Genomic DNA, 51444 nt, shown 5'->3' with positions numbered 1-51444 from the left:
TCTCAAGGAACGGACGCTTCCTTTGTACTCACCCTCGCGGGCTTTCCTCCGGGCGCTTCCCTTCGGTCTTGCGTTTCCGACTCTATCAGATCCTTGCGGGCCCGATTTTCGCCGGTGCGTTTCGGCCTTTCGGCTTCTTCGCGGTTCCGACTTTATCAGATCCTGGTTCGTGCTCTGCTTCTCGAAAGTCGCAGTCGGCTCGAATTCGTTTCCGATTTCCCTGTCGGGAGGGGTGCCTTTCGGCGTGCCTTCACTTTAGCGGATTCCCTTGATTGCTCATAATCGGCGCCGACGCAGTCGGGCCAACCCAATCGGAATCTGTTTTCGGCAATGCCGAAGAAGACCCGGTTGAGGGAGTCGTTCGAAAGTGATGGTGGTGCCGCCTGCGGCGTGCGCACATAGCGCTGCCCGTCTCAAGCGGCTCGGGCTACGTTACGGCTCTGCCCGGGCAGAGTCAAGCAGCCCTGGTCCGGCGCTTCCGGGGGACGTGTGCCCGGTACGGACTGACCGTCGGGTCGCCGTCGATCCAGAAGCGCCACGGGTGGGTCGCGCCCTCGCCGCCGACACCGGTGCGCGGCCCGCTGCGCACCAGGCCGGGGGCGGCCGGCGTGCCCTCGAGGACGGAGAGCGGTGCACCGGGGCCCGCGCACACGTCCGTGCCGTTCAGCTGCCGGTCGATGGCGAGGCCGGTGGCCAGCCGGGCCGGGCCCTGGGCGAGTTCACTCGGGCGGCGGGACTTGGGGCGGCGCGCGGCCACCTGCTCCGTACCGCTGAGCACCTCACCGGCGCGCAGCAGGACACCACTGGCGTAGCCGTTGGGGCCGCAGACGAGGTTGAGGCTGAACCACATGCCGTAGATGAAATAGACGTACGCGTGTCCGGGCGGGCCGAACATCGAGGCGTTGCGCTCCGTGCGGCCCCGGTAGGCGTGCGAGCCGGGGTCGTTCTCACCGTCGTACGCCTCGACCTCCGTGAGGCGCAGTTCGATGGGGCCCTCCGGAGTGCTGCGCACGAGGGTGCGGCCGAGCAGGTCGGGGGCGACTTCGAGGACGGGGCGGTCGAAGAATGTCCGCGGGAGCGGCATACGGGTGGGTTCGGAGATCATGCGTTCCCAGGGTAGTGGACCTCGTCTGTTCTCTTCTGGGACTGCGGAGTGGCCTGGGAGTACCCCGTCTTGGCAGGCTGTGGGCGTGCGGCGGCCGGCCGCCGGGGGAACCGCCGTACGCCGTTTCGCGTTCGTAGGGGTCGGACCCGGAGCGGGCAGGCGTGCCGCGGCCGGACATCACCGAAGTACAGGCGCGTGCCTGGGGAGGACGATCAATGGGGTTCAAGAAGCTGCTGGCGAGTCTGGGTGCCGGAGGCGCGTCGGTGGAGACGGTGCTCTTCGAGGAGAACGTCGTCCCCGGTGGCGTGGTGCAGGGTGAGGTGCGCATCCAGGGCGGCTCGGTGCCGCAGCAGATCGAGGGGCTGTCGGTCGGGCTGCAGGCCGTGGTCGAGGTCGAGACCAGCGAGGGGGAGCGCAAGGAGAGCATCGAGTTCACCAAGCAGAAGCTGGGCGGCGCCTTCGAGGTGCAGGCCGGTGCGGCGCACACGGTGCCGTTCGGGCTGGAGATCCCGTGGGAGACGCCGGTGACGATGTTCCTGGGCCAGCACCTGCAGGGGATGAACGTCGGGGTCACGACCGAGCTGGCGATCGCCCGTGCGGTCGACTCCGGTGACCTCGATCCGGTGAACGTGCACCCGCTGCCGGCGCAGCAGGCGATCCTCGACGCCTTCGGGCAGCTCGGGTTCCGCTTCAAGAACGCGGACCTGGAGCGCGGGCACATCCGGGGCTCGCGGCAGAAGCTGCCCTTCTACCAGGAGATCGAGTTCTTCGCGCCGCAGCAGTACCGGGGGATCAACCAGGTCGAGCTGTCCTTCGTGGCGGACGACCGGGCGATGGACGTCGTACTGGAGATGGACAAGAAGCCGGGGCTGTTCACCGAGGGGAGCGACACCTACCGCGCCTTCGAGGTGGGCCTGCACGACTTCCAGAACACGGACTGGGCGGCATACCTGAACCAGTGGCTGGCCGAGGTCGGCGGTAAGCGCAACTGGTTCTGAGCCGCGGCGCACCGCGGATCGCGGCGCGGGGACATGAGTTCCGGCCGGGCCGGGCACCGGTTCTGCCACGAGCAGGTTCTAACCTGGCCGGACGGTCCTCGAATGCGATCAGGAGGTGTCGAAGTGTCCGAGCAGAAGCGCCGGCCGCTCCCGCACGATTTTCATCCGCAGGTGCCCTCGTTCACGGTGGTGAGCGACGATCTGCAGGAGGGCGGGACGCTGGCGGACGCCCAGGTGTTCAGCGCGGGGAACACCTCGCCCCACCTGCGGTGGGAGGGTGCCCCGGAGGGCACCCGGAGCTACGCCGTCAGCTGCTACGACCCGGACGCGCCGACCGGCAGCGGTTTCTGGCACTGGTCGGTGTTCGACATCCCGGCGTCGGTGACGGAGCTGCCGGCCGGTGCGGGCTCCGGTGACATGAAGGGCCTGCCCGAGGGCGCGGTGCACGTACGGAACGACTACGGGACGCGTGACTTCGGGGGCGCGGCGCCGCCCCCCGGGGACGGCCCGCACCGTTATGTCTTCACCGTGTACGCGGTGGACCAGGAGAAGCTCGGCCCGGACGCGGACGCTTCGCCCGCCGTGGTGGGCTTCAACCTGCGGTTCCACACGCTGGGCCGGGCCCAGCTGATCGGCGAGTACGAGATCCCCGCCGAGGGGTGACGCGGGCTCGCCCGTAATTCCGTTGCGCCCCGGCGCCCCGGATCGCACAGTGGTGCTTGGCCGACGGTTGCCACACGGCCGTCGGGCAGTCGGCACCGCAGTGGCGGGGGCGGCGGGGCGCAGGTGTGTCCCCTGCTGTCTGCCGGAGTCCGCCTCGTGTCGGACGTCCGCGCCGGCTGCCGTGCCGCTCCGGGTCCCTGATCACGGGGGTGGGGCCCGGAGCGTGCCCCCTGTCCCTTCCCCTTTCCGGTGTCCCTTCTTCTTTCCGGTTCGTCATTCGTTCGCCCGTTGCTCACCTGTCATCTCCCTTGCGGCAGACGGAAATTGCGTTGTCCGGGGGATCACTGGAACTGCACAGTGGAGCCACTTCGCCGAGCGGCGGACGGGATGCGGGAGGTGGTCGGGATGCGCGAGACGCTGGTCCTCAACGCGAGCTTCGAGCCGCTGTCGACGGTGTCGCTGCGGCGGGCGGTCGTGCTGGTCATGCAGGACAAGGCCGTGGTCGAGCAGGCGCACCCCGGGCTGCGCATCCGGGGCGCCGCGGTGGATCTCCCGGTACCGCTGGTGATCAGGCTGAGCAGATACGTACGGGTGCCGTTCCGAAGACAGGCGCCGTGGTCGCGGCGGGGCGTCCTGGTGCGGGACCAGCACCGGTGCGCGTACTGCGGGCGGCGGGCGACGACCGTGGACCACGTGGTGCCGCGGGCGCACGGGGGCGGTGACACTTGGCTGAATACGGTCGCCTCCTGTGCCGAGGACAATCACCGCAAGGCGGACCGGACGCCGGAGCAGGCGGGGATGGAGCTGCTGCGGCGGCCGTTCGTGCCGACGCCCGCCGACACGATGCTGGCGGCGCTGGGCGTGTCCGTACGGGAGGAGCTGCCGGACTGGCTGGTGCAGTCGGCGTAGGGCCGGCGCACGAGTGTGCGTGAAGGGGCGCGGGGAGACACCCGCGCCCCTTCTGCGTACGTGTATCTCTCAGCGCAGCATCTGTAGGTGTGCCTGTCAGCGCAGCAGTAGCTGCACGATGGCGATCACGCCGACCGTGACGATGACGCCGCGCAGGACGGCGGGCGGCAGCCGGCGGCCGATCTTCGCGCCGATCTGGCCGCCGAGCGCGGAGCCGACGGCGATCAGCAGCACCGCCGTCCAGTCGAAGTCGGCGACGAAGAGGAAGAAGACCGCGGCGACGGCGTTGACGACCAGCGCGAGCACGTTCTTGAGGGCGTTGAGGCGCTGCAGGTCCTCGTCGAGCAGCAGGCCCATCAGGGAGATGTACAGGACGCCCTGGGCGGCGCCGAAGTAGCCGCCGTACGCGCTGGAGAGCAGCAGGCCGGTCAGGAGCGCGATGCCGCCGTCGCGGTGCGGGACGGTGCCGTTGCGGGCGCGGCGGGCCTTCACGGCGGCGGACAGCCGGGGCTGCAGGACGACGAGGACGAGGGCGATGGCGACGAGGACCGGGACGATCGCGGTAAAGGCGTCGGACGGCAGGGCGAGCAGCAGAACGGCGCCCGCCAGGCCGCCTACGAGGGCGGTGGCGCCGAAGCGGATGATCCGGCGGCGCTGGCCGCGCAGTTCGCGGCGGTAGCCGATGGCGCCGCTGATGGCGCCCGGTACGAGGCCGAGGTTGTTGGAGACGTTGGCGGTGACGGGCGGCAGGCCGATGCCGAGCAGGACGGGGAAGGTGATGAGCGTCCCGGAGCCGACGACGACGTTGATGGCGCCCGCGCCCAGACCTGCGGCGAAGACGGCGAGTGCTTCCCAGAAGGTCATGCGGAAACCCTGGCGGTCATACGGAAACCCCCGGCGCGTGATCGGTGCGTCATGAACCGATCATGCACCAGGGGTCCGGTGGGTGTGTCGTGGGGCCACGGTCCGAGACGGCCGTGGCGCGTTTTCAGTCGATCGACGGCTTTTCGAGGGTGGTGGGGGCGGACGGGGTGCCGCCGCCACCGGGCGCGAAGTTGCCGAGCGCGCCGCCGAGGCCCTTGAGCGCGTCGCCGATCTCGCTGGGCACGATCCAGAGCTTGTTGGCGTCGCCCTCGGCGATCTTCGGGAGCATCTGGAGGTACTGGTAGGAGAGCAGCTTCTGGTCCGCGTCACCGGCGTGGATGGACTCGAAGACCGTACGGATCGCCTGCGCCTCGCCCTCGGCGCGCAGGGCCGCGGCCTTGGCCTCACCTTCGGCGCGGAGGATCGCGGACTGCTTCTCACCCTCGGCGCGCAGGATCTCGGACTGCCGGACACCCTCGGCCTGGAGGATCGCGGCGCGCTTGTCACGGTCGGCGCGCATCTGCTTCTCCATCGAGTCCTGGATGGAGGTCGGCGGCTCGATGGCCTTGAGCTCGACGCGGTTGACGCGGATGCCCCACTTGCCCGTGGCCTCGTCCAGGACGCCGCGCAGCGCCGCGTTGATCTCCTCGCGGGAGGTCAGGGTGCGCTCCAGGTCCATGCCGCCGATGATGTTCCGGAGCGTGGTGACCGTGAGTTGCTCGATCGCCTGGATGTAGCTGGCGACCTCGTACGTCGCGGCGCGGGCGTCCGTCACCTGGTAATAGATGACGGTGTCGATGTTGACGACGAGGTTGTCCTGCGTGATGACCGGCTGGGGCGGGAAGGGCACGACCTGTTCGCGCAGGTCGATGCGGTTGCGGATGGAGTCGATGAACGGCACGACGATGTTCAGGCCCGCGTTCAGCGTGCGGGTGTAGCGGCCGAAGCGCTCGACGATGGCGGCGCTGGCCTGCGGAATGACCTGGATCGTCTTGATGAGTGCGATGAACACCAGCACCACCAGGATGATCAGGACGATGATGATCGGTTCCACAGTGGCTCCTCGTGTCCTTCCATAGCTGTCGGCCGGTCCCGCCCGGCGAGTAGGTGATCGAGTCTTTCAGAGACTCACCCTCTTGTGCAGGCCGTTCTCCGGTCCTGCGAGGGCCAGTTGATCAACGCCGTCACATGACGACGGCGGTTGCTCCCTCGATGTCCACGACGTCCACTTTCTGCCCTGGCTCGTACACCTGGCCCTCGTCCAGCGCACGCGCGGACCACACCTCGCCGTTGAGCTTGATGCGGCCGCCGCCGGAGTCGTCGACCCGCTCGATCACCGTGGCCTGCCTGCCCTTCAGGGCGTCAACTCCGGAGGCCATGCCCGGCCTTCCGGAGCGGGCGCGCTTGGCGATCGGGCGCACGACGGCGACGAGCGCGACCGAAACGGCGGCGAAGACGATGACCTGCGTGACGATGCCACCGCCCAGCGCGGCCACCACGGCACCGGCGACAGCGCCGACCGCGAACATCCCGAACTCGGGCATCGCGGTGACGACGAGAGGAATTCCCAGCCCTACGGCAGCGATGAGCCACCACACCCATGCATCCACGGACTCATGGTAGATCGGCGGGCGGCTTCGCGGACAGGGTGCGATCGATCGCGACCGGATCAAGCCGGGGCTTTTCGGCCCCGGCCCCGGTCAGCGATCGTTCCGCGCCAACTGTCAGCTGAGCGGCAGGCCTTGGGCGGTCCAGCGGTCGCCGTTGCGCTCGACGATGAGCGGCAGGCCGAAGCAGCGGGAGAGGTTGCTGGAGGTCAGCTCCAGGTCGATGGGGCCGGCCGCGAGCACCTTGCCCTGACGGATCATCAGGACGTGGGTGAAGCCGGGCGCGATCTCCTCGACGTGGTGGGTGACCATGACCATCGACGGCGCGAACGGGTCGCGGGCGAGTCTGCCGAGGCGGCGTACGAGGTCCTCGCGGCCGCCGAGGTCCAGGCCGGCGGCCGGCTCGTCCAGCAGGAGCAGCTCCGGGTCGGTCATCATCGCGCGGGCGATGAGGGTGCGCTTGCGCTCGCCCTCGGAGAGGGTGCCGAAGTTCCGGTCGAGGTACTTGGTCATGCCCAGCCGGTCGAGGAAGGCGCGGGCGCGCTGCTCGTCGACGGGGTCGTAGTGCTCCTGCCAGGTGGCGGTCATGCCGTACGCGGCGGTGAGCACGGTCTGCAGCACGGTCTGGCGGCGCGGCAGCTTGTCCGCGAGCGCGATGCCGGCCATGCCGATGCGCGGGCGGAGGTCGAAGACGTCGACCTTGCCGAGGGTCTCGCCGAGGATCGTGCTGGTGCCCGTGGTCGGGAAGACATAGCTGGAGGCGACATTGAGGAGGGTGGTCTTGCCGGCGCCGTTCGGGCCCAGGATCACCCAGCGCTCTCCCTCCTTCACCGACCAGGAGACCTGGTCCACCAGAGCCCGGCCCTCGCGGACCACGGATACGTCCACCAGCTCCAGAACATCGCTCATGAGCGCGTTGTCTCCCATTGCATCTCGGTCGTCGGTGCGCCTGTGGGCGCAGCCCTCTGCAAACCTACGCCACCCATTGTCAGTGCCTGTCCTTAGGCTGGGTCCATGCTCGATGAACCTCGATCAGGACGGCTGGCCGCGTGGGGAAATGCCCTGTTGGCCGGGCTTGTCCCACCTGATGACGCAGCGGAGCGGATCGCGGAGGGTGACACGGTGCACCGCGTCACCGGGCTGCCCGGCGAGGAGGGCCCGGTGGGGCTGACGCTCGCGCTGGGCCGGCTGCGGGCACTGGGCGCGACCGGACTGCGGGTGGCGCTGCCGGTGCCGGGGCACCCGCTGGGGCTGAGCGGCCCGCCGGAGTTCAATGCGCGCGCGATAGTGGCCGAGGAAGCGGTCACCGCCTGCGGGGTGGCGCTGGGTCTGGTGCCGGAGGTGCACGAGGCGGGGCCCGAGGGCGATGTGCACGTCGAGGTCGTATGGCACTGCATGGCCGTACGGGACGCGCCGCCGGCGGACGTGCCCTCGCTCGGCGAGGCGGAGCGGGAGCTGGCGCAGGCGCTGCGGGAGGCGACGGAGCTGCTGGCGAAGCTGGATGTGGCCGGATCGGGCCCGGTCGCCGACGCGGCGCTGGCGGCGTACCGCGCGCGGGCCGAGGCCGGGCGGCAGCTCCTGGCGCCGGGGTATCCGCCGCGGGCGGTGCGGGTGCTGGAGCTGGCGCAGAAGGTGGGGGCGCTTATCCGCATTGCGGAGGGGCCCGGTGGGGATGGCCGGGAGCATGGTGCGGCCGTCAGCTCGTCGCAGATCGCGGCGCGGCGGGAGGCGTTGCGGCCGGTGGAGCGGACTGCGCGGCGGGCGCAGGTTGCGGCGTACAACGCGGCTGTGGAGGAGCGCGAAAGGCGGGCGCCGTAGGGGTTTCTGTGCGTTGGCGGGCGCGGCGCCGTTGTGGCCGGTCGCGCAGTTCCCCGCGCCCCTGGGCGGGCGCGCTGCGCGCCGCCCGCCCCAGCGCAGCGGGTTACGCGCCCACCCCATGCCGTACCGCCCACAGTGCGGCCTGGGTGCGGTCTGCCAGGTCGAGTTTCATGAGGATGTTGGAGACGTGGGTCTTGACCGTTTTTTCGGAGAGGACCAGCGCTCGGGCGATCTCGCGGTTGGAGCGGCCGTCCGCTATGAGGGCGAGCACCTCGCGCTCGCGGTCGGTGAGGGAGCCGCCGCGGCCCTGGCCGCCGCCCGTGTCCTCCTGGCTGAGGAGCGCGTCGGCCACCTCGGGCTGGAGCAGGACGTGCCCGGCGTGCACGGAGCGGATGGCGCCGGCCAGCGCGTCGGGGTCGATGTCCTTGTAGACATAGCCCGCGGCGCCCGCCCGCAGCGCCGGGATGACGGTCCGCTGCTCGGTGAAGCTCGTCACGATCAGCACCCGGGCGGGGTTGTGCTGCTCCCGTAGGAGCCGCAGCGCCTCGACGCCGTCCATGCCGGGCATCTTGATGTCCATCAGGACGACGTCGGGGTGCAGCCGCTCCGCCGCGGCGACGCCCTCCTCGCCGTCGGCGGCCTCCCCCACGACCTCGATGTCGTCCTGTACCTCCAGGAACGTGCGCAGCCCGCGCCGTACGACCTGATGGTCGTCGACCAGCAGCACCTTGATGGGGCCGCCGAGCGGACCCCTGCCTCCGTCAGCCACCGGGGACCTCCATCTCGACAGCGGTGCCCTTGCCGGGCTCCGACTCCACCGTGAGCGTGCCGCCGACGCCACTCGCCCGGTCCCGCATCGACACGAGGCCCAGGTGGCGCCCGGCCCGGCGGACGGTGCCGGGGTCGAACCCGCGGCCGTCGTCGGCGACCCGGAGCACCGCGCCCTGCCCGTGGCGCACGAGAGTGACGTCGACACGCTGCGCGTCGGCGTGACGCAGCGCGTTGTGCAGGGCTTCCTGTGCCACCCGCAGCACCGCCTCCTCCTGTGCGGCGGGCAGCGCCCGCAGCCCCTGGGAGGCGAAGGTGACCTTGGCGCTGTGTGCGCGGTCGAGCACCTGGATCTGGGTACGCAGCGTGGCTATCAGGCCGTCCTCGTCCAGGGCGGCGGGGCGCAGCTCCACCACGGCGGCCCGCAGCTCGTCGGCGGCCTCCGCGGCGAGCTGCGTGACCTGCTGGAGCTCGCCCTTGGCGCGGGCCGGATCGCGGTCGACCAGCGCGGTGGCGGCCTGCGCGGTCAGCCGCAGCGAGAAGAGCTTCTGGGAGACCGCGTCGTGCAGCTCGTGCGCCAGCCGGGCCCGCTCCCCCGCGATGGTCAGCTCGCGGCTGCGCTCGTACAGCCGGGCGTTGGTCAGCGCGATGGCGGCGTGCTGGGCGAGCATGCCGAGCAGCGCCTCGTCCTCCTCGGTGAAGCCGCAGCCGCCGGCCGGCTTCGGGCACCTCTTGTTGGCGAGGAAGAGCGCGCCGAGGATCTCGTCGCCGTCGGCGACCGGCATGCCCAGGAAGTCCGACATGTCGGGGTGGGCGCCGGGCCAGCCCTCGAAGCGGGGGTCCTGGCGGACGTCGCCGAGGCGCTGCGGGGTGGCCTCCTGGAGCATCGCGGCGAGGATGCCGTGCTGGCGGGGCAGCGGGCCGATGGCCTTCCACTGCTCCTCGCTCACCCCGTCCACGACGAACTGCGCGAAGCCGCCGTGGTCGTCCGGGACGCCGAGCGCGGCGTACTCCGCGTCCAGCAGCTCGCGGGCGGACGCGACGATCGTCTTGAGCACGTCGCGCACCTCCAGGTGCCGGCTCATCGCGAGGATGGCGCCGCTCACCGCGGAGAGCCCGGCTCCCCGCTCCGCCCCTGGTCCCTTGCTCATGCGCTTACCGTACCGGCGGCCCGCACGGCGCGTATCCGCCTGCGGCGGGGCGCCGGCTAGGTCCTGGGGCGTAGGGCTGAAGGCGGGGCGGCGGGCACGGCCGGGCGGCCGGGCGGCGGGTACGGCAGGGGCAGGCCCTTCCGCTCCCGGTACGCGGGACCATCGGCCACTTTGGAGCGGGGACTTTCTGCCCCCTATATATAGGGGAAAGGAAAGGCTGCCGTTCGCGGCCCGAGAGGGCCCTCCAGGCGCTCACTTTCCGTGCTGAGTCAATGACATAACGGCAGGCGGCTCCCGTAAACATGTGAGCCCGCACATAGGGCGTACATCACTTACGACCGAAGTTAGTGGGGCGTGAATGCGGGCAGCCGCGGGAGTTGATCCGAGCCACCCCTTGGACTGAGTCCTTTCGGACGCAATTCGGCGGCTCGTGGTTCCACTATCCAGCTTCGTACGTCACATGATTGCAGGGTCAAATTCCGGCCGCTAACAATGGCTGACGTCGCCCGGCGCCGTGGAAAAGGATCTCGGCGTTCTTGCGCCAATCCGGCCCACGCGACGTCCCCCATTGGAAGAGGTTCTTTCCGCATGCCCCTGCACGCCATTCCTGGCTACAGCCGCCTGAACCGGAATCACAAGCTCTCCGCCGCTGCCGTGGCCGCCGGCGGTGCCGCCGCCGTGGTCTTCGCCGTCGTCCCGGGTTCGGCCAACGCCGAGCCGGCCCAGTCCTCGACGGCCCAGAACGTGAAGCCCGTCGCCTACCACGTGGTCGACGACTCCTCCGCGTACAGCCTGGTCGACAACGCGGCCGCCAAGGCCCGGAACGCCGAGCTGACCCAGAACAGCACGCGCGTCGCCGAGCAGGCCAGCGCCTCCGCCTTCGCCGCGAAGAAGCAGGCCGAGGGTGACGCCAAGGCCGCCGCCCAGGCCAAGGCCAAGGCTGCCGCCCAGGCGGCCGCCCAGGCCAAGGAGGCCGCCAAGAACAAGGCCGACCAGCAGCGCACGACGCAGGCCGCGAGCCGGTCCACCGAGCGCAAGCCGGTCACCTACGCCAACAACCTCGACGGGTGGATCCGCGAATCCCTCTCGATCATGAAGAAGCACGGGATTCCCGGCTCCTACGAGGGCATCAAGCGCAACATCATCCGTGAGTCCGGCGGTAACCCGCGGGCGATCAACAACTGGGACGTGAACGCCCAGATGGGTATTCCGTCCAAGGGCCTGCTGCAGGTCATCCAGCCCACCTTCGACCAGTACCACGTCGAGGGCACGGCGAACGACCTGTACGACCCGGTCGCCAACATCGTCGCCGCCTGTAACTACGCGGCCGACAAGTACGGCTCCATGGACAACGTCGACTCGGCGTACTGAGCCACTGCGGCGCGCCGGAGCACCGGCGCCGGACGATGAATACCGCGAGGGGCGGCACCCGAATTCCGGGTGCCGCCCCTCGCGGCTGTCGTCATACGGCAGGCGCGGATTACTTGCGCATGACCTCGGGCTCATGGCGGCGCAGCAGGCGCGCCACCGCGAAGGCGAGGAGCACGCCGAGCGCCAGCAGGAAGACCATGTCCATCACATAGACACCGGTCTGGTGCTGCCACAGCGGGTCGGGGTCGGTCTTGTCCCACGGCAGGAGCGTGTTCAGGTCGGCGGTGGCGCCCAGCGCCGCGACCGCCCAGCGCGACGGCATCAGCCAGGCGACCTGCGCGACGCCCGGGGTGTTGTACAGCTGGAAGAGCACGCCGGTGAAGACGACCTGCACGATGGCGAACATGACCAGCAGCGGCATGGTCTTCTCGGCGGTCTTGACCAGCGCGGAGATCAGCAGGCCGAACATCATCGAGGTGAACCCGAGCGCGATGATCGCGACCGTCATCTCGATGGCCGGCAGGTTCTTCACGATCAGGCCCTCGGCGGGCATGTTGCGGGTCGAGAAGCCGATCGCCGCGATGATCACGCCCTGTACGGCGGTGACCACGCCGAGCACGATCACCTTCGACATCAGGTACGCCGAGCGGGACAGCCCGGTGGCCCGTTCACGCTCGTAGATGACGCGTTCCTTGATCAGCTCACGTACCGAGTTGGCCGCGCCGGAGAAGCACATGCCGACCGTGAGGATCAGCATGATCGTCGCTGCGTCGCGGTTGGTGCGAGCCCTGTCGATCGGGCCGTACCCGAGGCCGAAGTCGCTGGGGATCAGCATGGAGACCACGCCGAGCACGGCGGGCAGGACCAGCATCAGGCCCAGGAAGCCGCGGTCGGAGGCGATCACGGAGACGTACCGCCGCATCAGGGTCCACAGCTGCGAGCCCCAGCTCTGGGACTTCTGCATCCGGGCCGGCGGCGCCTGCACGCTCACCGACTGCGGCGCGACGGCGTCGATGTCGGCCGCGTACATCTGGTAGTGCGGGGAGCCGCGCCAGCGGCCCATCCAGTCGTAGTCCCGGTAGTTCTCGAACGCCGAGAAGACGTCCGCCCAGGACTCGTACTGGAAGAAGTTCAGCGCCTCCTCGGGCGGGCCGAAATAGGCGACGCCGCCGCCCGGCGCCATGACCAGCAGCTTGTCGCAGAGCGCGAGCTCGGCGACGGAGTGCGTGACGACGAGGACCGTGCGGCCGTCGTCGGCGAGGTCGCGCAGCAGCTTCATGACGTCGCGGTCCATGCCCGGGTCGAGGCCGGAGGTCGGCTCGTCCAGGAAGATCAGCGACGGCTTGGTCAGCAGCTCCAGGGCGACCGAGACGCGCTTGCGCTGGCCACCGGAGAGCGAGGTGACCTTCTTCTCCTTGTGCACGTGCAGCTTGAGCTCGTGCAGCACCTCGTCGATACGGGCCTCGCGCTCGGCCTCCGCGGTGTCACCGGGGAAGCGGAGCTTGGCCGCGTACCGCAGCGCCTTCTGGACGGTCAGCTCCTTGTGCAGGATGTCGTCCTGCGGGACCAGACCGATGCGCTGCCGCAGCTCGGCGAACTGCTTGTACAGGTTCCGGTTGTCGTAGAGGACGTCGCCCTGGTTGGCGGGGCGGTAACCGGTGAGCGCCTTGAGCAGCGTGGACTTGCCGGAGCCGGACGGGCCGATGACCGCGACCAGCGACTTCTCGGGCACGCCGAAGGAGACGTCCTTCAGGATCTGCTTGCCGCCCTCGACCGTGACGGTCAGATGGCGCGCGGAGAAGGAGACCTCACCGGTGTCGACGAACTCTTCCAGCCGGTCGCCGACCAGCCGGAATGTCGAGTGACCGACGCCGACGGTGTCCTGGGGCCCGATGAGCGCCGAGCCGCCCTTGGGGACCGGCTGGCCGTTGACGTACGTACCGTTGTGGCTGCCCAGGTCGTGGATCTCGAAGCGGCCGTCGGGCGTGGCCCGGAACTCCGCGTGGTGCCGGGAGACCTGGAGGTCGGAGACGACCAGCTCGTTCTCCAGGGCACGGCCGATGCGCATGACGCGGCCGAGGTCCAGCTGGTGGAAGGTGGTCGGGCTGCGGTCGCCCGACGCCTGCGGGTCCGCGCCGCCCTGTGCCGGGGGCTGCTGCGGCCCGCCCTGCGGCGGGATGCCGGCGCCGTACGAGGACGGGCCCTGCGGCGGCGCGCCGTGCTGCTGCGCGCCGGCCCAGCCGGGGGCGCCCTGCTGGGCGGGGGCCGCCGGCTGCGCGGCGTACGCGTCGTTGGCCGGCGCCGTGGGCTGCGCGGCGTACGCGTCCGCCGCGGCGGCGGCCGCCGTACCGCTGAGGGTCAGCCGGGGACCGTCGGTGGCGTTACCGAGGTGCACGGTCGAGCCGGGGCCGATCTCCATCTGGTGGATCCGCTGCCCCTGCACGTACGTGCCGTTGGTACTGCCCTGGTCCTCGATGACCCAACTGCGCCCTCCCCAGCGCACCGTCGCGTGCCGCCAGGACACCCGCGCGTCGTCCAGCACCACATCACCCTGAGGATCGCGCCCCAGGCTGTACACCCGGGACGGATCGAGCGCCCAGGTCATTCCGTTGATTTCGAGTACGAGTTCAGGCACTCCATGCCCCACTAGTTGTCCCCCGAGTGACCCCCTGCACGGGAAGTCTAGGGATGGTGAACATCGTGAGGAACTATTCCAGGCAGCGGGCCACGACTGAAAGCCGGGCCGTGGCAAGGGCACGAAGCGGACAGTGTTGTCGTCGGTTGACGCCCGCGAAAGGCCCCCGGAGAGTGGGAGACACCCACGGATCCGTACGGATGCCACCCGATGCGGGCAACACAGATGACTCGGCATCGATCGGCGGCACGATCGGGGGCCGCGATGAGCGCGACCGCAACTCCGCACACAGGGCCGGGTGCTGTGCTGCTCTCCGCCGTCGTCGCGGTCTGCTGCGCGTTCCTGGCGATGGCCGGTGTCGCGGCGCTCGGACTGCATCTGCTGGGCGCCGATGCGTACGGTTCGCTGGGCCCGATGACGGCTGCCGTCATGGTGCTGGCGGTAGGGGGATCGGTGACCCCGCGGGGTGCTGTCCCGGCCTTCGGCGAGTCCGGCGTGACGGCCGAAACCGCCATTGACATCGTGCCGTTGGGGGTGGGACTGACCGGTGCACTGGTGCTCGGGACGGTGTTCTTACGGTCGGTGCGCGCGGTACCGGGCGGGGTCACGCCGGGCGGGCTGGCGGCGCGCGCCGCGACGGTGGCCGCGCTGTTCACCGCGCTGGTCGGCGGCCTCACGTGGGCCGGACACGACTCCGTAACGATCCCGGGGCGAGCGCTGGTCCCCGGCCTGGACGGCGAGGACGGCGGGCTGCTCGACCGACTGCCGGACGGGCTCGCGGAGCTCGCGGACGCCCGGCTCCGCATCGACTTCGAGGTGGTGGCCCGGCCCTCGCTGGTGGCCGGCGCGGTGTGGGTACTGGCCGTGCTGCTGATCGCGCTGGCGGCCTCGCGGCGCACCCCGCTCCCCCGCGCGCTGGCCGGCGCGGGCCGCGCCGTCCGCCCCGCCGCCTCCGCGCTCACCCAGGTGCTGGGCTTCGCGGTACTTCTGGGCCTGGCGGCCGGGGTGTACGGGGTGACCAGCGGCGGCCAGCCGCGGCGGGCGCTGGGGGCCGCGCTGCTGGGCGCGCCCAACGGGGTGTGGCTCGCGATGCCGCTGGGCCTGTTCGTGCCCTGGCACGGCTCGGCGAGCGGGGCGCTGCTGCCGGCCCTGCCGGCGCCGCTGCGGGAGCTGCTGGGCGGCGGAGGTGAGCGGCCGCTCACCCTGCAGCGGCTGGCCGAGCAGAGCGAGTGGGCGTGGCTCGCGGCGCTGGTGGCGGCCGTGCTGATGCTGCTGGCCGGGATCCTCACGGCCGCCCGCACGGCACGCGGGGCGTCCGACGTCCTGGCGTACGCGGGCGGCTGTGCGCTGCGCCTGGGCGCACTGACCGCACTGGCCGTACCGCTGCTGGTGTGGCTGACGGAGGTCACGGCGGACGTCCGGCTGGCCTTCCTGGGGATCGGCGTCCACGGCGCGGGCCTCGACCTGCGCGGGAGCCCCGGCGCCGGGCTGCTGCTGGGGGCGCTGTGGGGCGCGGCGGCCGGGCTGGCGGGGGCGCTGCTGGCGGTCGGGACGGGGCTCGCGGGCCGGAGCGCGGCCGAACCGCCGGTACCGGTGCACGGGCCGGCGACGTACAGGACGGGGCACGGACCGGGGTACGAGGACCCGGAGCGCCCGGGGCCGTACAGGCCGTCGCGCCCGTACCGGCGGCCGAACCCGGACACCAATCCGTACATGCGAACGCCGCCGCCCCACGGCAGTGACACCGCCTCGGCGCCCACCGTGAGTGGCACCCCGCTCCCCCGCCCCGCCCGGCCGCGCCCCCACCCGCGGCGGGACCGGGACGAGCCGCCGCCGGAGCAGCCGCCGGAGCCGCCACCACCCGGACGGCCGGGCGCCGGCCGCTGAGGGCGGGCCCCCGCAGGCCGCGGGCCGGACCCCGTACTGTACGGACATGTCCGGACCCGTTTCCCACCCGGCCGCGTGGTGGCAGACGTCCACTCGGCGGGACACCTGTACGGCTCCGTGACGCGGCCGGATACCGTAAGAGCACCATGAGCGCATCGCAGACACCGCCTGCCACCGCCGTACCGGGCGACGACGTACCGACCCTTCTCGTGAAGATCTTCGGAAAGGACCGGCCCGGCATCACCGCCGGTCTCTTCGACACCCTCGCTGCCTACTCCGTCGACGTCGTCGACATCGAGCAGGTCGTCACCCGGGGCCGCATCGTGCTGTGCGCCCTGGTGACCACGCCCACCGGGAGCGCGTCGAACGGTGCCACCGAAGGCGACCTGCGCGCGACCGTGCACAGCTGGGCCGAGTCGCTGCACCTCCAGGCAGAGATCATCTCCGGTACCGGTGACAACCGTCCGCGCGGCACCGGCCGTTCGCACGTCACCGTCCTCGGGCACCCGCTCACCGCCGAGTCCACCTCCGCCATCGCCGCCGCCATAACGGCCACCGGCGGCAACATCGACCGTATCTTCCGGCTCGCCAAGTACCCCGTGACGGCCGTCGAGTTCAATGTCTCCGGCACGCCCACCGACACGCTGCGCACCGCACTCGCGACCGAGGCGTCGGTCCTGGGTGTGGACATCGCCGTGGTCGACTCCGGACTGGCCCGCCGCGCCCAGCGGCTGGTCGTCATGGACGTGGACTCGACCCTGATCCAGGACGAGGTCATCGAGCTGTTCGCGGCGCACGCGGGCTGCGAGGCCGAGGTCGCCGAGGTGACCGCCGCCGCGATGCGCGGCGAGCTGGACTTCGAACAGTCGCTGCACGCCCGGGTGGCGCTGCTGAAGGGCCTGGACGCCTCGGTCGTGGAGCAGGTGCGCAAGGAGGTCCGGCTGACCCCGGGCGCACGGACGCTGGTCCGCACCCTCAAGCGCCTGGGGTACCAGGTCGGCGTGGTCTCCGGCGGCTTCACGCAGGTCACCGACGCGCTCAAGGACGAGCTGGGGCTGGACTTCGCCTCGGCGAACACCCTGGAGATCGTGGACGGCAGGTTCACCGGCAAGGTCACCGGCGACATCGTGGACCGGGCGGGCAAGGCCCGGCTGCTGCGCTCCTTCGCCCAGCAGGCCGGGGTGCCGCTGGCGCAGACGGTGGCCATCGGTGACGGCGCCAACGACCTGGACATGCTGAACACGGCGGGTCTGGGCGTCGCCTTCAACGCCAAGCCGGTCGTACGGGAGGCCGCGCACACAGCCGTGAACGTGCCGTTCCTGGACACCGTGCTGTACCTGCTCGGCGTCACCCGCGAAGAGGTCGAGGCCGCCGACACGATCGCGGACTGAGCGGTCACCCACCGCATACGCAACGGCATACGAAAGGGCCCCGGCACGAGGTGTGCCGGGGCCCTTCGGCGTACGCGGTCGGCGCGGCCGGCGCCGGGGTCAGCCCCGCGGCGTCCAGTAGTCGACCAGGCGGCCGACTCCGTGCTCGACGGACTTCCAGGAGCCGTTGAAGGTCACCACCGCGAGGGAAGCGGTCGGGAAACCGCTGCGGTTCATCAGCGTCAGCAGCTCGCCGTCCGCCTCGCCGGAGAGCGCGTCGGCCAGCGCGTGCATGCCCGGGTTGTGGCCGACGAGGAGCAGGTCGTTCACGTCGTCCGACGTCTCGTTGACCACCGCGATGAGCTCGCCCAGCGAGGCTTCGTACAGCCGCTCCTCGTACACCGTCTTCGGGCGCTGGGGCAGCTTGGGGGCGCACAGCTTCCAGGTCTCGCGGGTACGGGCGGCCGTGGAGCAGAGGGCCAGGTCTGGAGTGATGCCGGCTCCGGCGAGCCAGAGTCCGGCGGCGGGGGCGTCCCGGCGGCCGCGGTCGGCGAGCGGCCGCTCATGGTCGCTCTCCTGGGACCACTCGGCCTTGGCATGTCGGAGAAGAACAATCCGGCGAGGAGAATCGACGCTCATGTGTCCCAGCTTCGCATGAAACGCGGCGCGGGGCGCGGGGTGTTGACAGCCTCATCCCACAAAGCGGGACGCGGAACCGGTGGCTACACTCCGGCGCCGAGCAGCCGCGCGAGGAAGTGGACCATGGACGCCATGGCGGGCGGAACCCCCGCTGCTTCGGCCTCCGCGGCGGGGGTCATCACGAAGAGCAGCGTCACGAACGAGACCACCGCCAGGGCCACGGCCCACCACGGCAGCCGCACGGGCCGGGCAGCGCCCTTGGTGTGCCGGGTGTGAGCGGCGGACATGGGATCGCCTCCGTGCGGTCGAGGGGACGGCGCGGTGTCCTGTGAACCGCGGTGTCCTTCGAATCTACGGTCCCGGGACCGCGCCGCCCATCAGGTACGCCACCCACTTACCCCTGACCCCGGCCCCCTAGGGGACGGTGGGGACAGCCCTACCGAGCCAGTCCCACCGGCGCCGGGTCAGGGTTCAGGGTGCGGCGATGCTGGCGATGATCCCCACCACGACGGTCACGGCGAGCATCGCGCCAAAGACAAGGAGCAGCTTCTTCTGTCCGCCCTGCGGATTCGGTTCGAGCACTGGCATGTCCCCAGTGTCGCACCCGCCCGTGACCGGGCTTCCGTCAGCCCTCGTCCTCGATCCGGCGGTCCCGGCCGGCCAGCACGCCCACCGCGATCTGCGGCACCATCAACCCCGCCATCAGCGCGATGGGCAGGCCCCAGCCGCCGCTGTGCTGGTACAGCGTGCCCACCAGGAGCGGCCCGGGGATGGAGATCAGGTAGCCGATGCACTGGGCGAAGGCGGAGAGCTTGACGACGCCGGCGGCACTGCGGGCGCGCATGCCGATCATGGTGAGGGCGAGCGGGAAGGCGCAGTTCGATATGCCGAGCAGCAGCGCCCAGCCCCAGGCGCCGGCCGCGGGCGCCAGCCACAGGCCCGCGTACCCGATGAGCCCGCAGGCCCCGAGGGCCACGGCCAGCAGCCCCTGGTGACGCATCCGGGCGGCCAGTCGCGGCAGCAGGAAGGAGAGCGGGATGCCCATGGCCATGACGAGGGCGAGCAGTACGCCGGCGGTCCCGGCCGACACCCCCGCGTCGCGGAAGATCTGCGGCAGCCAGCCCATGGTGACGTACGCGGCGGTGGCCTGCAGGCCGAAGAAGACGGCCAGCGCCCAGGCGGTGGGCGAGCGGCTGATCCGGACGGCCGGGGCGTCCTCCTGGGGCGCGCCCGCCGCTGCCGGTGCCGCCTGGGGCGCGCGGTGCTTCAGTACGGCGAGCCAGGGCACCACGGCGAGGACGCCGAGCACGGCCCACACGGCGAGCCCGGCCTGCCAGCCGCCGCCGAGCGCGCCGGTGACCGGCACGGTGAGGGCGGCGGCCAGTGAGGTACCCAGGGCCAGGGCCATGGAGTACAGCCCGGTCATCGAGCCGACCCGGTCGGGGAAGAAGGTCTTGATCACCACGGGCAGCAGGATGTTGCTGACCGCGATGCCGGCGAGCGCGAGGGCGCTGGCGGCGAGGAAGCCGGCCGTGCCGCCCGCGAAGGGGCGCACGAGGACGCCGAGCGCGATCGCGGCCATGCCGGCGCACACGATGGTGGCCGCGCCGAAGCGGCGGGCCAGTCGCGGCGCCGCGATGCCGAAGACGGCGAAGCAGAGGGCCGGTACGGAGGTGAGCAGGCCCGCGACGGTGCCGCTCATGCCGAGTCCGTCCCGCACCTCCTCCATGAGGGCGCCCAGGCTGGTGATGGCCGGGCGGAGGTTGAGCGCGGCGAGGACGAGACCGGCGGTCAGGACCGCGCCGACCCAGCGCGGTACGGGCGCGGGGGCGGGGTCCAGGGGGCCGGTTCCCGGGTGCGCGGTGGTCTGTGGTGCCTCGGTGCCGGTGCCGAGGGTCGCAAGGTCGTCGTCTGCCATAGGACTCATCATAGAATCATGGGATGAATGGCTGTCCAATCGCTTCGGGAGCTCGTCCATGCCACTGACCCCCTCGCCCCGGCGTTCCGTCCTGGCCGACCAGGTGATCGCTCAGCTGCGGGCCCAGATCACCTCGGGCGAGTGGCCGGTCGGGGAGCGCATCCCGACCGAGCCCGAGCTGGTCGAACAGCTCGGTGTGGCTCGTAACACCGTCCGCGAGGCGGTCCGCGCGCTCGCCCACAACGGGCTGCTCGACATCCGCCAGGGCTCCGGCACGTACGTCGTCGCCACCAGCGAGCTGGCCGGGGTGATGAACCGCCGCTTCGCCGACGCCGACCCCCGGCACGTCGCCGAACTGCGCAGCGCCCTGGAGGCGGAGGCCGCCCGGCGCGCCGCGGAGCGCCGTACCGAGGCGGACATCAAGCAGCTGGACGCGGCGCTGCACCGGCGCGAGCAGGCGTGGGAGTCGGGCGCGGCGGCCGCGTTCGTGGAGGCGGACGCCACGCTGCACATGGCCATCGTGGCGGCCTCGCACAACGACGTACTGGCCGAGCTGTACGCGGACCTCGGCGGCGTACTGCGCGAGTTCCTCCGCGCCGACGTGGGCGAGGAGCTGCGGCCCGAGTGGCACATGGACCACTCACGGCTGGTGGACGCGATCCGCGAGGGCGACGGCGACCGCGCGGCGGCCGAAGCGAGCTCCCACCCGTACGGCTGCCGCCCGGGGCGGTTGGGGAGGGGCTGAGGGGCGCGCACACGTATGAGGGCCGCGGCCGTACGTCTCCGTACGGGCCGCGGCCCTCATCGCGTCAAGAGGACGGGTCAGGCACCCATCATGTGCACGCCGCCGTCGACGTGGACGATCTCGCCCGTCGTCTTCGGGAAGAAGTCCGACAGCAGGGCGACGACGCCGCGGCCCGCGGGCTCCGGGTCGGCCATGTCCCACTTCAGCGGGGAGCGGGTGTTCCAGACGTCCGCCAGCTCGGTGAAGCCCGGGATGGACTTGGCGGCCATCGAGCCGATCGGTCCGGCCGAGATCAGGTTGCAGCGGATGCCCTCGGGGCCCAGGTCACGCGCGAGGTAGCGCGAGGTGGCCTCCAGGGCGGCCTTGGCCGGGCCCATCCAGTCGTACTGCGGCCACGCGAACTGCGCGTCGAAGGTGAGGCCGACGACGGCGCTGCCCTCGCTGAGCAGCGGGCGGCAGGCCATGGTGAGCGACTTCAGCGAGAACGCCGAGACGTGCATCGCGGTCGAGACGGACTCGAAGGGGGTGTTGAGGAAGTTGCCGCCCAGCGCGTCCTGCGGCGCGAACCCGATGGAGTGCACGACGCCGTCGAGGCCGCCGAGCTCCTCACGGACGACGCCCTCCAGGCGGGCCAGGTGCTCGTCGTTGGTCACGTCCAGCTCGATGACCTTGGCGGGCTTGGGCAGCTTCTTGGCGATGCGCTCGGTGAGGGTCGGCCGCGGGAACGCGGTCAGGATGACCTCGGCGCCCTGCTCCTGCGCGACCTTGGCCGCGTGGAAGGCGATGGAGGACTCCATCAGCACACCCGTGATCAGAATGCGCTTGCCGGCGAGGATTCCGCTCATATCGATCAGTGACCCATGCCCAATCCGCCGTCGACGGGAATGACGGCTCCAGTGATGTACGCGGCCTCGTCGGAGGCCAGGAAGCGGACCGAGGCGGCGATCTCCTCGGGCTGCGCGTAACGCGCGAGCGGCACCTGCTTCACGATGTTCTCGCGCTGCTCATCGGTGAGCGCGCGGGTCATGTCCGTGTCGACGAAGCCCGGGGCCACGACGTTCACGGTGATGTTGCGGGAGCCCAGCTCGCGGGCGAGCGAGCGGGCGAAGCCCACCAGGCCCGCCTTGGAGGCCGCGTAGTTCGCCTGCCCCGCGGAGCCCAGCAGCCCCACGACCGACGAGATCAGCACGACCCGGCCCTTGCGCGCCCGCAGCATGGCCCGGTTGGCCCGCTTGACCACGCGGAACGTACCGGTGAGGTTGGTCTCCAGGACCGAGGCGAAGTCGTCCTCCGACATCCGCATCAGCAGCTGGTCGCGGGTGACGCCGGCGTTGGCCACCAGCACCTCGACCGCGCCCTGCTTCTCCTCGATCTCCTTGTACGCCTGCTCGACCTGCTCCGTGTCGGTGATGTCGCACTTCACGGCCAAGAACCCCTCGGGGGGCTCGCCGGAGCGGTAGGTGATGGCGACCTTGTCGCCTGCCTCGGCGAAGGCCCGGGCGATGGCGAGGCCGATGCCGCGGTTGCCTCCGGTGACCAGAACCGAGCGGCTCAAGAGATCACCCTTTCCGTGTCCTGTCCGACGTGTGTTCCTTACGAAACTAGCGGTCAGGAGCCCCATACGGAGAATCCAGCTCGCACAGGGGCACATCCCGGTCACTGTGGGGTCCCTACAGAAGCAACCACTCCGCGACCCGGCGAATCGCCACGACGAACCCGCCGGCCCTCGTGCGCGCCCGGGGTCCGGCACGGCATGATGCGTGGCGCCGACCCCGGGAGGGATGCCGTGCCCGCTACACCTCGTTCCCTTGACGAGAGCTTCCTCGCGCTGCCCCTGCACGCGCTGGCCGACGCCGCGCTCGCGCGGGCCCGGGCGCTGGGGGCCGACCATGCCGACTTCCGGCTGGAACGCATCCGGTACGCGTCCTGGCGGCTGCGGGACGCGAAGACGGCCGGGTCCTCGGACAGTACCGACCTGGGGTACGCGGTGCGGGTCGTGCACGGCGGGGCCTGGGGGTTCGCGTCCGGTGTTGACCTGACCATGGACGCGGCGGCGCGGGTGGCGGCGCAGGCGGTGGCGATGGCCAAGCTGTCGGCGAAGGTGATCGACGCGGCGGGCTCGCAGGAGAAGGTGGAGCTCGCCGACGAGCCCGCGTATCCGGACCGGACGTGGATCTCCTCGTACGAGGTCGATCCGTTCGACGTGCCGGACGCGGAGAAGACCGGGCTGCTGGCGGAGTGGAGCGGGCGGCTGCTGGCCGCGCCGGGCGTCACGCACGCGGACGCCTCGCTCCTCACGATCCGGGAGAACAAGTTCTACGCCGACACGGCGGGCACGACCACCACCCAGCAGCGGGTCCGGCTGCACCCGGAGCTGACGGCCGTCGCGGTGGACGACCGCAGCGGCGAATTCGACTCGATGCGGACCATCGCGCCGCCGGTCGGCCGCGGCTGGGAGTACCTGACCGACGGGCGGTACGACTGGGACGCCGAGCTGGCGGAGATGCCCGCGCTGCTCGCGGAGAAGATGCGCGCGCCGAGCGTCCGGGCCGGGCGGTACGACCTGGTGGTGCATCCCTCCAACCTGTGGCTGACGATCCACGAGTCGATCGGACACGCGACCGAGCTGGACCGGGCGCTGGGGTACGAGGCGGCGTACGCGGGCACCTCGTTCGCCACCTTCGACCAGCTGGGGAAGCTGGCCTACGGGTCGTCGCTGATGCATGTCACGGGCGACCGGACGGCCGAGCACGGGCTGGCGACGATCGGGTACGACGACGAGGGCGTGGCGGCGCAGTCCTGGGACCTGGTCAAGGACGGCGTCCTGGTCGGCTACCAGCTGGACCGCAGGATCGCGAAGCTGACCGGGTTCGAGCGGTCCAACGGGTGCGCGTACGCGGATTCGCCGTCCCACGTGCCGGTGCAGCGGATGGCGAACGTGTCCCTGCAGCCGGCGCCCGAGGGGCCGTCCACCGAGGAGCTGATCGCGGGCGTGGAGCACGGGATCTACGTGGTCGGCGACCGGTCCTGGTCCATCGACATGCAGCGGTACAACTTCCAGTTCACCGGGCAGCGGTTCTTCCGGATCGAGAACGGGCGGCTGGCGGGGCAGCTGCGGGACGTGGCGTACCAGGCCACCACCACCGACTTCTGGGGCTCGATGGCCGCGGTCGGCGGCCCGCAGACGTACGTACTGGGCGGCGCCTTCAACTGCGGCAAGGCCCAGCCGGGCCAGGTCGCCTCCGTCTCGCACGGCTGCCCCTCCGCCCTCTTCACGGGCGTGAACATCCTCAACACGGCGCAGGAGGCCGGTCGATGAGCACACGTCGTACGTCCCGTACTTCTCGTACGAGCGCGCCGCACGAGGTGGTCGAGCGGGCGCTGGCCCTGTCGCGGGCCGACGGCTGCGTGGTCATCGCCGACGAGACCGCCACCGCCAACCTGCGCTGGGCAGGCAACGCGCTGACCACCAACGGGGTCACCCGCGGCCGCACCCTCACCGTCATCGCCACCGTGGACGGCAAGGAGGGCACCGCCTCCGGTGTCGTCTCGCGCGCCGCGGTCACCGCCGACGACCTGGAGGGGCTGGTGCGGGCGGCGGAGGCGGCCGCCCGGGGCGCGGACCCCGCCGAGGACGCGCAGCCGCTCGTACCGGGCGGTGCGCCCTCCCCCGGCTTCACCGAGCCGCCCGCCGAGACCTCCTCCGAGGTGTTCGCCGACTTCGCGCCGGCGCTGGGCGAAGCCTTCCGGCGGGCCCGGGACGGCGGCCGCGAGCTGTACGGGTTCGCCAATCACGAGGTCGTGTCCTCGTACGTGGGCTCCTCCACCGGGCTGCGGCTCCGGCACGACCAGCCCACCGGCACCCTGGAGCTGAACGCCAAGTCGCCCGACCGCACCCGCTCGGCCTGGGCGGGCCGGGCCACCCGGGACTTCCGGGACGTCGACCCGCTGGCCATGGACGCCGACCTGGCGCGGCGGCTGGCCTGGGCCGAGCGGCGGACCGAGCTGCCCGCCGGGCGGTACGAGACGCTGCTGCCGCCCACCGCCGTCGCCGACCTGCTCGTGTACCAGATGTGGTCCTCCGGGGCGCGGGACGCGGCAGAGGGCCGCACGGTCTTCTCCGCGCCCGGAGGCGGCACCCGGGTGGGCGAGAAGCTCTCCGGGCTCCCTCTGACGCTGCGCAGCGACCCGGGGGCCCCGGGCCTGGAGTGCGCGCCCTTCGTGCTGGCGCACAGCTCCGGGGACGACGCCTCGGTCTTCGACAACGGGCTGCCGCTGGAGCCCACCGACTGGCTGCGGGACGGCGCGCTGAACCGGCTGGTCACCACCCGGCACAGTGCGGGCCTGACCGGCCTGCCGGTGGCCCCCGCGGTCGACAACCTGCTGCTGGACGCGGGCGGCACGAAGTCCCTGGACGAGCTGGTGGCCGGTACGGAGCGCGGGCTGCTGCTGACCTGCCTGTGGTACATCCGCGAGGTCGATCCGGCGACGCTGCTGCTCACGGGGCTGACGCGAGACGGCGTGTACCTCGTGGAGGGCGGTGAGGTGGTCGGCGAGGTGAACAACTTCCGGTTCAACGAGTCGCCGGTGGATCTGCTGGGGCGGGCGAGCGAGGCGGGCCGTACGGAGCGCACGCTGCCGCGCGAGTGGAGCGACTACTTCACGCGGGCCGCGATGCCCGCGCTGCGCATCCCGGACTTCAACATGAGCTCGGTGAGCCGGGGGGTGTGAGGCGGGGAGTGTGAGGCGGGTGAGCCCGGGGCGAGGCCGTCCGCGCGCCCGCCCCGGGGCTGTGCGCACTTGTCGTACCGCGTGGCCGGCCTGTGGATACTCGGTCGGCCACGCTTCGCACGGCTAATAGAATCGGTTCCGTCCTCCCGTTTGGGATCAACGACCGATCAGGAACGCCATGACACGCCTCGGCGAATCCGTCGCCCGCGCCAGCACGCTGCTCTCCGCAGACCTCTCCGTCGACACCACCGTCGAGGAGCTGCTGAAGGAGACGGGCGCGCGGCGCTATCTCGACCTGACGGACCTGTCGGCCAAGGAGCAGGCCGAGCTGATCGCCTCGCGCACGGTCGAGGTGATCCCGGGCGTGGAGCAGCTCGCCGAGCGCATCGAGGAGCGCAAGGCGGCCGGCAAGAGCCTGCACATCAAGCTGGGCATCGACCCGACGGCCACCGATGTGCACCTGGGGCACGCGGTCCCGCTGATCGTCCTCAGCCGCTTCCAGCGCCTCGGCCATGACGTCACGCTGATCATCGGCGACTTCACGGCCAAGATCGGCGACCCCTCGGGCCGCAGCACGGAGCGCCCGCCGCTGACCGACGAGGACATCGCGAAGAATCTCGCGACCTACCGCGACCAGGTCCGGCCGTTCTTCGACTTCGAGAAGGTCAGCTTCCGGCAGAACAGCGAGTGGCTGGCGCCGTACACCTTCCCCGAGCTGCTCGGCCTGCTCGCGAAGGTGCCGGTCTCCCAGCTGCTGCAGCGCGACGACTTCCGCACCCGCCTCGCGGACGGCTCCGGGCTGACCATGACCGAGATGCTGTACCCGATCGCGCAGGGCCTGGACTCGGTCGCCCTGAACGACGACGTGGAGCTCGGCGGCGCCGACCAGCTGCTCAACCTCCAGATGGCCCGCAAGCTCATGGAGCTGCACGGCCAGCAGCCGCAGCTGGTCGTCACGATGCCGCTGATCGAGGGCACGGACGGCACGGGCGCGAAGATGTCCAAGTCCAAGGGCAACTACGTCGGTCTGAACGCCCCCGCCGAGGACGTCTTCGGCAAGATCATGTCGGTCCCGGACCGGCTGATGGAGCCGTACCTCAAGGCGTGGACGGAGTGGACGGACGAGGAGATCGCCCAGGTCCTGGCCCGTATCGAGGAGAAGTCGCTGCACCCGATGGATCTGAAGAAGATCCTCGCGGGTGAGGTCGTGGCCGCGCTGTACGGCATCGAGGCGGCGATGGCGGCCCGCGCCGGGTTCGTCGCGCAGTTCTCCAAGAAGTCCTTCGCCGATGTCTCCACGCTGCCCTCGGTGGACCTCGCCGAGCACGGCACGGAGACCGTGGCCACGGTGCTGACCAAGGTGCTGGAGTTCACGGCCAGCGCGTCGGCGGCCCGCCGGCTGGCGAAGCAGAACGCGCTGCGGCTGGTCATCGAGGCCGAGTCGGGTCAGGAGACGGTGGTACTGGCCGAGGCGGACGCGATCCGTCCGCTGGCCGAGGTGCTGACGGAGAAGCTGGCCGCCACGCCGGGCACCCCGTACCTCAAGGCCGGCCGCAAGCTGGCCCAGATCCAGGGCGCGTAAGCGGGACCCGCCGGACCACGGGGCGCGTGTACCGCGCCGGGGCCCGGCGGCAAGGCAGGTCAGCCGGAGCGGGGCCGGCCGCGGCGGGTGCCGCGGTCGGCCCCGTGTCGGACCGCTCCCGCGGGCCGTGTGTGCAGGCCCGCGGGAACGGTGTGCGGCGGCGTGGTCACGCCCGCTGGTGCCCGTGTTTCCTCCCGCGCACCATGGCCCACAGCCGGCTGCCCACGCCGACGACGATCACCGCGCCGATCAGCTGCAGCAGATGCCGGGTCCAGTCGACGCCCTTGGTGTCCTCGACTCCGATGCCGGTGGCCGCCCAGTTGCCCAGCACGCTGCCGAGCATGCCGAAGATCACCGTCAGCCAGAGCGGGATCGCCTGCTTCCCCGGAATGAGCGCCCTCGCGATCACACCCAGAACCAGACCCAGAATGATGGCCCACAACCAATTCATGTCGCCTCCTAATGGGGCGCGGTGTACAAGGCCGTGCATCGTTCAGTTTCATACCGCCACCCGTACGGCGCACGTCGGAGCGGTCTGTACGTATGACGCCGGTATGTACCCCGCCGGGCGTATCGCGACCCGGTCTCGAAGCCTGCGCAGGCCCGGCGTAACGTGGAACAGGTCCGGCATTGGCGTGTGCCCGGTATGACAACAGGTGGTGGAACGTGATGCGGAAGCAGAGCAGTGCCCAGTCCTTCCGGATCACCGGAGCCCGCCAGGGGCTGACCGAGGACGTCCGTGGGCGGCAGCGACGCTACGTGATCTCGATGTCTCTACGGACGGTGGCGGTGATCCTCACCGCCGTGCTTTGGAACGTCGAGCGCCACGTCGCCATTATCACCCTGATTGCGGGTCTGGTGCTGCCGTACGTTGCGGTCGTCATCGCCAACGCGGGCCGGGAGAACGTCACTTCGCTCCCTTCGACCTTCGTGGCGACCCCGTCCCGGCCGATGCTGACCTCGTCGGCCGACGAGTCAACGCAGGAGCCCGGCGCGGAAGGCGGCCCGGAAGCGGGGCGCACGGACTCCACCGAGCAGCCCGGCGAGCGCGGCTGATCTACCGACGATCCGCAAAGCTCAAGAAAAGCTCAGATCAATCATGTGGTTCCGGTGCACCCGGCACGGTCCCCCGTGACATACTTCGTACGCGCTCCGCATCCCCCGTCGGAGCGACGGACCGACGCCGGGCGGCTCCCCCCGTGGCTGCCCGGCGTCGCCATGTCCGGACGCAGCAGCGCGACGTAGGGTTGAGGGCGTGATCTCCCCGAACGTCTCCGAGAATGCCACCATCTGTTCCGCCAAGGGCTGCCGAGCCGACGCGGTGTGGGTCCTGGCGTGGAACAACCCGAAGCTGCACACGCCGGACCGCCGCAAGACCTGGCTCGCGTGCGAGGAGCACCGCGAGCACCTCTCCCAATTCCTCGGCGTCCGGGGCTTCTTGAAGGACGTGGTGAAGCTGGAGGAGTGGGAGGCACCGGCCTCCGAAGGCTGACGCCGGCCTCCGACCGCTGACGTCCGCTTCCGACCGCTGACGTCCGCCTCCGACGGCTGACAGCCGGGCCGGACCGGCTGCCCGCCCCCGGACCGGCGTCAGCCGCCGATCGCCGACATCGGCCGCTCCGGCTGCAGGAAGCTCGGGTCGTCCAGGCCCGAGCCCGCCTTCTTGCCCCACATCGCGAGCTTCCATATGCGCGCGATCTCTTCGTCCCCCGCGTCCGAGCGCAGCGCGGCCCGCAGGTCCGTCTCCTCCGTGGCGAACAGGCACGTCCGCACCTGGCCGTCGGCCGTCAGCCGGGTCCGGTCGCAGGCGCGGCAGAAGGGCCGGGTGACCGAGGCGATGACGCCGACGCGCTGCGGCCCGCCGTCGACGAGCCAGCGCTCGGCGGGCGCGGAGCCGCGCGCCTCCTCGTCCTCGGGGGTCAGCGTGAAGCGGGTACGCAGCGAGGCGAGGATGTCGCCCGCGGTGATCATGCCCTCGCGCTTCCAGCCGTGCTGCGCGTCGAGCGGCATCTGCTCGATGAAGCGGAGCTCGTAGTCGTTCTCCACCGCCCAGGCGAGGAGGTCGGGGGCCTCGTCGTCGTTCAGCCCCGGCATGAGAACGGAGTTGACCTTGACGGGGGTGAGGCCGGCGGCGCGGGCTGCTTCCAGCCCGCGCAGTACGTCCTCGTGGCGCTTGCGGCGGGTCAGGGTCTGGAAGACGTCCGGGCGCAGAGTGTCCAGCGAGACGTTCACCCGGTCCAGGCCGGCGTCGCGCAGCGCGGTGGCGGTGCGCTCCAGGCCGATGCCGTTGGTGGTCAGCGACATCTGCGGGCGCGGCTCCAGGGCCGCGACACGCTCGACGATGCCGACGAGGCCGGGCCGGAGCAGCGGCTCGCCGCCGGTGAAGCGGACCTCTTCGATGCCGAGGTCGGTGACGGCGATGCGGATGAGGCGGACGATCTCGTCGTCCGTGAGCAGGTCCGGCTTGGCGAGCCACTGCAGGCCCTCTTCGGGCATGCAGTACGTGCACCGCAGGTTGCACCGGTCGGTCAGCGAAACCCGCAGGTCGGTGGCTACTCGCCCGTATGTGTCGATGAGCACGAGGCCCCCTCCCCCGGTGGCGGATCAGTTGTTGTCGAGCCTACGCGATGGGTCCGACAACGAGCACGGCTCCAATGTCACGATGCGGGACCGGCCGCGTCGTAGGGATCTACGACACGGCCGGTGCTCCGCCTGCGGAATTCGGGCGGTCAGTGCGCTCCGGTGCCGGTCAGGGACCGGACCTCCAGCTCGGCGTACTTCTTGGCGTCCGGCTCCTCCTTGGAGAGCAGGGACCCGAGCCAGCCGAGCAGGAAGCCCAGCGGGATGGAGATCAGGCCCGGGTTCTCCAGCGGGAAGAAGTGGAAGTCCACGGCGGGGAACATCGAGGTCTCCTTGCCGGAGACGACCGGCGAGAAGAGCACGAGGAGGACCGAGGAGGCCAGGCCGCCGTAGATCGACCACAGCGCCCCGGAGGTGGTGAAGCGCTTCCAGAAGAGGCTGTAGAGGATCGTGGGCAGGTTGGCGGAGGCGGCGACCGCGAAGGCGAGGGCGACCAGGCCCGCGACGTTCAGGCCGCGCGCGAAGACGCCGAGGATGATCGCGACGGCGCCGATGCCGACGGTGGCCCAGCGCGCGGCGCGCACCTCGTCCTTCTCCGACGCCTGGCCCCTCTTGATCACGTTGACGTACAGGTCGTGCGCGAAGGACGACGACGAGGCGAGGGTGAGGCCCGCTACCACGGCGAGGATGGTGGCGAAGGCGACGGCCGAGATCACGGCGAGCAGGATGGCGCCGCCGGTGGAGTCGGCGCCGCCGCCGATCTCCTGGGCGAGCAGCGGGGCCGCGGTATTGCCCGCCGGGTTGGACGCGATGATCGTCTCCGGCTTGATGAGCGCTGCCGCGCCGAAGCCGAGCGCGATGGTCATCAGGTAGAAGACGCCGATGATGCCGATGGCCCAGTTCACGGACTTACGGGCGGCCTGGGACGTGGGCACGGTGTAGAAGCGGATGAGGATGTGCGGCAGGCCGGCGGTGCCGAGGACCAGGGCGATGCCCAGCGAGATGAAGTCGATCTTCGAGGTGGCGGTGGCGCCGTACTTCAGGCCGGGCTCCAGGAAGGCCGCGCCCTTGCCGCTCTCCTTGGCGGCCTCGCCGAGCAGCGTGGAGATGTTGAAGTCGAACTTGAGCATCACCAGGAACGTGATCAGCAGGGTGCCCGCGATCAGCAGGATGGCCTTGACCATCTGCACCCAGGTGGTGCCCTTCATGCCGCCGATGGAGACGTACAGGATCATCACGATGCCGACGAGGACGACGACGAGGATCTTGCCGGCCTCGCTGGTGATGCCGAGGAGCAGCGTGACGAGCGCGCCCGCGCCCGCCATCTGCGCCAGCAGGTAGAAGATCGAGACGACGATGGTGGAGACGCCCGCCGCGGTGCGCACCGGGCGCTGCCGCATGCGGTACACGAGGACGTCGCCCATCGTGAAGCGGCCGGAGTTCCGCAGCGGTTCGGCGACCAGCAGCAGCGCGACCAGCCAGGCGACGAGGAAGCCGATGGAGTACAGGAAGCCGTCGTACCCGAAGAGGGCGATGGCGCCCGCGATTCCGAGGAAGGACGCGGCGGACATGTAGTCGCCGGAGATGGCCAGACCGTTCTGGAAGCCGGAGAACTGGCGGCCGCCGGCGTAGAAGTCCTCGGCGCCCTTGGTCTGCCGCCCCGCCCATACGGTGATGCCGAGGGTGGCGGCGACGAAGACCGCGAAGAGCGTGATGATCAGCGGCCGGTGCTGGGACGCGCCCTCGGCGGCGAGCTGGAACGTCAGGTGGCTCATGCGTCGCCCTCCACACGCGGGTTGCCGCCCTCCAGGCGGTTCTTGATCGCCTCGGCCTTGGGGTCGAGCTTCGCGGCGGCGTGCCGCGAGTACCACCAGGCGATGAGGAAGGTCGTCACGAACTGGGCGAGGCCGAGGACGAACGCGACGTTGATGTTGCCGAGGACCTTGGTGCCCATGAAGCCGCCCGCGTAGTTGCTGAGCAGCACGTACAGCAGGTACCAGAGGACGAAGGCGACGGTCAGCGGGAAGGCGAACGAGCGGTAGGAGCGGCGCAGTTCGGTGAACTCCGCGCCGGACTGCACCTCGGTGAAGGGCGGTGCCTCATGGGGCGCGCCGTGCTGCCCCTCGTGCTCCTCGTGCGGCCCGTGGTCAGCGGGCGGCTGGGCGGCGGTGCTCACGCGGTCTCCTGATTTCTCACGGTGCTGGCAATTCCTGGCGATTTCTGTCGCGCGATCTGCAAGGGCGTTCCATCGGCGGCATAAAGTTCAGATCAGTGATCCGGATCACGCATGCTAGAGGGGCGCGACCGCCTTCCGACAGGGGTCAGGGCCTGAAATCCCCAGGAAATCGGGGGGTACGGCCGCCACTGGCGGCGCGCCGGATCGTTGTCCGGGTGTGACGCCTTTGCCGCCCCGGCAGCCACCCGGACCGGGCCGACTCCCGTACGGCGCCGTGCGGTTGTCCTCCCCCGTCGCCCTCGCCCCTCCCGCGCCACCCCGCCCGACCTGCGCCGTTGCCCGTCGTTGGGACGGCCGGCGGATCGCGCTGCCACTGCTGAGCTTCGGGGCGCTGCGCCGCCCCCGGTGTGGTTGACGGACCCCGCTCCTGCGGCAGTTGACGGGTTTTCCCCCGCCGACAGGCGGGTTTTCTCTGCCGACCGTTGAACTGTCCGGGTGATCACGGTTAGCTTCACTCGTCACGGAACCGGCTCGCGCGCGACCTGCCCGCGAGCGGTCAGAGATGATGTGGAGTACCCATGGCACATCTGAGATCCAGACGGGTGCGCGCGCTCGCCGTACCGGTCGGACTGGCCCTCGTCGCCTCCCTCGGCTTCCTCCCGCAGGCGGCCACCGCCGCTCCCCAGGAGGCCCGGGCCACGGTCACCACCGACGGCCCGCTGCTCTCGTACGTCGTCAACGCCACGCCGGGCAAGGCGTCGATGGCCGAGGTCGGCAAGGCGATACGCGCGGCCGGCGGCAAGGTGGTCGTCGCCCACGAGAAGATAGGCGTGATCGTCGTCCACTCCGCGAACCCGAAGTTCGCCGAGACGATACGCACGGTGCGCGGCGTCCAGTCGGCCGGCGCCACCCGCACCGCCCCCCTGAAGCCCTCCGGCACCACCGACATCGGAAAGCCGCAGAAGGCCGACCTGAGCAAGGCCGCGAAGCTGGCCGGCGCCAAGGCCGAGGCGGCCGGTGAAGAGCCCCTGGAATCCCTGCAGTGGGACCTGCCCGCCATCAAGGCGGACCAGGCCGCGAAGGTGAACCCGGGCAGCAAGAAGGTCACCGTCGCCGTCATCGACACCGGCGTGGACGACACCCACCCGGACCTGAAGCCCAACTTCTCCGCGCAGCAGTCCGCCAACTGCGTGGGCGGCGTGGCCGACACCACCGCCGGTTCCTGGCGCCCGTGGAACCCCACCGAGGACTACCACGGTACCCACGTCGCGGGCACGATCGCCGCCGCGCGCAACGGAGTCGGCATGGCCGGCGTCGCGCCGAACGTGAAGATCTCCGCCATCAAGGTCAGCGAGCCCGAGACGAGCCTCTTCTACGCCGAGAGCGTGGTCTGTGCCTTCGTCTTCGCGGCCGACCACGGCGTCGAGGTCACCAACAACAGCTACTACGTCGACCCGTGGATGTTCAACTGCAAGGATGACGCCGACCAGGGCGCCATCGTCGACGCGGTGGGCCGGGCGGCCAAGTACGCCGAGCGCAAGGGCGCGATCAACGTCGCCGCGGCCGGCAACTCCAACCTCGACCTGGCGGCGAAGGAACTCACCGACAAGTCGAGCCCGAACGACACCACTCCGGTGGAGCGGAAGATCGACCCGGCCAAGTGCTGGGACGTGCCCACCCAGCTCCCGGGCACCGTCACGGTCGCCGCGACCGGCGTGAAGAAGCTCAAGTCGTACTACTCCAACTACGGCAACGGCGTGATCGACGTGGCCGCGCCGGGCGGCGACAGCCGGCAGGTCCCCGAACTCCCCGCCAAGAACGGCAACATCCTCTCCACCATGCCGGGCGGCGACTGGGCCTACCTGGCGGGCACCTCGATGGCCTCGCCCCACGTGGCGGGCGTCGCGGCGCTGGTGAAGAGCGCGCACCCGAAGAGCAGCCCGCAGGAGATCCAGTGGCTGCTGAAGAAGGACGCCGACAACCCGGGCTGCCCCCAGGGTGACGCGACGTGCACCGGTACTCCGCACGTCAACGGCCACTACGGCTACGGGATCGTCGACGCGCTGGACGCCGTCGAGCAGGACTGAGCGAGCGGCGCCGGGGCCCGTGGCAGCGGGCCCCGGCGGCCGGTCCGAAAGACGCCCCTACGGGCGTACGAGTACCTTCAGCGCCCTGCGCTCGTCCATCGCGCGGTACCCCTCCGGCACCCCATCCAGGTCCACCGACATGTCGAAGAGCGGCGAGGGGTCGAGGGTGCCGTCCAGGACGTCCGGCAGCAGCTCGGGGAGGTAGGTGCGTACCGGTGCCACGCCGCCGCGCACCGTGATGTTCCGCCCGAACAGCACGCTCAGGTCCAGGCCGTTGCCGCTGCCGTGCGGCACCCCGACGTAGCCGATCGCGCCGCCGGGCCGGGCGATCTCCACCGCGGTGCGCATCGACTGTTCCGTACCGACCGCCTCGATCACCGCGTGCGCGCCATGCCCGTCGGTCAGCTCCCGCACCGCGGCCACCGCCTCGTCGCCGCGCTCGGCGACCACCTCGTCGGCCCCGAAGGCCCGTGCGAGGTCCGTACGCGCCCGGTGCCGCCCCAGGACGATGATCCGCTCCGCGCCCAGCCGCCGGGCCGCCAGCACCCCGCACAGCCCCACCGCGCCGTCCCCGACCACCGCCACCGTCGCGCCCGGCCGGACGCCCGCGCCCAGCGCCGCGTGATGCCCGGTGCCCAGCACGTCGGCCAGGGAGAGCAGCGCGGTCAGCAGCCGGTCGTCACCGGCCGCGGCGGCGGGCAGTTTCACCAGCGTGGCGTCGGCATACGGGACGCGCACCGCCTCGCCCTGGCCGCCGTCCGACCCGGGCGTGCCCCAGGCACCGCCGTTGACGCAGGACGTGGTCAGCCCGTCGGCGCAGTAGTCGCAGGTGCCGTCGGACCAGGTGAAGGGCGCCACGACGAGGTCGCCCGGGGCGACGGTGACGACGTCGTCACCGGTGTCGGTGACCGTGCCGAGGAACTCGTGGCCGGTGCGCTGCCCCGGCTCGCGGGGCGACTCGCCCCGGTACGGCCACAGGTCGCTGCCACAGATGCAGGCCCGCACCACCTGGACCACCGCGTCCTGCGGCCGGCGCAGCGCGGCGTCCGGCACCTCCTCGACGCGGATGTCGCGGGGCGCGTGGAGGGTGCTGGCTCGCATGGCGGGGAGTCCTCGCTGTCCGGGGCGTGCCCCGGCCCGGGGCCTCCCGGCCCACGCTACGTCCGGCCCGGTACGACGGCGCGCCGGGCCGGTCCGTCGGAGGCTGCGGGGCCGGCGGCGGCCGGTGCCGCCGTCCGCAGCACGCCGTCGGCCAGCAGCCACTGGGCGGCGAGGTAGCCGAGCATGATGCAGAACTGCGGCGCGGGCGGCTGCGGCCAGTGCGCGAGGCCGCTCGCGATGAGGGTGTCGGAGGCCAGGAAGAGCAGGCCGCCGAGCAGGGCACGCGGCCCGGCCCGCAGCGCGCCGTACGCCATCGCGGTGAGCAGCAGGCTGTACCCGGCGACCGGCCCGCGCAGATCGGCCGTCAGATCCGGCCACAGCAGCGCCACGGTGCCGAGCCAGGCGGCGGTGTACCCGGCGGCCACCGCGGCGAGCGGCCACCGGCGGCCCCACTGCGGCGCGGCGCCCCGCCGTACGAACAGCACCAGGTAGCAGACGTGTCCGGCCGCGAAGGACGCCATGCCCACGAGGAAGGCGGTGTCGCCGCCCACCTGGAGCAGCGTGTCGCCGCCGCACCCGAAGAGCAGCGCGGCGGCGAGCAGTACGGGGCCGCGGCGCGCGAGCACGTATGCGGCGAGGACCGGCATCAGCGCCGGCTTGGTCGCCACCTCCACCGTCCCGGCCCCGGCGAGCAGCGCCCCGAGGTGGACGGCGGCCAGCAGCCCGAAGGCGGTGAGGAGGACACGGGCCCCGGTGTCGCGGCTCATGCGGCGGACGTCTCGGTGCCCGGCACCCGGGAGGCGGCCTCGCCGCTCCGTGCGGGCTGCCAGCCGGGTCCCCGGAAGACCCGCCCCGCGCGCTCGCTCCAGCTGCCCGCGGCCCGGACGTCGCGCGCGATGGCCGCGTACTCGTGCGTGGCGACCCGCAGCGGGTTGAAGGTGTCGATGTTCTTCGTCAGCCCGAAGACGGGCCGCTCGGTCTCCGGGACGAAGGAGCCGAACAGCCGGTCCCAGATGATCAGGATGCCGCCGAAGTTCCGGTCCAGGTAGCCGCCTTGGGAGGCGTGGTGGACGCGGTGGTGGGAGGGCGTGTTCAGCACGTACTCGAACGGGCGGGGCAGCTTGCCGACCCGCTCGGTGTGCACCCAGAACTGGTACACGAGGTTCGCCGAGGAGCAGAAGGCGACCGCCGCCGGGTGCACGCCGAGCGCGATCATCGGTACGTAGAACGGCCAGACCGTCCACGTGGTCCAGGGCTGGCGGAGCGCGGTGGTGAGGTTGAACTTCCGGCTGGAGTGGTGCACCACGTGGCAGGCCCACAGGATGCGGATGACGTGGTGGCCGCGGTGCGACCAGTAGTAGAAGAAGTCCTGCGCGAGCAGCATCAGGGGCAGCGTCCACCACAGCACAGGGATGCGCAGCGGCGTCAGCTCGTAGACCGCCGCGTAGATCGCCACGATCGGGATCTTCCACAGCGCGTCGAAGACCAGGCTGCCGAGCCCCATGCCGATGCTGGTGGCGGCGTCCTTCGTCTCGTATCCGGCGGCGTCCTCGTCCGGGTGCAGCCGGTAGCTCACCATCTCCAGGACGGTGAGCAGGACGAAGGCCGGTATGGACCACAACACGACATCGGGCAGGTGCGGCATGCGGGCACCATAGAACGGCGTACTGGGGCTCGGCCAGAGGTTGTTACCAACGAGTATCGAGAAATGTTACCGGCGGTACGCTCATGGGATCGGGGCCCGCGTCACTCGCCCACCCCCACGAACGGGAAGTCGAAGCCGGTCAGCCAGTGCCGGCCGGTTTCCCGGGCGCGCCGCCAGGACGCCTCGACGGGCGCCTGGTTGCGCGGCTGCCCCAGGTCGTCCGGGGTCGGCCCGATACGGCGCGCGAGCGGCGCGAGCCGTCGCTTGTCGAAGCCGAAGACCTCGGCGGCCGACTCTCCGAGCATCCGGCGGGTCTCCCCCACCGGGATGTCGTGGAAGGCCCGGCGCAGCCACTCGCCCGTGTGCGGCCAAGTGCCCTCCGGATGCGGGAAGTCGGAGCCCCACAGGATGTTGTCCACGCCGATCTCGTAGCGCTGCGCCAGCTCGCGGCGCCTCGGTGCGGCGGCGCACACGAAGACCTGGCGGTCGAGGTACTCGTGCGGGGACCGCTTCAGCGCGGCGAACGGGGAGCGCTTCTTGCCGCCGTGCGCGCCGAGGTAGAGCCGGTCCATGTGCCACAGCAGGTTCGGCAGCCACCAGCAGCCGGCCCCGGCGACCCCGAAGCGCAGCCCCGGGTGGCGTTCGAAGGCCCCGGACCACAGCAGGAACCACAGCGGGCGGGCCGGCCACCAGGCCGCCTCCGACAGCTCGATGCCGAGATGGCCGCCGTATTCGTGGCGGGGCACGGCCCCCGCATACGTGAGGACGGGCATCGCGGTCTCGGCGGCGGCCGCCCAGACGGGGTCGTACCGGCGGTCGTGGAACGGCGCCCCGTCCGCCCACGTCGCCGGGATCAGCAGCGCGCCGAGCCCGGACTCCCGGGCCCGGTGGATCTCCGTGACCGCCTCGTCCACCTCGCCGGCGAGCGGCAGCACGGCGACGCCGCAGTGCCGCTCGGGGTCGGTGGCGCAGAACTCCGCGAGCCAGCGGTTGTACGCCCGGGCGCCCGCCAGGGCCAGTTCGGGGTCCTGCCCTTCGGGGGCGTCGAGGCCCGCCCCGAAGGGCGCCGCGACGCCGCCGTCCACGGGGTCCGTGTCGGGCAGTACGACCTCGGCGGCCACCCCGTCGCCGTCCAGCTCCTTGGCGCGCCGTGCGGGGTCCCAGCCGCCGCGCAGGCCCTCCTCGTTGTCCTCGTGCCACTTCATGGCGGAGGTCTCGGTCCGTATGCCGCGCCGGGCCGTACGGGCGCGCCGGGCGTTCCGCTGCCCGAGGAAGTCGTCGAAGGCCGGGTGGTGCCCGGCCTCCAGATAGGGCCGGTACCGCTCGGCGGGCAGCCCGGCGTGGCAGTCGGCGGAAATGATCAGGTACGGGTCGGTCGGGTCCGTCATCGCGGCTCCTCGGTCGGTCCGGAAGGAAGCGTTCGAGGTGGTGCGCGTACGTGTCGTGCCCGTGCTGGAACAGAGTTACAGCGCGACTCCACGAGAGGTAAAGAGACGCGCATCGGTCAGGGCATGGATACCCAAGGACTCTGACGCCCTTTCAGTAACCCGGGCGCACGGGGCGCGCGATGTCCGAATCCTCCCCAAGCGCGCATCCGTACGCCCCCACAGGGCATCGCTGTCAGTGCCGGCCCGTATCCTCATGGACCATGCTCGAAGACCGCACGGCAGCCGACCGCCCGCTCTCCCCGGAGATCGTGCGGCAGCCGGCCCCGCAGGAGGAACAGGCCGACTGGCCCACCGCGTACCCGGAGGGGTATGCGGTGGTCGACGTGGAGACCACCGGCCTGGCCCGCGACGACCGGATCATCTCTGCCGCCGTGTATCAACTGGACGCCCGCGGCGAGGTCCAGGACCGCTGGTACACCCTGGTCAACCCCGAGCGCGATCCCGGCCCGGTCTGGATCCACGGCCTCACGACCGAGGTGCTGGCGGGCGCCCCGCTCTTCCCGGAGATCGTCCCCGAGCTGTCCCGGCGCCTGGAGGGCCGCGTCCTCGTCGCGCACAACGCAATGTTCGACTGGTCGATGATCGCCCGCGAGTACGCCCGGGCAAAGGCACAGGCCCCGGTGCGCCAGCGCCTGTGCACGATCGCCCTCTCCAAGGAGCTGAAGCTCCCCCTCCCCAACCACAAGCTGGAGTCCCTCGCGGCGCACTACGGCGTCGTGCAGGAGCACGCGCACCACGCGCTGGACGACGCCCGCGTCCTCGCCGAGGCGTTCCGGCCGAGCCTCCGGCTGGCCGCCGAGGGGAACCTCCGGCTGCCGCTGCTGGCCTGCCAGCCGCTGACCGAGTGGACCGACGCACCGCGCCCGCCCGCGCAGCGCTCCGGATACGGCTCGCAGTACCGCCCGACGACCTGGCGCCCCTCCCGCAAGCGCCCGGCCTGCCCGTATCCGAACCCCGGCCGGTACGAGCCGGGCGGCCGGCTCATGCAGGGCATGCGGGTCGCCTTCTCCGGCGACACCTCCGTGGACCGCGAGCTGCTGGAGGACCGCGCGACCGAGGCCGGCCTGCACGTCGCGACCAGCGTCTCCCGCCTGACCAGCCTCCTGGTCACCAACGACCCCGACTCCCCCACCTCCAAAACCACCAAGGCCCGCTCCTTCGCCACCCCCGTCATCGACGAGGCCGCCTTCATGCAACTCCTCCAGGACGTCGCCCCTGCGAAGCCCTAGGGGCCCCGTCAGAGGCGCGGGGAACTGCGCGAGCAACCCACACGGCGAGTCAGCCGGCCGACGGCAGCAGCCCCCACGGTGAGCAGCCGCAGCCCCCGTCCGGGTGAAGCCACACAAGACGCCCCCGCCCAGGTCGGTCCCGTCGGAGACTTCCCTATGAGCGAATCACCACATGCTTCACTCAGGGAGGGTGCACATGCTGGCCAAGCCTGTCGGGGGTTACGTCCGCATCTCGGATGCAGACCTCGCAGAGATCCGCCGCGCCGTGAAGAACGGGTTGCTGACGCACGAGGAAGCTGCCGAGGAGGAGCGGAAGGGTGTCCTGCGCCAGCGCGAAGACATCGAGTCCATAGCCGGTGGCAGGCCGATCAAGTGGTACGAGGACAACAACCTCAGCGCCTTCAAGCGCAATGTCGTCCGCCCCGACTTCGAGCAGATGTTGAACGATCTCAAGGCCGGACGGATCTGCGGCATCCTGGCCTACGACATCGACCGCGTGTACCGGCAGCCGCGCGACCTTGAGCGGGGCATCGACATCTACGAGACGTCGAAAGAGTCCTTGATCTTCAAGACGCTCTCAGGACAGAATTTTGACCTCGCCACCTCGGACGGGCGATTTTCGGCTCGTCTCTTCGTGAACATCGCGAACAAGTCCTCCGAGGACACGCGCCGCCGAGTCGTCCGCGCCAATGCGGCCAAGGCCAGGAGGGGAAAGGCCCACTCGGCGGGTCCCGTCTTCGGCTGGCGGGAGGACGCCCCGAGCAAGCTGGACAAGCACTTCACCTGGGGCGGCACCAAGGCCATGATCTATTCGCCCCGGAACTGGGGCATCCGGACTTACAACGAAGAAATCATCTACGACGACGCCAACGAAATCGTCATGGGTGACTGGGAGCCGATCTTCAAGACGCTCGACACCTGGTTCCAGCTCCAGGCACTCAAAGGACGGGATGCCAGGGAAAGCCCTGGCGAGTCGAACGTCAGCTACTTCTTGACCGCCATCGCACGGTGCGGCCGATGCGGTGACGGCCTCAAGGGCCACCCGAAGTGGAAGAAGGGCGAGCGCACCTCTGGTCATAACTACAACTGCAACAAGCAGCGGCCCGAACATTGCGGAGCACTGTCCATTGACGGCCCGAAGCTGGATGCCCTGATTCAGGATCTCGTCTGGGGTCATGCACTCAGAGCAGGCCAGCAGACGCAAGCCCCGAAAAATGCCATGCCGTGGGCGCGTGAAGCTGAACTGAAGGACCTGGAAGAGCAGCTCGCGGAACTTCAGGCACTCCGGGAAGCCAATAAGGTACGAGCGGCCTCGTACGTCGCGGCGCTGGACGACCTCAACGCACGGAAGAACGAGCTGCTGGCAGAGAGAGCCGTCAGCGTGGTCCCGGCCGGTGCCCGGACCATCTCGGAGGAGCTGCTGGCCGGCGGCTGGGAGAACCTGTCGATCGAGCGTCAGCGGATCATCGTCCGGAAGGTGCTCCGGGCCGTGCTCATCCACCCGGCCAAGAGCCGAGGTGGTCGCTTCGCCCCGGAGCGGGCGGAGCCGGTGTTCCACGCTGCCTGACTACCCGGCAGCACCGGCCACGCTTCCCACCTTGTCGACGATGCCTGTGTTGCCCTCTGCGCGGGCGCAGTGAGCGCAGCAGTACCAGCGACCTTCGGCCTCGACGCCGTGGCCGATGATCTGCACCCGGCAGTGCTCACAGATGGGTGCCATGCGATGAATCGCACAGGAAAAAGAATCGAAGACGTGGCGGGCACCGTCTTGAGTCTCGATGGTGAACGCCATCGCGTAGTCGTTTCCACATACTTCGCAACGTGTCATATACCGCATGATTCGGTGCGAAAAGGGCTTTATCAAGCAAGTGGGATGCGGCGCTGGAAGGTTGTACCCGGTCGGCGCAGCGGCTGAGTCGGCTGCACCGCTTCGTTGCTCCCAGGTGGCCCGGTGGGCTGGGCGGGACCCTGTCGTCGGGGGCCGAATCGTGACAGGTACCGTCAATACCGTGTACCGCTTCCTGTTGTCCCGGCAGTGGGTGATCCTCACCCTCGTGGGCCTCGTCCTGATCCCCGTCATGGTCAAGCTGGGCTACTGGCAGCTGCACCGCCATGAGCACAAGGTCGCCCAGAACGCCCAGATCGCCAAGGCGCTGCACGCGAAGCCGGTACCGGTCACCGACCTCGCGAAGCCGGGGCGCGACCTCCCGGAGGCGGACCGCTGGCACCCGGTGAAGGCCACGGGCCGGTACGACACCAAGGGCGAGGTCGTGGTGCGCAACCGCACCGCCGCCGACGAGCAGACCATCGGCTACTACGTCCTCACCCCGCTGCGGCTGACCGGCGGCTCCACCGTCCTGGTCAACCGCGGCTGGATCGCCCCCAGCGGCGGCGCGCTCACCACCTTCCCCGACGTGCCGCCGGCGCCGAAGGGAACGGTCACCGTCACCGGCCGGGCGATCCCCGACGAAACCACCGCCGAGAGCGGGATCAAGGACACCAAGGGCCTCCCCGACCGCCAGGTCATGCTGATCAACAGCAAGCAAGCGGCTGAGCGGCTGCACCGTCCGGTGCTCGGCGGCTACATCGAGCTGACCGCCCCCGAGCCCGAGGGCGGCAAGCCCGAGCCGGTCCCCGAGCCGGACCACGACAGCATCGGCCCGCACATGGCGTACGCCATCCAGTGGTGGCTGTTCGCCGCCGCCGTACCGGTCGGCTGGGTGATCCTCGTACGCCGCGAGCGCCGGGACCGCGCCGCTGCCGCCGCCACGGCCGACGGCTCCGCCGCCCCGGCCGAACCGGAGCGGCCGCAGGAGACGGCCGGCTCCGCCACCGAGCAGGAGACGGCCGCCTCCGCGACCAAGGCAGCCGCGGCCAAGGACTAGCTCCGGCATAGCTCCCGCCCCCACCGGGCAGTCGTCACAGCGTGCATCCACCTATCGAGGACTACGCGCTCATCGGGGACCTGCAGACCGCCGGGCTCGTCGGCCGCGACGGCTCCATCGACTGGCTGTGCCTGCCCCGCTTCGACTCCGCCGCCTGCTTCGCCGCCCTGCTCGGCAACCGCGACAACGGCCACTGGCGGCTCGCCCCCGCCGACCACCGCGCCCACGGCGAGCGGTCCTACCGGGGCGACTCGCTCGTCCTGGACACCGTCTGGACGACCGACACCGGCAAGGTACGCGTCACGGACTTCATGCCGCAGCGCGACCGCGCCCCCGACGTCGTCCGCCTCGTCGAGGGCCTGGAGGGCAGCGTCGAGATGCGCGGCGTCCTGCGGCTCCGCTTCGACTACGGCCGCGCCGTCCCCTGGGTGCGGCACGTCGGGGACTGCCGGGTCGCCGTCGCGGGGCCCGACTCCGTGTGGCTGCACTCCGTGCCCGAGGTGACGACGTACGGCCAGGGCTTCAGCACCCGCTCCGACTTCACCGTCGAGGCCGGCGAGCAGGTCGCGTTCGTCCTCACCTGGCATCCCTCCCACAAGCCGCGCCCCGCCCGCATCGACCCCTACGACGCGCTGCGCTGCACGCTGGAGGACTGGGAGGAGTGGTCGGCGCGGTGCTCGTACAACGGGCCGCACCGCGACGCCGTCGTCCGCTCCCTGATCACGCTGAAGGCGCTGACGTACGCGCCCACCGGCGGCATCGTCGCGGCCCCCACCACCTCGCTGCCCGAGGAGATCGGCGGCGTCCGCAACTGGGACTACCGCTACTGCTGGCTGCGCGACGCCACCCTCACCCTCAACGCGCTGCTCTCCGCCGGATACACCGAGGAGGCCGTGGCCTGGCGCGACTGGCTGCTGCGCGCGGTGGCCGGCTCCCCCGCCGATCTGCAGATCATGTACGGACTGTCGGGCGAGCGGCGGCTCCCGGAGGCGGAGCTGCCCTGGCTGGACGGGTACTCCGGCTCGCTCCCCGTCCGTATCGGCAACGCCGCCGTCGATCAGCTCCAGCTCGACGTCTACGGCGAGGTCCTGGAATCCCTGCACCTCGCCAGGGCCGCCGGGATGCCCGCCAAGCCGCACGCCTGGAACATCCAGCGAGCGCTGCTCGCCTTCCTCCAGAAACACTGGCAGGAGCCGGACGAGGGCCTGTGGGAGGTGCGCGGCCCGCGCCGGCACTTCGTGCACTCCAAGGTCATGGCCTGGGTCGCCGCCGACCGCGCCATCCGCACCGCCGAGGCGTACCCGAATCTGAAGGCGGACCTCGACGCCTGGCGCGCGATGCGGGACGAGGTGCACCGCGAGGTGTGCGAGAAGGGGTACGACCCCGAGCGCGGGACGTTCACCCAGTACTACGGCTCGGAAGAGCTGGACGCGGCGACGCTCCTCATCCCGCGCGTCGGCTTCCTGCCCGGCGACGACCCGCGCGTCATCGGCACGGTCGACGCGGTCCGCCGGGAGCTGACCCTCCCCCATAGCCCTAAAGGCATGGGAGGTACCCCCACCGGCCTGGTGCACCGCTACAGCACACGGCGGGCCGACGGGCCCCACCACAAGACCGACGGACTGCCGGGCCAGGAGGGCGCCTTCCTGGTGTGCTCCTTCTGGCTCGCCGACGCGCTGCACCTCACCGGGCGGCAGAAGGAGGCCCGCGAGCTCTTCGACCGCCTCCTCGAACTCCGCAGCGACCTCGGGCTGCTGGCCGAGGAGTACGACCCGGCGACCGGCCGCCAGCTCGGCAACTTCCCGCAGGCGTTCAGCCACGTCGGCCTGATCGGTACCGCCTTCACCCTGGCGGGGATGCTCAAGGCAGACTGACCCCATGGACCTTGGACTCACCGACCGTACGTACATCGTCACCGGCGCGACCCGCGGGCTGGGCCACGCCACGGCCAGTGCGCTCGTCGCCGACGGCGCGAACGTCGTACTCACCGGGCGTACGGAGGAGGCGGCCACCGACGCCGCGAAGCAGCTCGGCCCGCGCGCCCACGGCGTCGGCGCGGACAACGCCGACCCGGCCGCGGCCCAGCGCCTGGTGGACGCCGCCCGCGACCGCTTCGGCGGCCTGGACGGCATCCTGATCAGCGTCGGCGGCCCGCCCCCGGGCAGCGCCGCCTCCAACACCGATGAACAGTGGCAGGCCGCGTTCGACTCCGTCTTCCTCGGCGCGGTCCGGCTGGCCCGCACGGCCGCCCAGGCGCTCGGCGAGGGCGGCGTGATCGGCTTCGTCCTCTCCGGCTCCGTCCACGAGCCGATCCCCGGCCTCACCATCTCCAACGGGCTCCGCCCGGGCCTCGCCGGCTTCGCCAAGTCGCTCTCCGTCGAGCTGGGCCCGCAGGGCATCCGCGTCCTCGGCGTCCTCCCCGGCCGCATCGCCACCGACCGGATGCAGCAGCTGGACGAGCTGTCGGGCGACGCGGAGGCATCCCGCGCCCGCAACGCCGCGACCATCCCGCTGCGCCGCTACGGCACCCCGGAAGAATTCGGCCGCACCGCCGCCTTCCTGCTCTCCCCCGCGGCGTCGTACGTCAACGGCGTCATGCTGCCCATCGACGGCGGGGCGCGGCACGGGTTCTGAACAAAGGAGCTGCTGGTACGTGAGCTCCCGCGCGGGCGTCAGCTGACGCGTTCGGCCCGGTGCCGTACGGCCCGCAGCCTGACCTCCGCCGGGAGTTCCGGCAGGCCCGCCGACTCGCGGGCGTGTGCCACCGCCTGCGTGCCGAGGAGGTCCACCGCGCCGGCCGGATCCGCGTGCGGTTCCAGCAGGAGCCGGACCCGTACGCGGGGCTCGCGGCGCCGTCCCGTCAGATGCGCGACGGCTCTGTGCACCCCGTCCGCGCTCTCCGCCTCGGCCGCAAGGACGTCTTCCAGGGCGCGCCCGCGCAGCAGTGCGCCCTCGCCGTCCCCGGTGTCGACGAGGACCTCGCGCAGCCGGCGGCTGCGGAACTGGGTCAGCAGCCACCACAGGGCGAGCAGGGCCAGGACGGCGAGCGCGGCGATCACCACCGGCCACCACCAGCCCGTACCCGTCCAGCGCGTCCGGTCCTCAGCGGGCAGCAGCACGTCACCCGGCGCGGCCCACGGCCACCCTGCCGGCAGTCCGGCGCGCCACTCCCCCGGCAGCGCGCCGCCGAACAGCACCAGCCCGCCGGCGCCCAGCAGCACCAGCCCGGTCACCCCGAGCAGTACACGGTTGACCGCCCGCCGTACCTGACGCATCGGCACCGCTCACCTCTTCCCGGGACGGCGTACGTGGACGGACAGGGCGAGCGGCCGGGCGAGGCCGAGCCGCTCCAGGCCCTCGGCGAGCGCGGCGTCCACGTCGCCGCGCACCTCGTCCAGCTCGCGGAAGTGCGCGACGGCGCGCGCCCGCACCCGGCGGCGCGAGACCGTGATCCGTACGGACTGCACGCCCGCCACCTCCATGACGCGGTCGCGCAGCACCAGCGCGGCGGCCGGGCGGTCCAGCCCGGCCCGTATCCCGGGCGTCGTGGGCCGCATCGTCAGGACATCGCGCAGCCCGGGCGTCACCGCGAGCACGATCAGCCAGAGGCCCAGGACCGCGGCGAGCGCCGCGGCGGCCAGCACCCAGGGGCTGTCCAGGGGGCGGGACGCCAGCTCGTCGGCGAGCCACCGGCGCCAGGCCATGGCCGACTGCCCGGCCCGCACCGCGGCCACGTCGTACAGGAAGAGCCCGGCCACCGCGAGCAGTACCAGCGCCACCAGCGCGGCCGGCACCCGCCGGGCCGACCAGAAACGGCCGGCCCTGCCGCCGCCGGTGCCGGAGGTGTACGCGGCGGCCGAGGCGGACTGCTCGGGCCCTTCCGGGCCACCGGGTCCGCGCGGCGTCTTCTCCAGCGTCGGGAGCCGACGCGTCGTGTCCGGCTCGCTCATGTTCCGCGTCCCGTCGCACAGGTCGCCGTACGCCTCATCGCACTCTCCCCTGCCCGGCCCGCTTGAGCTGCGGCGAGTGCAGGCGCGTCACCCGCACCGCCACCTCGGGCACCGTCATGCCCGCCAACGCCCATACCCGTTCGGTCACTTGCCGACGCACCGCACCGCACTCCGCGCCGATGTCGCAGGGGTAGCCGAGCTCGACGGAGATCCTGACGCGCGCCTCGCCGAGAGTGTCCTGGCTGTTGTGCCGGCGCACCTCGACGGTGGCGCGGGCGTCATCGGGACGGACGTCGCGGGGGCGGGTACCGCTCTGCGGGGTGTCGCTCTGCGGGGTACCGCCCTGAGGCATGTCGTTCTGCGGGCCCTCGGTGTCCGCGTGCGCCCCGCTGTCCTCCCGCGGCACCGCATCCGGTCCGCGCCGCAGCGCCTCGCGTGCCGCCTGGGCCGCGATCTTCGCGACCACCCGGTCGGCGACCCGTGTGGCGCCGCGCTGTCCCGGCGGGACGGCGGGCTGCGGGGTCGGTCCGGCCACGCCTCACCGCCGCCGGGCGTCGCGTTCGCGGCCGCCCGCGCGGCGGAAGAACTCGCCGGGCTCCAGGTCCCCGTCCAGGAACCGCCCGGCCACGAACCCGACCGCGCCCAGCGCCGCCACCAGCAAGAAGGCACCGAATCCGCCGAAGTACCCGGCGAAGCCCAGCGCCATGCCGGCCAACAGACCGGCCACGGCCATGCTCATCGTGCACTCCCTCGCTGCCGTTACTGCTGTCGGGCCGTCACTGGAGCCTGGGCTCCGCTTCTTCTTCCTCGTCCACTTCGTCCGGCAGCTTGACGTCGCTGACCGCGATGTTGACCTCGACGACCTCCAGGCCCGCCATCCGCTCGACCGCCGCGATGACGTTCTCCCGTACCGCCTTGGCCACTTCGCCGATCGCCACGCCGTACTCGACGACGATCTCCAGGTCCAGCGCTGTCTGCACCTCGCCGACCTCGGCCTTCACGCCGCGCGTGACGGACCGGCCGCCGGGCACCCGGTCCCGTACCGCGCCGAACGTGCGGGCGAAGCCGCTGCCCATCGCGTGGACGCCCATGACGTCCCGGGCCGCCATGCCCGCGATCTTCTCGACCACGCCGTCCGCGATGGTCGTGCGGCCCCGGGTCGCCGGGTCGCCGCCGCCGCGCTTGGTCCCGAGGGTCTTCCTGGCCGCGCCCTCACCCTGCGGCTGGCCGCCCTGTGCGGTGTCGCTCATCGCCATCGTCCCTTTCCGCGGAAGGAGCGGACGGAACAGCACATCTGATGCCGCTCCGTGGCCCACATTAGGCGGGACCGGGGCTTTGCGCCGCCGGGATACGCCGAGTGGACGAGGAACGACGCGGACTCGCCCCTCGCACGCCCCGGCGCACCGCCGCAGGGATACTTCCCGGTCAGGCGCCCCCGTTACTCCTCCGGCGTACTGAGGCGGGCGTTACTCGCCCGCGCCCGCGAGGTCGCGGAGCCGGCGGCCCTGCGCCGCCCGTTCCGCCGCGCGCTGCTCGTCGAGCGAGCGCGTCACGGCCCCGGCCAGCAGGGCCTTGGTCTCGATGACGGCGTCCCTGGGCGCGGCGAGCAGCGCCGCCGCGAGATCCGTGACGGCGCCGTCGAGCTGGTCCGCGGGCACCACGAGATTGGCGAGACCCGTGCGCTCGGCCTCCTCCGCGTGGACGTACCGCCCGGTGGCGCAGATCTCCAGCGCCCGGGCGTAGCCCACGAGATGGACGAGCGGCTTGGTGCCGGTGAGGTCCGGCACCAGGCCGAGGCTCGTCTCACGCATGGCGAACTGCACGTCCTGCGCGCACACCCGCAGGTCACAGGCGAGCGCGAGCTGGAACCCGGCACCGATGGCGTGCCCCTGGACAGCGGCGACCGACACGATGTCGTTCCGCCGCCACCACGTGAACGCCTCTTGGTACTCGGCGATCAGGGCGTCCATCTCGTGCTCCGGGCCGCGCCCCATCTCCAGGAAGGACGGCTCGCCCTCGAAGCCCTCGGGAGTGAAGGCCTGCCGGTCCAGGCCGGCGGAGAAGGACTTGCCCTCGCCGCGCAGCACCACGACCCGCACACTCCCGGGAAGCTGCTGCCCCGCTTCGGCCAGGGCCCGCCACAGGGCGGGCGACTGCGCGTTGCGCTTCGCAGGGTTGGTGAGGGTCACCGTGGCGACGGCGTCGTCAACGGTGAGCCGGACACCGTCCTTGTCGAGCAGGGTCAGGGAACTACTCATCACGCGCCTCCGAGTCGGCCGACAGCCTGTACCAGCAACCGCTAAGTTAACTGAACAGTAACCACCCGGTCGATCGCTTCTTCGACCGGGTGGCACCGTCGGCTCTTCGGAGTCGCGGGCCGCCTCAGATCAAGCCGAGGCGGCCTTCTTGCCCCTCGTGGCCCCACCGCGACCGCGCAGGACCACACCGGATTCGCTGAGCATCCGGTGCACGAATCCGTAGGAGCGGCCGGTTTCCTCGGCCAGCGCCCGGATGCTCGCTCCGGAGTCGTACTTCTTCTTCAGGTCTGCCGCGAGCTTCTCGCGCGCGGCGCCGGTCACCCGGCTGCCCTTCTTCAGAGTCTCGGCCACCCGTGCCTCCTCATGGGAAGTGCGCTCTGGACTCTCATGATCACCCCTCGCGCCCGTCCTGGCCACCCATTCGGCAAGGTCCGTAGGACATCGTTTGGCGCGCGCGGCGGCGCACGACGGCTCGGAATTACGGATTCCAAGGGCCTTACGTGGCCGCCTGCGCCGAGGCGTACGAAGAAGGGCCAGGTCAGAGGGTACGGAGCGAAGTGCCGCGGAATCCGTAGCCGTCCGGTCCCGCCCGTGCGGCGCGCCGCGCCGGGTACGAGCCGTTCTCACTCAGATGATGGATCACCCGTCGGCCGAATGATCCATACCGCGTTGATCAAGATGCCCTACGGCCCGTGCCGCGCGGTGCCGGGCACCGCGAACAGCCGGGCGAGCGCGGCACCGGGCGCCGCGGGCGGTCAGGCGAGCGCCACCAGATCCGCGTAATCCGGGCCCCAGAGGTCCTCCACGCCGTCCGGCAGCATGATGATCCGCTCCGGCTCCAGGGCGTCCACGGCGCCCTCGTCGTGGGTCACCAGGACCACCGCGCCCTCGTACGTGCGCAGCGCCCCGAGGATCTCCTCGCGGCTGGCCGGGTCGAGGTTGTTGGTGGGCTCGTCCAGAAGGAGGACGTTGGCGGAGGAGACGACCAGGGTGGCGAGCGCCAGCCGGGTCTTCTCGCCGCCGGAGAGCACGCCGGCGGGCTTGTCCACGTCATCGCCCGAGAACAGGAAGGAGCCGAGGGTCTTGCGGACCTCCACGAGGTCCAGGTCCGGCGCCGCCGAGCGCATGTTCTCCAGGACCGTGCGGTCCGGGTCGAGCGTCTCGTGCTCCTGCGCGTAGTAGCCGAGCTTGAGGCCGTGACCGGGGGTGACCTGGCCGGTGTCGGGCTTCTCAGCGCCCGCGAGCAGCCGCAGCAGGGTCGTCTTGCCGGCGCCGTTGAGGCCGAGGATGACCACCCGGGAGCCCTTGTCGATGGCCAGGTCGACGTCGGTGAAGATCTCCAGCGAGCCGTACGACTTGGACAGGCCCTCCGCGGTGAGCGGGGTCTTGCCGCACGGGGCGGGCTTCGGGAAGCGCAGCTTGGCGACCTTGTCGGACTGCCGCACCTCCTCCAGGCCCGAGAGCAGCTTCTCGGCGCGGCGGGCCATGTTCTGCGCGGCGACGGTCTTCGTGGCCTTCGCGCGCATCTTGTCCGCCTGGGTGTTCAGCGCGGCGGCCTTCTTCTCGGCGTTGGCGCGCTCGCGCTTGCGGCGCTTCTCGTCGGCCTCGCGCTGCTGCTGGTACAGCTTCCAGCCCATGTTGTAGACGTCGATCTGGGACCGGTTGGCGTCCAGGTAGAACACCTTGTTGACGACGGTCTCGACGAGGTCCACGTCGTGGGAGATGACGATGAAGCCGCCGCGGTAGGTCTTGAGGTAGTCCCGCAGCCAGACGATCGAGTCGGCGTCGAGGTGGTTGGTCGGCTCGTCCAGGAGGAGCGTGTCGGAGTCCGAGAAGAGGATCCGGGCCAGCTCGACGCGGCGGCGCTGACCACCGGAGAGAGTGTGCAGCGGCTGGGCGAGGACGCGGTCGGGCAGGCCGAGGCTGGCGCAGATGGTCGCGGCCTCCGCCTCGGCGGCGTATCCGCCCTTGGTGAGGAACTCCGTCTCCAGGCGCTCGTACTTCTTCATCGCGCGCTCACGGGTGGCGCCCTTGCCGCCCGCCATCCGGTCCTCGTTCTCGCGCATCTTGCGCAGGACCTCGTCCAGGCCGCGCGCGGAGAGCACGCGGTCGCGGGCCAGCACGTCCAGGTCGCCGGTGCGCGGGTCCTGCGGGAGGTAGCCGACCTCACCGGAACGGGTGACCGTGCCGGCGGCGGGGATGCCCTCGCCCGCCAGGACCTTGGTCAGGGTGGTCTTGCCCGCGCCGTTGCGGCCGACCAGGCCGATGCGGTCGCCCTTGGCGACACGGAAAGAGGCGGACTCGATGAGGACTCGGGCGCCGGCGCGCAGCTCGAGGCCGGAGGCGGTGATCACGGAAAGACTCCAGGGCAGGGTGGACGGCGGGACTGACGGGCGGGAGAAGCCGCAACGCGGCGCGCTCCATGAGGAGCGACGGGCCGGCGCCGTCTAATGCACAAGGAGAATTGCCATAGGGCCAGTCTAACGGTGGCGTGCAAGCAGTTTTCCCGGCCACCGCCACCCCCGCCGGGCCCCTGCGACGAGACCCGCCGGAAGGGGTGAACTCGCAGGTCAGGTGGCGTTGTCAGACCCCGCTGGCAGACTTGTGTGAGTCAGGCCACACCGGCTCGCGAAGGGACCGAGACCATGCCCGCCACCCCGCCTCCCTCCATCTGCCCGACGCTGCTCTACGCCGACCCCAAGGCCGCGATCGAGCTCCTGACGACCGCCTTCGGCTTCACCAGGGGCGCGCTGTACGAGGACGAGTCCGGCACCGTGCTGCACGCCGAGCTGTCGTACGGCAACGGCACGATCATGATCGGCGCCAAGGGCCGCGGCGGCGTCTTCGCCGAGGCGATGGGCGACGCCGGGCCGACCGGTGTCTATGTCGCCGTCGCCGATGTCGACGCGCATCACAAGCAGGCCGCCGCGGCCGGTGCGGAGATCCTCATGCCGCCCACCGACCAGGACTACGGCTCCCGTGACTACATGGCCCGCGACAAGGAGGGAAACGTCTGGAGCTTCGGCACGTACGCCCCGTCGACCCAGGACGCGGACGCCTGAGAGCCGCGCCCCTGGCCGGGCGTCAGGCGCCGCCCGTGTGGACCTGGAAGGCCGCGCGGCGGACGGCCTTGGCGAGGGCCGGGTCGGGGTGCGCGGCGGCCAGCGCCACGAGGACCTGGACGGTGCGCGGGTGCCCGACGGCGCGTACTTCCTCCAGCAGGCGCGGCACGGAGCCCTGCACGGCGGAGTCCAGGTGCCGTACGAGCAGCCGGCTCTCGCCATGGTCGGCGACGGCCGCCGCGGTGTCCACCCACAGCCAGGT

52 protein-coding genes (1 of these 52 running past the window's edge) are annotated in these 51444 nt (G+C 71.3%); 20 read left to right on the top strand and 32 right to left on the bottom strand.

Features of this window, described 5'->3' with window-relative positions; all coding sequences use genetic code 11:
• Positions 1–454 precede the first annotated feature (454 nt).
• Entirely contained in the window at positions 455–1105 is a 651-nt protein-coding gene (locus IF04_RS0129905) for a DNA-3-methyladenine glycosylase (protein ID WP_030264795.1), read from the bottom strand.
• 215 nt (positions 1106–1320) lie between these two features.
• On the opposite strand from IF04_RS0129905, the gene IF04_RS0129900 reads away from it, so the two are divergent.
• The 3 genes from IF04_RS0129900 (at position 1321) to IF04_RS0129890 (ending at position 3675) form a co-directional block, all read left to right on the top strand.
• On the top strand, positions 1321–2103 hold the full coding sequence (locus tag IF04_RS0129900) for a sporulation protein (protein ID WP_030264792.1): 783 nt from the start codon (positions 1321–1323) through the stop codon (positions 2101–2103).
• 123 nt (positions 2104–2226) lie between these two features.
• Positions 2227–2766 carry a YbhB/YbcL family Raf kinase inhibitor-like protein gene (locus IF04_RS0129895; RefSeq protein ID WP_030264789.1) on the top strand — a complete coding sequence of 180 codons (540 nt, stop codon included), beginning with the start codon at positions 2227–2229 and terminating at the stop codon, positions 2764–2766.
• A 405-nt stretch (positions 2767–3171) separates the two neighbouring features.
• Entirely contained in the window at positions 3172–3675 is a 504-nt protein-coding gene (locus tag IF04_RS0129890) for an HNH endonuclease (RefSeq protein WP_030264786.1), read from the top strand.
• A 96-nt stretch (positions 3676–3771) separates the two neighbouring features.
• On the opposite strand, the gene IF04_RS0129885 is transcribed toward IF04_RS0129890, so the two are convergent.
• The 4 genes from IF04_RS0129885 to IF04_RS0129870 form a co-directional block, all read right to left on the bottom strand.
• The gene (locus IF04_RS0129885) at positions 3772–4539 is read right to left on the bottom strand and encodes a sulfite exporter TauE/SafE family protein (RefSeq protein ID WP_030264782.1); all 768 of its coding nucleotides are present in this window, start codon (positions 4537–4539) and stop codon (positions 3772–3774) included.
• Between the two features lie 124 nt (positions 4540–4663).
• Positions 4664–5593, bottom strand: a complete 930-nt coding sequence (locus tag IF04_RS0129880) for an SPFH domain-containing protein (protein ID WP_030264778.1) — start codon at positions 5591–5593, stop codon at positions 4664–4666.
• A gap of 130 nt (positions 5594–5723) precedes the next feature.
• Positions 5724–6137, bottom strand: a complete 414-nt coding sequence (locus IF04_RS0129875; protein ID WP_030264775.1) for an NfeD family protein — start codon at positions 6135–6137, stop codon at positions 5724–5726.
• A gap of 126 nt (positions 6138–6263) precedes the next feature.
• Positions 6264–7055 carry an ABC transporter ATP-binding protein gene (locus IF04_RS0129870; RefSeq protein WP_030264772.1) on the bottom strand — a complete coding sequence of 264 codons (792 nt, stop codon included), beginning with the start codon at positions 7053–7055 and terminating at the stop codon, positions 6264–6266.
• 105 nt (positions 7056–7160) lie between these two features.
• On the opposite strand from IF04_RS0129870, the gene IF04_RS0129865 reads away from it, so the two are divergent.
• Positions 7161–7964: a hypothetical protein gene (locus IF04_RS0129865; protein WP_030264770.1), complete on the top strand. Its 804-nt coding sequence runs from the start codon at positions 7161–7163 to the stop codon at positions 7962–7964.
• A gap of 103 nt (positions 7965–8067) precedes the next feature.
• Here the strand turns inward: IF04_RS0129865 and IF04_RS0129860 are convergent, their stop codons facing one another.
• Positions 8068–8733, bottom strand: coding sequence for a response regulator (locus IF04_RS0129860; protein WP_051831660.1), 666 nt, complete (start codon positions 8731–8733; stop codon positions 8068–8070).
• A complete protein-coding gene (locus IF04_RS0129855; protein WP_030264763.1) occupies positions 8726–9883 on the bottom strand; it encodes a GAF domain-containing sensor histidine kinase in 1158 nt (385 codons plus the stop codon). The genes IF04_RS0129860 and IF04_RS0129855 overlap by 8 nt, the downstream gene beginning before the upstream one ends.
• A gap of 588 nt (positions 9884–10471) precedes the next feature.
• Between IF04_RS0129855 and IF04_RS0129850 the strand changes: the two genes are divergently transcribed.
• Positions 10472–11254 carry a transglycosylase SLT domain-containing protein gene (locus IF04_RS0129850; protein WP_030264760.1) on the top strand — a complete coding sequence of 261 codons (783 nt, stop codon included), beginning with the start codon at positions 10472–10474 and terminating at the stop codon, positions 11252–11254.
• A gap of 109 nt (positions 11255–11363) precedes the next feature.
• Here the strand turns inward: IF04_RS0129850 and IF04_RS0129845 are convergent, their stop codons facing one another.
• Positions 11364–13901 carry an ABC transporter ATP-binding protein/permease gene (locus tag IF04_RS0129845; protein ID WP_425428469.1) on the bottom strand — a complete coding sequence of 846 codons (2538 nt, stop codon included), beginning with the start codon at positions 13899–13901 and terminating at the stop codon, positions 11364–11366.
• 252 nt (positions 13902–14153) lie between these two features.
• Between IF04_RS0129845 and IF04_RS0129840 the strand changes: the two genes are divergently transcribed.
• Positions 14154–15776, top strand: coding sequence for a streptophobe family protein (locus tag IF04_RS0129840; RefSeq protein WP_030264754.1), 1623 nt, complete (start codon positions 14154–14156; stop codon positions 15774–15776).
• 146 nt (positions 15777–15922) lie between these two features.
• Positions 15923–17167: a phosphoserine phosphatase SerB gene (gene serB / locus IF04_RS0129835; protein WP_030264753.1), complete on the top strand. Its 1245-nt coding sequence runs from the start codon at positions 15923–15925 to the stop codon at positions 17165–17167.
• A 99-nt stretch (positions 17168–17266) separates the two neighbouring features.
• Here serB and IF04_RS0129830 read toward each other — a convergent pair whose 3' ends face one another.
• The 4 genes from IF04_RS0129830 to IF04_RS0129815 all read right to left on the bottom strand — a co-directional run bounded on the left by IF04_RS0129830 (position 17267) and on the right by IF04_RS0129815 (position 19703).
• Positions 17267–17785: a SixA phosphatase family protein gene (locus IF04_RS0129830; RefSeq protein ID WP_030264752.1), complete on the bottom strand. Its 519-nt coding sequence runs from the start codon at positions 17783–17785 to the stop codon at positions 17267–17269.
• 83 nt (positions 17786–17868) lie between these two features.
• A complete protein-coding gene (locus tag IF04_RS0129825) occupies positions 17869–18072 on the bottom strand; it encodes a hypothetical protein (protein WP_030264751.1) in 204 nt (67 codons plus the stop codon).
• 184 nt (positions 18073–18256) lie between these two features.
• The gene (locus IF04_RS40160; RefSeq protein ID WP_263302694.1) at positions 18257–18373 is read right to left on the bottom strand and encodes an SGM_5486 family transporter-associated protein; all 117 of its coding nucleotides are present in this window, start codon (positions 18371–18373) and stop codon (positions 18257–18259) included.
• A gap of 37 nt (positions 18374–18410) precedes the next feature.
• Positions 18411–19703 carry a CynX/NimT family MFS transporter gene (locus IF04_RS0129815; protein ID WP_030264750.1) on the bottom strand — a complete coding sequence of 431 codons (1293 nt, stop codon included), beginning with the start codon at positions 19701–19703 and terminating at the stop codon, positions 18411–18413.
• Between the two features lie 58 nt (positions 19704–19761).
• Between IF04_RS0129815 and IF04_RS0129810 the strand changes: the two genes are divergently transcribed.
• Positions 19762–20448 (top strand): FadR/GntR family transcriptional regulator, encoded by a 687-nt coding sequence (locus IF04_RS0129810; RefSeq protein WP_030264747.1) that lies wholly within the window; start codon positions 19762–19764, stop codon positions 20446–20448.
• Positions 20449–20525: 77 nt separating this feature from the next.
• Here IF04_RS0129810 and fabI read toward each other — a convergent pair whose 3' ends face one another.
• Both fabI and fabG read right to left on the bottom strand, forming a co-directional pair.
• Complete coding sequence (gene fabI, locus IF04_RS0129805) at positions 20526–21293, bottom strand: enoyl-ACP reductase FabI (RefSeq protein ID WP_030264744.1); 768 nt, start codon at positions 21291–21293, stop codon at positions 20526–20528.
• A gap of 5 nt (positions 21294–21298) precedes the next feature.
• Positions 21299–22003, bottom strand: a complete 705-nt coding sequence (gene fabG / locus IF04_RS0129800) for a 3-oxoacyl-[acyl-carrier-protein] reductase (RefSeq protein WP_030264741.1) — start codon at positions 22001–22003, stop codon at positions 21299–21301.
• 201 nt (positions 22004–22204) lie between these two features.
• Between fabG and IF04_RS0129795 the strand changes: the two genes are divergently transcribed.
• The 3 genes from IF04_RS0129795 to tyrS all read left to right on the top strand — a co-directional run bounded on the left by IF04_RS0129795 (position 22205) and on the right by tyrS (position 26761).
• The gene (locus IF04_RS0129795) at positions 22205–23767 is read left to right on the top strand and encodes a TldD/PmbA family protein (RefSeq protein ID WP_051831663.1); all 1563 of its coding nucleotides are present in this window, start codon (positions 22205–22207) and stop codon (positions 23765–23767) included.
• Positions 23764–25179, top strand: coding sequence for a metallopeptidase TldD-related protein (locus tag IF04_RS0129790; protein ID WP_030264735.1), 1416 nt, complete (start codon positions 23764–23766; stop codon positions 25177–25179). Before IF04_RS0129795 ends, IF04_RS0129790 begins: the two co-directional genes overlap by 4 nt.
• Positions 25180–25357: 178 nt before the next feature.
• Positions 25358–26761, top strand: coding sequence for a tyrosine--tRNA ligase (gene tyrS, locus IF04_RS0129785; protein WP_030264732.1), 1404 nt, complete (start codon positions 25358–25360; stop codon positions 26759–26761).
• A gap of 166 nt (positions 26762–26927) precedes the next feature.
• Here the strand turns inward: tyrS and IF04_RS0129780 are convergent, their stop codons facing one another.
• On the bottom strand, positions 26928–27212 hold the full coding sequence (locus tag IF04_RS0129780) for a GlsB/YeaQ/YmgE family stress response membrane protein (protein WP_030264729.1): 285 nt from the start codon (positions 27210–27212) through the stop codon (positions 26928–26930).
• Positions 27213–27430: 218 nt separating this feature from the next.
• Between IF04_RS0129780 and IF04_RS0129775 the strand changes: the two genes are divergently transcribed.
• Positions 27431–27817: a DUF3099 domain-containing protein gene (locus IF04_RS0129775; protein WP_030264726.1), complete on the top strand. Its 387-nt coding sequence runs from the start codon at positions 27431–27433 to the stop codon at positions 27815–27817.
• A 199-nt stretch (positions 27818–28016) separates the two neighbouring features.
• Entirely contained in the window at positions 28017–28253 is a 237-nt protein-coding gene (locus IF04_RS0129770) for a hypothetical protein (protein ID WP_030264723.1), read from the top strand.
• A gap of 98 nt (positions 28254–28351) precedes the next feature.
• Here IF04_RS0129770 and moaA read toward each other — a convergent pair whose 3' ends face one another.
• The 3 genes from moaA to IF04_RS0129755 form a co-directional block, all read right to left on the bottom strand.
• Positions 28352–29341: a GTP 3',8-cyclase MoaA gene (gene moaA / locus IF04_RS0129765; RefSeq protein WP_030264714.1), complete on the bottom strand. Its 990-nt coding sequence runs from the start codon at positions 29339–29341 to the stop codon at positions 28352–28354.
• A 149-nt stretch (positions 29342–29490) separates the two neighbouring features.
• Positions 29491–31116: a solute symporter family protein gene (locus IF04_RS0129760; RefSeq protein ID WP_030264712.1), complete on the bottom strand. Its 1626-nt coding sequence runs from the start codon at positions 31114–31116 to the stop codon at positions 29491–29493.
• Positions 31113–31517, bottom strand: a complete 405-nt coding sequence (locus tag IF04_RS0129755) for a DUF485 domain-containing protein (RefSeq protein WP_078600948.1) — start codon at positions 31515–31517, stop codon at positions 31113–31115. Before IF04_RS0129755 ends, IF04_RS0129760 begins: the two co-directional genes overlap by 4 nt.
• Positions 31518–32095: 578 nt before the next feature.
• Between IF04_RS0129755 and IF04_RS0129750 the strand changes: the two genes are divergently transcribed.
• Positions 32096–33604 carry a S8 family serine peptidase gene (locus IF04_RS0129750; protein WP_030264706.1) on the top strand — a complete coding sequence of 503 codons (1509 nt, stop codon included), beginning with the start codon at positions 32096–32098 and terminating at the stop codon, positions 33602–33604.
• Between the two features lie 57 nt (positions 33605–33661).
• Here IF04_RS0129750 and IF04_RS0129745 read toward each other — a convergent pair whose 3' ends face one another.
• The 4 genes from IF04_RS0129745 to IF04_RS0129730 form a co-directional block, all read right to left on the bottom strand.
• Positions 33662–34705 carry a zinc-dependent alcohol dehydrogenase family protein gene (locus IF04_RS0129745; protein WP_030264704.1) on the bottom strand — a complete coding sequence of 348 codons (1044 nt, stop codon included), beginning with the start codon at positions 34703–34705 and terminating at the stop codon, positions 33662–33664.
• A 56-nt stretch (positions 34706–34761) separates the two neighbouring features.
• Entirely contained in the window at positions 34762–35472 is a 711-nt protein-coding gene (locus IF04_RS0129740) for a lysoplasmalogenase (protein ID WP_051831658.1), read from the bottom strand.
• Positions 35469–36350: a sterol desaturase family protein gene (locus IF04_RS0129735; RefSeq protein WP_030264697.1), complete on the bottom strand. Its 882-nt coding sequence runs from the start codon at positions 36348–36350 to the stop codon at positions 35469–35471. Before IF04_RS0129735 ends, IF04_RS0129740 begins: the two co-directional genes overlap by 4 nt.
• A 101-nt stretch (positions 36351–36451) precedes the next feature.
• Positions 36452–37738, bottom strand: a complete 1287-nt coding sequence (locus IF04_RS0129730; RefSeq protein ID WP_030264691.1) for an amidohydrolase family protein — start codon at positions 37736–37738, stop codon at positions 36452–36454.
• 260 nt (positions 37739–37998) lie between these two features.
• Here IF04_RS0129730 and IF04_RS0129725 point away from each other — a divergent pair, with 260 nt between their 5' ends.
• Positions 37999–39027: a DEDDh family exonuclease gene (locus tag IF04_RS0129725; RefSeq protein ID WP_030264687.1), complete on the top strand. Its 1029-nt coding sequence runs from the start codon at positions 37999–38001 to the stop codon at positions 39025–39027.
• A gap of 196 nt (positions 39028–39223) precedes the next feature.
• Entirely contained in the window at positions 39224–40594 is a 1371-nt protein-coding gene (locus IF04_RS0129720; protein ID WP_030264685.1) for a recombinase family protein, read from the top strand.
• Here IF04_RS0129720 and IF04_RS0129715 read toward each other — a convergent pair whose 3' ends face one another.
• Positions 40595–40855, bottom strand: a complete 261-nt coding sequence (locus IF04_RS0129715) for a hypothetical protein (protein ID WP_078600958.1) — start codon at positions 40853–40855, stop codon at positions 40595–40597.
• A gap of 181 nt (positions 40856–41036) precedes the next feature.
• On the opposite strand from IF04_RS0129715, the gene IF04_RS0129710 reads away from it, so the two are divergent.
• From IF04_RS0129710 to IF04_RS0129700, 3 genes are read left to right on the top strand one after another with little or no spacing between them, the layout of a single operon-like run.
• Positions 41037–41912: an SURF1 family cytochrome oxidase biogenesis protein gene (locus tag IF04_RS0129710; RefSeq protein ID WP_030264681.1), complete on the top strand. Its 876-nt coding sequence runs from the start codon at positions 41037–41039 to the stop codon at positions 41910–41912.
• Positions 41913–41953: 41 nt separating this feature from the next.
• A complete protein-coding gene (locus IF04_RS0129705) occupies positions 41954–43786 on the top strand; it encodes a glycoside hydrolase family 15 protein (RefSeq protein ID WP_030264678.1) in 1833 nt (610 codons plus the stop codon).
• 4 nt (positions 43787–43790) lie between these two features.
• Positions 43791–44546, top strand: a complete 756-nt coding sequence (locus IF04_RS0129700) for an SDR family oxidoreductase (RefSeq protein WP_030264677.1) — start codon at positions 43791–43793, stop codon at positions 44544–44546.
• Positions 44547–44584: 38 nt separating this feature from the next.
• Here IF04_RS0129700 and amaP read toward each other — a convergent pair whose 3' ends face one another.
• The 8 genes from amaP to abc-f form a co-directional block, all read right to left on the bottom strand.
• Positions 44585–45187 carry an alkaline shock response membrane anchor protein AmaP gene (gene amaP / locus IF04_RS0129695; protein WP_030264676.1) on the bottom strand — a complete coding sequence of 201 codons (603 nt, stop codon included), beginning with the start codon at positions 45185–45187 and terminating at the stop codon, positions 44585–44587.
• 9 nt (positions 45188–45196) lie between these two features.
• Positions 45197–45862, bottom strand: coding sequence for a DUF6286 domain-containing protein (locus IF04_RS0129690; protein ID WP_030264675.1), 666 nt, complete (start codon positions 45860–45862; stop codon positions 45197–45199).
• A gap of 34 nt (positions 45863–45896) precedes the next feature.
• A complete protein-coding gene (locus IF04_RS0129685) occupies positions 45897–46397 on the bottom strand; it encodes an Asp23/Gls24 family envelope stress response protein (RefSeq protein WP_030264674.1) in 501 nt (166 codons plus the stop codon).
• 3 nt (positions 46398–46400) lie between these two features.
• Positions 46401–46601, bottom strand: a complete 201-nt coding sequence (locus tag IF04_RS0129680; protein ID WP_030264671.1) for a hypothetical protein — start codon at positions 46599–46601, stop codon at positions 46401–46403.
• Between the two features lie 37 nt (positions 46602–46638).
• Positions 46639–47112, bottom strand: a complete 474-nt coding sequence (locus IF04_RS0129675; protein ID WP_030264669.1) for an Asp23/Gls24 family envelope stress response protein — start codon at positions 47110–47112, stop codon at positions 46639–46641.
• 216 nt (positions 47113–47328) lie between these two features.
• A complete protein-coding gene (locus IF04_RS0129670; protein WP_030264666.1) occupies positions 47329–48120 on the bottom strand; it encodes an enoyl-CoA hydratase/isomerase family protein in 792 nt (263 codons plus the stop codon).
• A gap of 129 nt (positions 48121–48249) precedes the next feature.
• On the bottom strand, positions 48250–48471 hold the full coding sequence (locus IF04_RS0129665; protein WP_006606369.1) for a helix-turn-helix domain-containing protein: 222 nt from the start codon (positions 48469–48471) through the stop codon (positions 48250–48252).
• Positions 48472–48875: 404 nt separating this feature from the next.
• Positions 48876–50474, bottom strand: a complete 1599-nt coding sequence (abc-f, locus tag IF04_RS0129660) for a ribosomal protection-like ABC-F family protein (RefSeq protein WP_030264662.1) — start codon at positions 50472–50474, stop codon at positions 48876–48878.
• Positions 50475–50765: 291 nt separating this feature from the next.
• Here abc-f and IF04_RS0129655 point away from each other — a divergent pair, with 291 nt between their 5' ends.
• Positions 50766–51182, top strand: a complete 417-nt coding sequence (locus tag IF04_RS0129655; protein ID WP_030264660.1) for a VOC family protein — start codon at positions 50766–50768, stop codon at positions 51180–51182.
• 22 nt (positions 51183–51204) lie between these two features.
• On the opposite strand, the gene IF04_RS0129650 is transcribed toward IF04_RS0129655, so the two are convergent.
• Positions 51205–51444, bottom strand: partial view of a hypothetical protein gene (locus tag IF04_RS0129650; protein ID WP_245654552.1) — the 3' portion only. It continues 1368 nt past the right edge of the window; only the last 240 of its 1608 coding nucleotides appear in the window; its start codon lies beyond the right edge, outside the window — the gene reads right to left on this strand; its stop codon occupies positions 51205–51207.

Origin of the sequence: Streptomyces violens (assembly GCF_000717745.1) — a bacterium.
GTDB lineage: Bacteria > Actinomycetota > Actinomycetes > Streptomycetales > Streptomycetaceae > Streptomyces > Streptomyces violens.
This window is presented reverse-complemented; position numbering and strand designations above follow the sequence as displayed.

Bases quoted from the DNA above. Each gene is read 5' to 3' on its own strand.
- IF04_RS0129815 (WP_030264750.1), bottom strand. From the start codon at position 19,703: ATGGCAGACGACGACCTTGCGACCCTCGGCACCGGCACCGAGGCACCA.
- IF04_RS0129760 (WP_030264712.1), bottom strand. From the start codon at position 31,116: ATGAGCCACCTGACGTTCCAGCTCGCCGCCGAGGGCGCGTCCCAGCAC.
- IF04_RS0129735 (WP_030264697.1), bottom strand. From the start codon at position 36,350: ATGCCGCACCTGCCCGATGTCGTGTTGTGGTCCATACCGGCCTTCGTC.
- IF04_RS0129780 (WP_030264729.1), bottom strand. From the start codon at position 27,212: ATGAATTGGTTGTGGGCCATCATTCTGGGTCTGGTTCTGGGTGTGATC.
- IF04_RS0129745 (WP_030264704.1), bottom strand. From the start codon at position 34,705: ATGCGAGCCAGCACCCTCCACGCGCCCCGCGACATCCGCGTCGAGGAG.
- serB (WP_030264753.1), top strand. From the start codon at position 15,923: ATGAGCGCATCGCAGACACCGCCTGCCACCGCCGTACCGGGCGACGAC.
- IF04_RS0129675 (WP_030264669.1), bottom strand. From the start codon at position 47,112: ATGAGCGACACCGCACAGGGCGGCCAGCCGCAGGGTGAGGGCGCGGCC.
- IF04_RS40160 (WP_263302694.1), bottom strand. From the start codon at position 18,373: ATGCCAGTGCTCGAACCGAATCCGCAGGGCGGACAGAAGAAGCTGCTC.
- IF04_RS0129775 (WP_030264726.1), top strand. From the start codon at position 27,431: ATGCGGAAGCAGAGCAGTGCCCAGTCCTTCCGGATCACCGGAGCCCGC.
- tyrS (WP_030264732.1), top strand. From the start codon at position 25,358: ATGACACGCCTCGGCGAATCCGTCGCCCGCGCCAGCACGCTGCTCTCC.
- IF04_RS0129790 (WP_030264735.1), top strand. From the start codon at position 23,764: ATGAGCACACGTCGTACGTCCCGTACTTCTCGTACGAGCGCGCCGCAC.
- IF04_RS0129670 (WP_030264666.1), bottom strand. From the start codon at position 48,120: ATGAGTAGTTCCCTGACCCTGCTCGACAAGGACGGTGTCCGGCTCACC.
- IF04_RS0129885 (WP_030264782.1), bottom strand. From the start codon at position 4,539: ATGACCTTCTGGGAAGCACTCGCCGTCTTCGCCGCAGGTCTGGGCGCG.
- IF04_RS0129720 (WP_030264685.1), top strand. From the start codon at position 39,224: ATGCTGGCCAAGCCTGTCGGGGGTTACGTCCGCATCTCGGATGCAGAC.
- IF04_RS0129870 (WP_030264772.1), bottom strand. From the start codon at position 7,055: ATGAGCGATGTTCTGGAGCTGGTGGACGTATCCGTGGTCCGCGAGGGC.
- amaP (WP_030264676.1), bottom strand. From the start codon at position 45,187: ATGCGTCAGGTACGGCGGGCGGTCAACCGTGTACTGCTCGGGGTGACC.
- IF04_RS0129830 (WP_030264752.1), bottom strand. From the start codon at position 17,785: ATGAGCGTCGATTCTCCTCGCCGGATTGTTCTTCTCCGACATGCCAAG.
- IF04_RS0129795 (WP_051831663.1), top strand. From the start codon at position 22,205: ATGCGTGGCGCCGACCCCGGGAGGGATGCCGTGCCCGCTACACCTCGT.
- IF04_RS0129655 (WP_030264660.1), top strand. From the start codon at position 50,766: ATGCCCGCCACCCCGCCTCCCTCCATCTGCCCGACGCTGCTCTACGCC.
- IF04_RS0129825 (WP_030264751.1), bottom strand. From the start codon at position 18,072: ATGTCCGCCGCTCACACCCGGCACACCAAGGGCGCTGCCCGGCCCGTG.
- IF04_RS0129810 (WP_030264747.1), top strand. From the start codon at position 19,762: ATGCCACTGACCCCCTCGCCCCGGCGTTCCGTCCTGGCCGACCAGGTG.
- IF04_RS0129700 (WP_030264677.1), top strand. From the start codon at position 43,791: ATGGACCTTGGACTCACCGACCGTACGTACATCGTCACCGGCGCGACC.
- IF04_RS0129905 (WP_030264795.1), bottom strand. From the start codon at position 1,105: ATGATCTCCGAACCCACCCGTATGCCGCTCCCGCGGACATTCTTCGAC.
- IF04_RS0129855 (WP_030264763.1), bottom strand. From the start codon at position 9,883: ATGAGCAAGGGACCAGGGGCGGAGCGGGGAGCCGGGCTCTCCGCGGTG.
- IF04_RS0129730 (WP_030264691.1), bottom strand. From the start codon at position 37,738: ATGACGGACCCGACCGACCCGTACCTGATCATTTCCGCCGACTGCCAC.
- IF04_RS0129840 (WP_030264754.1), top strand. From the start codon at position 14,154: ATGAGCGCGACCGCAACTCCGCACACAGGGCCGGGTGCTGTGCTGCTC.
- IF04_RS0129740 (WP_051831658.1), bottom strand. From the start codon at position 35,472: ATGAGCCGCGACACCGGGGCCCGTGTCCTCCTCACCGCCTTCGGGCTG.
- IF04_RS0129900 (WP_030264792.1), top strand. From the start codon at position 1,321: ATGGGGTTCAAGAAGCTGCTGGCGAGTCTGGGTGCCGGAGGCGCGTCG.
- IF04_RS0129890 (WP_030264786.1), top strand. From the start codon at position 3,172: ATGCGCGAGACGCTGGTCCTCAACGCGAGCTTCGAGCCGCTGTCGACG.
- IF04_RS0129690 (WP_030264675.1), bottom strand. From the start codon at position 45,862: ATGAGCGAGCCGGACACGACGCGTCGGCTCCCGACGCTGGAGAAGACG.
- IF04_RS0129715 (WP_078600958.1), bottom strand. From the start codon at position 40,855: ATGACACGTTGCGAAGTATGTGGAAACGACTACGCGATGGCGTTCACC.
- IF04_RS0129865 (WP_030264770.1), top strand. From the start codon at position 7,161: ATGCTCGATGAACCTCGATCAGGACGGCTGGCCGCGTGGGGAAATGCC.
- fabI (WP_030264744.1), bottom strand. From the start codon at position 21,293: ATGAGCGGAATCCTCGCCGGCAAGCGCATTCTGATCACGGGTGTGCTG.
- IF04_RS0129725 (WP_030264687.1), top strand. From the start codon at position 37,999: ATGCTCGAAGACCGCACGGCAGCCGACCGCCCGCTCTCCCCGGAGATC.
- IF04_RS0129750 (WP_030264706.1), top strand. From the start codon at position 32,096: ATGGCACATCTGAGATCCAGACGGGTGCGCGCGCTCGCCGTACCGGTC.
- IF04_RS0129850 (WP_030264760.1), top strand. From the start codon at position 10,472: ATGCCCCTGCACGCCATTCCTGGCTACAGCCGCCTGAACCGGAATCAC.
- IF04_RS0129680 (WP_030264671.1), bottom strand. From the start codon at position 46,601: ATGAGCATGGCCGTGGCCGGTCTGTTGGCCGGCATGGCGCTGGGCTTC.